Raw genomic sequence first — 41,768 nt, forward strand, 5'->3', positions numbered from 1 at the left:
ATACCAGACCACCTGCTGATTGGGTTATTTTTCTATGTGACGATTTTTCGACAAGAACTTCTCACTGTCCAGAGTTATAGATATGCTGAAGAATTACGTGAACTTCGTTAAACTAGCTGGAGTATCAAGACGAACTTCATTCAACACAGCCGGCTGCACGAAACTGCTAGGCCAACAGAGGTCCAGACATTGCATATAAAAGCTATGCTTCGGACGATGCGCCGAGGCATGGCTTTTTGTGCGCTTGGCGGCGCGAAGAAAAAAAGGACTTTCATTTTTAATTCCGATATGATAACATGGGATTACGAAGCGAGGAAATGAGCAATTACGTTTGATGTAACCTCCTTGTAATCTTACTGAAAATTGTGTCAATATGATTGACATCCATCTCCCTCGCACTTATAGTAAAAATATAGAGCTGAGAAGCTTGGGCCATGAAATGGGCCCCTTTTTTAGCCGCTCTTTAATGGTCTAAGGTTCAGACCTTAATGCAATAAGTTGCCGATGGGAGGCTACATACCGATGAGTGCGCAGGAAGCCATCTCTTTTCAGAAGGTATCGCCGAAGAAAATGAGTGATTTTATTTTGGAGCAATTGGAAGAGGCCATTATCCTGAAGGAGTTTCTGTCCGAGGAGCAGCTGCCGACGGAGCGGGAGCTGGCCTCGATGTTTAACGCCAGCCGACTGGCGGTGCGCGAGGCGCTGTCCCAGCTGGAGCAGGATGGGCTGATCGAGAAAAGGCTGGGCGCGAAGGGAGGGACATTTGTCCTTCCGCTGACGGAAAATTCCCATCGCCGGACGCGCGAGGAAATCCGCGAAGGCTGGGAACAGATGCAGGAAGTGTTCGAGTTCCGTACCTTCATTGAACCGGAGGCGGCTTTCCTCGCCGCGGGGCGGATCGCGCCGGACGAGCTGAGGCTGCTGCGGGAGTATGTAGACAAAAGCGTAGAGGCAGACTGTACAAGGGAAAGCTTTCGCGCGCTGGACGTGAAGTTCCATCTGTCGATCGCCAAGGCGTCGGGCAACAGCTACTTCGAGAAGGCGGTTCGGCAAATTCGTACGAAAATCAATCCGGCGCTGGACTTGATGCCGTACGATGAGCGGGTCATCTCCTCCAGCTACCGGATGCATATGATGCTGATCGACACGCTGGCCGCGAAGGACGGGCGGCAGGCGCGGGAGATGATGCGGGAGCATATCGAGGAAACCGCCAAAGCCATTTATGCGAAGGTCGTGCTGGCGTAGCGGGAACGCCGGGCTGCTCTACATCATTCAACTTTCATAATAGAAGTTCAAAATACAGATTCGAATCAAGGTAGAGGTTCAAATCGAGTGGAGGTCGTGAACATGAAAATCGAGGAATTGCTGGGCTTGGCAGCGCCTTTAAAGGAACAAATGATTCAGTGGCGTCGGGATTTCCACCGGAATCCTGAAATCGGCTATGAAGAGCATCGGACGGCGGCTATTGTGGCGGACCATCTGCGGTCGCTCGGGCTTGAGGTGCAGACGCAGATCGGACGGACGGGCGTCGTCGGATTGCTGAGGGGCGAAGCGCCGGGGCCGACGATCGGGCTGCGGGCCGATATGGACGCGCTGCCGATCCAGGATCAGAAGTCGGTGGATTATTGCTCGACGGTTCCGGGCAAGGGCCATCTGTGCGGGCATGATGCCCACACCAGCATGCTGATGGGAGCGGCGCAGCTGCTGTCGAGTCTCGGACGGCCGAAGGCCGGCAACATCAAGTTTGTGTTCCAGCCTGCGGAGGAGGGACTTGCCGGGGCGAAGGCGATGATGGACGACGGCGTGCTGGACAATCCGAAGGTGGACGCGATGGCCGGGCTGCACGTGTTTCCGGCGCTTGCGACCGGCTCGCTGGCGGTGACGAAGGGCGTGGCGTTCGCTTCAGCGGACAGTATCCGCATCAAGATTATCGGCAAGGGCGGCCATGCGGCGCGCCCGCACGAATGTGTGGATGCGATTACGGTGTCCGCCCAGGTCATTACGGCGCTCCAGCACGTGGCAAGCCGGCTCGTCGATCCGCTCGACCCGGTCGTGGTCACGATCGGCAAAATCGAGGGCGGCTACATGGGGACAGCCATTGCGCCCGAAGTCGAGATGGTGGGCACCGTCCGCACGCTGAATCCGGCGCTTCGCGAGAAGATGCCGGCCTTGCTGGAGCAGGTCATCCGCGGCGTGACCTCCTCGTTCGGAGCCGAGTATGAGCTGAATTACCGGGTCGGCTACCCGATGGTGCACAACGACGAGCGGATGGTCGACTTCCTGACCGGCGTGAGCGAGCAGGTGCTTGGAGGCAAGCAATGGGCGTATGTAAAGCCGTCCACCGGAGGAGAGGATTTCGCGTTTTATTCGGCCAGCGTGCCGAGCGTCTTTTTCCGCCTCGGGGTGAGCAATGAGCAGGAGAGCACCAGCTTCCCGCTGCATCATCCGAAGTTCGATCTCGATGAGGAGGCGCTCCCTTACGGAGCCTCTCTGCTGTCGGCGCTCGCGTTGTCCTACTTAGCGGATTCACCTATTCCATATAAATAAATTCAATTCAGGGAGGTTGTTTGGTTTGAAACGATGGCATGTAAAAGGATTGTCGGCTGTGCTCGCTTCGGTACTGCTGCTGGCAGGCTGCAGCGGAGCCGGGACGCAAGGGGATGTCAAGCCTGCGCCGAATGCGGCAGGAGGAAGCGGCGAGAAGGTGCTGACTATTGCCAATGCGACGGATATCGAAAGCTTCGATTTTCACAACAACAATAACACGCTGAGTGAAGCGGTTATCATCAACATGTACGATTACTTGCTCAAAAACGACGAGAACCAGAAGAAGGTGCCGGCGCTCGCGACCTCCTGGGAAAAAGTTGACGACTTGACCTGGCGCTTCAAGCTCAGAGAAGGCGTGAAGTTCCACAACGGCGATCCGTTTACGGCCGCGGATGTGAAGTTTACGCTGGAGCGGCTCGCCAAGGACAGCAAGCTGAAGCAAAATACGTACTACAAGCATTTCAAAGAAGTGAAGATCATCGACGATTATACGGTCGAGATCGTGACAAGCACGCCGGACCCGCTGATGCTGAACCGTCTGTCCCGGATGGGCGCGGCGATGCTTCCTTCGAAGTACTTCCAGGAGAAGGGCGTGGACGGCTTCCTGAAGGAGCCGATCGGTACCGGTCCGTACAAGTTCAGCAAATGGCTGAAGGATGACCGGATCGAGCTGGTGAAAAACGATGCTTACTTCGGCGGCGCGCCGAAATGGGACAAGGTCGTCTTCCGCTCTATTCCAGAAGCGTCCACCCGCGTATCCGAGCTGCTGACCGGCGGCGTCGATATTGCGGCCAATGTGCCGATGACCGATGCGAAGCGGATCGAGGCGGCCGGCAAGAAGGTTGAGCAGTCGACGATCCAGCGCGTGCTGCACGTCATCATGAGAACGACGCCGGGTTCGATCACGGCCGATCCGAAGGTCAGAGAAGCAATCGACCTGGCGATCAACAACCAGGAGATTATCGACAGCATCGCGGGCGGGGCGGGCATTCCGACGAGAACGTCCGTTACGCCGGGCAACTTTGGCGCAGATCCGAGCTTGTACAACAAGTTCATTCATGACAAGGAGCGGGCGAAAGCGCTGTTGAAGGAAGCCGGTTATGAAAAAGGAGCGAAGGTTACCTTCTCCACTTCGGTTCAGTACAAGGAAGTTGCCGAGGTTGCTGCCGCCATGCTGACAGAGGTCGGGTTCGAGGTGAACCTAGAGGTGCTGGAGGCAAGCAAATTCAGCGAGAAGCTGAACTCCAAAAAATTCAACGAGCTGTTCCTGCTCGGCGTAGGCAACTCGCTGTTTGACGCTTCGAACAACTACAACCGCTTCAAGCTGGCGAATGCCAAGGGCGAGACGGATTACAACAATCCGGAAGTCGAGCAGCTGCTGCAGGACGCGGAGAAAAATATGGACCCGGCATCGCGTGAGAAGCAGTACCAGAAGGTTCAGCAAATTTTCACCGTCGATCGTCCAACGATTTATCTGTACCAAATGAAAGGCGTATACGGCGTCGGCGCAGGCGTCGAGTATACGCCGCGACTCGACGAAATGTTCTTCGCAGAAAACATTACGCCTAAGAAGTAAATGTTGGCTGGCCCGGGAGGAATGCTTCGCTTCCTCCCTTCCTGCATAGCCATAAATCGGGAAGGTGGTAGCGCATTGGGGAAGTATATAGCCAAGTCGCTGTTGCAAATGATACCGGTGCTTTTTCTTATTTCTGTCATCGTATTCGTGCTGGTCCATGTCACCGGGGACCCCGTCGCCTTGATGCTGCCGGAGACGGCAACGGATGAGGATCGGGCCATCTTGTCGAATGCGCTGGGCCTCGACCGTCCGCTGTACGTGCAGTTCGGCGTATTTCTGGTGAATGCGCTGCAGGGTGATTTCGGCACTTCTTTCCATTACGGCCAGTCGGCGCTGCCGCTTGTGCTGGAGCGTCTGCCGGCCAGCTTCCAGCTCGCCGCGGCGGCGATGGTCGTGGCGACCGCGCTGGCTGTACCGCTTGGCATCGTATCGGCGATCAAGCGCAATACGTATCTGGACCTGCTGATCTCCGGCATCTCTGTGCTCGGCAAGGCGATGCCCAACTTCTGGACGGGCATTATGCTGATTCTGCTCTTTTCGGTCATGCTGGGCATTTTCCCCGTATCCGGGATGGGCGGCGTGGAGCATATGGTGCTGCCGGCCGTCACGCTCGGCGCTGGCGTTGCCGCTCAGATGACGCGGCTGATCCGGGCCAGCATGCTTGAGATTTTGAACCAGGAATATATTCGTACGGCCAGAAGCAAAGGGCTGCTGGAGTCGGTCGTCATCTTCAAGCATGCGCTGCGCAACGGTCTGATTCCGGTCGTGACGATTATGAGCCTGCAGTTTACGAGCCTGATCGGCGGGACGCTGGTAACGGAGACGGTGTTTTCCTGGCCGGGGCTGGGGCAGCTGCTGGTGGCTGCCGTCAACACCCACGACATGGCCATCGTGCAGGCCGCTGTTTTCGTCATTGCGATTATTGTGATCGTCGGCAATTTGCTGACGGACGTCGCGTACCGGGTATTGGACCCGCGCATTAAGTTTAGCTAGTGGAAGGGGGGAGCGTCTTGGCAGCATCGGTAGAGACACAAGCAGGCGGCATACCGGCCGGGCAGCAGCAAGACCAGCCGCGGCAGCGGCTGCGCTGGCTGAGGCGGCTGCTGAAGAGCAAAACAGGCACCGTTGGCGCAATCATCGTACTTCTCATCTGTCTGGTAGCCGTATGCGCTCCCTTGCTTGCGACCCATGATCCGGCCAAAATCAGCCCGGGCCAGCGGCTGCTGCCTCCGATGTGGATGGAGCGCGGGGTGAGCGAGCATCTGCTGGGCACCGATAATTTGGGCCGCGATATTTGGAGCCGCATCGTATACGGCTCGCAGGTGTCTCTGATCGTCGGAGTGTGCGCCGTCCTGGTGTCAGGCGCCATTGGCGCCGTGCTCGGCCTGTTGGCGGGCTTCTACGGAAAATGGATCGACACGCTCATCATGCGGGTAGCCGACTCCTTTCTGGCGATCCCGACGATTTTGCTTATGCTGGTCGTGCTGGCCGTGCTTGGCCCGGGGCTTGTGACGCTGATTTTCGTGATCGGCATTACGAACTGGGTTTCGTATGCCAGGGTCGTACGGGGCGAGGTGCTGAGCATCAAGGAGCGGGATTTCGTCAAGGCTGCCCGTGCGGTAGGGGCGAGAAATACCCGGATTTTGTTTTCCCACATTTTGCCCAACGTGTTGTCCTCCTTCATCATTATTTCGACCATGAGCGTGGCGACTACGATCATTCTGGAGGCTTCGCTCAGCTTCCTGGGCCTCGGCATCAAGCCGCCCAACGTATCGTGGGGAGGCATGCTCAGCGACGGGCGGCAATATTTGGCGACAAGCTGGTGGGTGGCAACCTTCCCCGGGATCGCCATCACCATTACGGTGCTGGGCGTCATCTTCCTGGGCGACTGGCTGCGCGACATGCTGGACCCACGGATGAAGGCGAAGGAATAACTACGCGAAGCGGAGGACGATTATGGCAACGAAACTGCTAGAGGTGAGCGGTCTGCAGACCTTCTTCACGACGGAGGAAGGCACGGTGCCTTCGGTCGACGGCGTCAGCTTCTCGGTGGACTCCGGCGAAACCTTGGCGATCGTGGGCGAATCCGGCTGCGGCAAAAGCGTTACCTCGCTGTCGATCATGGGGCTGGTCGCAGCGCCCGGCAAGGTAGTTGGCGGAGAAATACGGCTGGAGGGCCGGGATTTGCTCCGGCTGTCTAAGAAGGAGCTGCGGCTGCTGCGCGGCAACGAAATGTCAATGATTTTCCAGGAGCCGATGACATCGCTGAATCCGGTATTCACCGTAGGCAACCAGATTGCCGAGGTGATCCGGCTGCATCAGGGACTGGACAAGCGGACCGCGAGGCAGCGGAGCGTCGAGATGCTGGAGCGGGTCGGCATCCCGAATGCGGCGAAGGTCGCAAGCAGCTTCCCGCATCAGCTGTCAGGCGGCATGCGGCAGCGGGTGATGATCGCCATCGCGCTGGCCTGTCGGCCGAAGCTGCTGATCGCCGATGAGCCGACGACGGCGCTGGATGTGACGATCCAGGCGCAAATTCTGGAGCTGATCTCCACGCTGTGCCGGGAGGAGCAAACCGGCGTCATCCTGATCACGCACGACCTGGCGGTCGTGGCGGAGATGGCTGACCGGGTTGCGGTCATGTACGCGGGCAAGATTGTGGAGGAGGCGACGGTCTACGAGCTGTTCGCCCGGCCGAAGCATCCGTACACGATTGGCCTGCTCGGCTCGCTGCCGAAGATGAACGAGCAGAAGGAAGAGCTGGACTCCATTCCGGGCGCGGTGCCTAACCCGCTGCGCAAGCCGGGCGGCTGCGCGTTTCATCCTCGCTGCGCCTGGGCCGACGCCCGCTGCGCCGAAGCGGAGCCGGAGCTGGTTCAGGTCGGGGAAGGACACCGGGCGCGGTGCTGGCGGACGGAGGAGGTGGCATTATGAGCGACAGGCATGCGGAGGCTCAGCCTTTGCTGGAAGTGAAGGACATCAGCAAATATTACCCCTTGAAACGGGGATTGTTCTCAAGCCGGACGGAGTATGTCCGGGCGGTCGACGGCATCAGCTTCAAGGTGCGGCAGGGCGAGACGCTTGGGATTGTGGGCGAGTCGGGCTGCGGGAAATCAACGATGGGCCAGATGATCACGCAGCTGCTGGAGCCGACAGGCGGAGAAATCCGGTTCGCCGGCAAGAAGCTGGGCGAGCTGTCCGCCGAGGAAGTGCGGCTTGTGCGCAAGGACCTGCAGATCGTCTTCCAGGACCCGTTTGCTTCCTTGAATCCAAGGATGAAGGTGTTTGACATCGTCGCGGAGCCGCTGCGCGTTCATGGGGCGGTCAAAGGGCGGGAGCTGCGCGCAGCCGTGGCCGAGCTGCTGGAAACCGTGGGGCTCGGCGAGCATCATATGGACCGGTACCCGCATGAGTTTAGCGGCGGGCAGCGGCAGCGGGTCGGTATCGCCCGCGCGCTGGCGCTGAAGCCCAAGCTGATCGTCTGCGACGAGCCGGTGTCGGCGCTGGACGTCTCGATTCAGGCGCAAATTCTCAATTTGTTGAAGCGGCTGCAGAAGCAGTTTCAGCTGACGTATGTGTTTATCGCGCACGGGCTGCCGACGGTCAAGCATATCAGCGACCGGATCGCCGTCATGTATTTGGGGCGCATCGTAGAGCTGGCCGATCGGGACGAGCTGTTTGCCCGGCCCAAGCATCCCTATACGGAAGCGCTGCTCGCCGCCGTGCCGGTGCCTGATCCGACCGTTCGCAAGAAGCGGGTGCTGCTGACCGGCGAGCTGCCGAATCCGGCCCAGCCTCCGACGGGGTGCGCCTTTCATCCCCGCTGTCCGTATGCGCAGCAGCTGTGCCGGGAGCAGCGCCCGGAGCTGCAGGCCGACGGGACGGGCCATGCGGCGGCCTGCCACTTTCCGCTTGCCGGCTTGTAGGCCGAGAAGCTTGTCCGAGAAGCTTGTATGGAACAAAAGCCGGAGAAGCGAAGCGTTCGCCTCCGTTTCCGGCTCTCCCAAAAGTGATGTAAGGAGATGATCGTGTTATGTCTTTTCAACTCGTCATGGCCCAATTGGTCTCGACCGATGATAAGCGCGTCAATTTGCAGAAGGCGGAGAAAGCTGTTGAGGAATCGATTCGCGTCCACGGCGCGCAGCTGATCGTATTCCCGGAGGTGTTCATGAGCCACTTCCCGCTTGGCACGCCAAAGGATGTGTCGCTGAAGGATGCGGAGCCGGTGGACGGCCCCTTCGTCAGCGGAATGCGGGAGCTGGCCAAGCGGTTCGGCGTCTGGCTGATCTTCGGAATGCGCGAGGCGGTGGAGGACCCGGCCCAGGAGCGCGTCTACAATACAACGGTCGTGGTTGACAGTGACGGGGGAGTCGTCAGCGTGTACCGGAAGACGCATCTGTTCGATGCGTTCGGCTACAATGAATCCCGCAATATCAAGCCGGGCAACGAGCTGTTCAAGCCGATCGACACGCCGTTCGGCAAGCTGGGCCTGTTCGTCTGCTACGAGCTGCGGTTCCCGGAAATTGCCCGGTATCAGGCGATGCACGGGGCGGAGATCATCATCATGCCGTCCGGCTGGGTGAGAGGGCCGATGAAGGAGCTGCACTGGAGCAACCTGGTGACGACGCGCGCGATCGAAAACACGGTCTTTATGGTCGCCTGCGACAAGGTCAGCGATAACTTCTACATCGGACAAAGCCTGATCGTCGATCCGATGGGAGTGACGATGGTCGCCGGTCCGGAGACTGAGGCGCTGATCCCGTGCCGCATTGACCTGGAGCGGCTGCATGAGGTTCGCGCCAAGCTGCCGTCTTACGTGCACCGCAGACCGGAGCTGTACGACAAGTAATGCCGGGACGTCCGGCGTATGAGGATGCCGAAAGGGTGGGAATACACATGAGGAACGATTGGAGCTTCGATACCCGCGCCATTCATGCCGCACAGACGCCGGATTATACATCCGGCGCCATCTGCCCGTCTATCGTACCGGCCGTCGCCTACGCGTTCCCGGATGTGGAGACGGCGGCTGCCGTTGTGTCGGGCGAGCTGAAGGGGACGTACTACGGCCGCTACGGCAATCCGACGACTCAGGGGCTGGAGAAGAAGATCGCGGAGCTGGAAGGCGGAGAGGCCAGCATCGGGCTTAGCAGCGGCATGGCGGCCATCTCGGCGGCGCTGCTTGCCGTGCTGCAGCATGGCGATCACGCGGTTGTCACCCGCGACGTCTATGGCGGCACCTACAATTTTGTCACCCAGCTGGCGCCGCGCTTTGGCATTGGCTTTGACTTTGCGGATTGCACGGACGAGGCGGCGGTGCGAAGCGCGATGAAGACGACGACGAAAGCGATTTACGTCGAGACGCCGTCAAACCCGAGGCTGACCGTGCTCGATCTGCGCATGCTTTCGCGGGTCGCTCGCGAATACGGCGTGCCGCTGATCGTGGACAACACGTTTATGACGCCTTACCTGCAGCGGCCCCTTGAGCTTGGAGCCGATCTGGTCGTGCACAGCGCGACCAAATATTTGAACGGTCACGGGGATGTGCTGGCCGGCTTCGTCGTCGGCAAGCAGGAGACCATCGACTTTATTCGCAAGCGGATTGCCGGTGATCTCGGGCAGCAGTTGAGCGCCTGGGATTCATTTCTTATTCTGCGCGGTCTGAAAACGCTGGGGCTTCGAGTGCGCGCCCATTGCGACCATGCGATGAAGGTGGCGTCCTTCTTGCAGAGCCATCCCCAGGTCGCCTGCGTTTACTACCCCGGCTTGCCGGAGCATCCGCAGCATGAGCTGGCCAGGCAGCAGATGAAGGGAATGGGCGGGATCGTCTCCTTTGAGGTGAAGGGCGGCCTGGAGGCGGGCAAGACGTTTATTAACGCGCTGCGGCTAGCGCTCATTTCGTTCAGCCTTGGCGATCCCGAGACGCTGGTACAGCATCCGGCCACGATGACGCATTTCTCGATTCCAGCGGAGGAACGGGAAAAGTTCGGCATTTCCGACGGATTGATCCGTTTGTCGGTCGGGCTGGAGGAGGCGGACGACATCGTGGCGGATCTGGAGCAAGCGCTGCGGCAATGTACGCCTGCGGAAAGCTTCATCCGCGCGGTGCAGACCTAGCGTTAGCGCGCTCGCCGCAGCATACGGGCATAGAGCACCAGGGGATAGGCATCAACGGCAGGCGGACAAGGAGGATGCAGGCGTGGAGGAAAAAGGAATGAAGCGGCCCGTGCGGGCCGACGATCTGTACCGGTACCAATGGGTGAGTGACCCGGCGGTATGTCCGGTTACGGGCGCCGTCGCTTACGTGCTCAAGGGGATTGATGCGGAGCGCGACGACTACCGCACGCACATTCGGCTGATCGAGCTGGACGGGAGCGGCGACCGCCCGTTCACCTGCGGCGACAAGGATGAGGCGCCGGCCTGGTCGCCGGACGGCGCAGCGCTGACGTTTCTGCGGCGCGGCGCGCAGGGCAAGCAGCTGTGGCTGATCGCCTCGCGCGGCGGCGAGGCCCGGCGGCTGACCCGGGAGGAGGACCGCGTCGGCCACTATGTCTGGTCGCCATGCGGCAAATTCATCGCCTTCACGGCGAGAGTGGCCGGCGACGAGCGACAGCATGCGGCGGTCAAGGTGATGGACCGCACGACGCCCAAGTCCGAAGGGCTTGGGCTGTGGGACGGCAAGCGCAGCCAGCTGTTCCTGCTGGAGCCGGGCAGCGGCACGGTGCGGCAGCTGACCTCGGGCGGCTTCGACGCCGGGCAGCCCTGCTGGTCGCCGGATTCCGCCTCGCTGGCGTTTCTCGCCAAGCTGACGGACGACCCTCAGCAGGACCCGGACTTGAGCGACAAGCTGGACATCTGCGAGCTGTCGCTTGCTGACGGGGGGCTGCGGAAGCTGACCGACTCTACGCTCAGCATCAGCCAGGCGCTGTATACGCGGGACGGGGCGGGGCTGCTGCTGATCGGCAACGACCGGAGCTGCGGCAGCGCGACCGCAAACGAGGTGTACCGCGTACCGCGCTCCGGCGGCAAGCCGGCTCGGCTGACGGGCGATTCGAAGGTGCAGCTCGGCAACTTCGCGTTGAGCGATATGAAGGATAGCGGCGGGCCGCCTCCGCTGCTGGAAGGCGGCGAGGAGGAGCTTTACTTGCTCGGCTCCTGCGAGGGCAACGTCCACATGTACCGGCTTACGGCAGCCGGGCAGCTGGAAGCGATCACCGCTGGGGAGCGGGACGTGTACCAGCTGGCGTTGACGTCCGACCGCCGCACGGCCGTGATCGCGTCGACGAGCTCTGCGAATCCCGGCGAACTGTATCGGATCGACCTGACGGACGGCGGAGAGCGGCGGTTGACGGCAGTTAATGAAGAGCTGCTGAGCGGTCTGGATATCGTTCGCCCCGAGCCGCTCTGGACCGAGACAAGCGACGGCTGGGCCGTTCAGGGCTGGCTGATGAAGCCTGCCGGGATGGAGCCCGGCCGCACTTACCCGCTGCTCTTGCAAATTCATGGCGGACCGCATGCGATGTATGCGAACAACTTCAGCCATGAATTCCAGCTGCTGGCTTCTGCGGGGTACGGAATTTTGACTGTCAACCCGCGCGGCAGCTTCGGCTACGGGCAGGCGTTCGCCGACGCGAGCCGCGGCGATGTGGGAGGCCGCGACTATCTGGATTTGATGGAGACGCTTGACGCCGTGCTGGCGGACCACGCGTGGATCGACAGGGATCGGCTCGGCGTCACCGGCGGCAGCTACGGCGGCTTTCTTACGAATTGGACTGTCGGCCAAACCTCCAGGTTCCGGGCAGCCGTCAGCCAGCGCTCCATCTCGAATTGGCTGTCCTTGTACGGCATGAGCGATATCGGCATCGCGTATACGGAAAGTGAAGTCGGAGGCACGCCCTGGGAGGACGCCGAGAAGCTGTGGCAGCGGTCGCCGCTTGCTTATGTCAAGCAGATCGAGACGCCGCTGCTGCTGCTGCACGGCGAGCAGGATATGCGCTGCCCGATTGAGCAGGCCGAGCAGCTGTATGTCGCCCTCAAGCGGCTCGGCAAGACGACGCAGCTTGTCCGGTTCCCGGGAGCGAATCATACGCTGCTCAAAAGCGGGAAGCCGTCGCTGCGGGTAGAGCGGCTGCAGCGCATCAAGGGCTGGTTCGACCTGTATCTGGCGTCTGTTTAACTTGAAGCAGCCCGTCTGCACAACGTTTCGAAACGTTGTGCAGACGGGCTGCTTTATGTGTTCGGGCTCGGGGCTTGCTTGTCGAGCTTAGCGGTCAGCGGCTGCCTGCGCCATCTCGGCGCACATCAGAATAAAGGCGCCTGCGCCGTGCAGGTCATTTTCGCTGGTCGGACGGGCGATATAGTGAGCGTAGTCTCCGATTCCTGTGCCGATGCAGATGTTGCCGATGACGACATGGCCGTTTTCATCGAACGTGAGTGTATCAATCACGCCCTGGTAGCCTTTCCAGGCGTACTTCAAATAGCTGGCGTCCAGATGGCCGAATCGAACCGCCTTGGCGATCGCATGGGCAAACAGGGCGGTGCAGGAGCTTTCCAGCCAATTGTCCGGCTGGTCGACTTTGTCGATGACCTGATACCACAAGCCGGTCGCCTCATCCTGGTATTTTGTCAGCGTGATCAGCAGCTCCTGGATGATACCGACCAGCTCCGCTTTGTCGGCATGATCCTCCGGCAGATGCTCGAACATCTCCAGCAGGGCAACCGGATACCAGCCGATGGCGCGGCCCCAGAACTCCGGCGCCAAGCCTGTAACCGGATCAGACCAAGGCGTAGCTTTCGACTCATCCCAGCCGTGATACAGCAGGCCTGTTACAGGGTCCTTCGTATGCTTCGCCATCAGAAGCGCCTGGTACGTCATCATGTCGAAATAATCGCTTTCGCCAAACGTTTTGCCGAACTGGACGGCAATCGGTCCGGCCATGTACAAGCTGTCGAGCCACATTTGGTTCGGATAGCGGCCTTTATGCCAGAATCCGCCCGACGGATTCGTTCTCCAGGCGCGAAGCAGCGGCACGAGTGTATGCAGCGCTGTCTTGTACCGCTCGTCTCCCGTTTGCTCCAGCAGGTTAAACAGCAGTACGCCAGGCTGGATATCGTCCAGCTCATCGGCATTATATTTCTTGATGCTGCCGTCAGCGAGAATCTGGCTGTCCACCCACCGCTTGATATAGTCATAGTAGACGGAATTGCCGGTCGCACGCCAGCACTTCTCCATGCCGGACAAAAACACGCCCTGATGATAGTGGAACCGGTCTGGCGGAAGCTGCTCCGGCTCGAACTTGAACATAAGCGCCTGGCAGGCTTTTTCCGCCCATTGGATGGGGGTAAGGGATTGCTGGGCCGTTGTGGCGGCGCCGGATTGGGATGTAGACATTGTGGATATTCCTCCTCGTGATTGATATCTGTATCGTAGCACGAAAAAATGTACATATTTTGCGGTAAAACGCAAGTTCCTCTTATATTTTGCGGAATTATAAAGAGAGCGTATAATAGAGATCAAGAAAGAGCACGCACAGAGGGGCGAAGCGGATGGGATATGTACATTATGAGAATGGCCTGGATACCTTTTCGGTTTCCCACCGGGAGGCGCTTAGCCATCATATGCCGGCCAATCATTTTCATAGCACCTATGAAATTTATTACTTGATGTCAGGCAGGCGGACGTTTTTTATTCAGGACCGGACGATTGTCATCGGCGAGGGCGATGTCGTGATGATTTCTCCGAGTATTTTGCATCGGACGACGAATGCCGACCAACCCGAGCATGAACGGTTTATCGTCAATATCCATGAAAGCTACCTGGCTTCGGTAAACGGCTCCTATCGGGAAGCGCTGCAGCCGCTGTTCGAGCAGGACTACCTGGTTGTGCGCTGCGCGCTGCAGGACAGGCTGGCCATCGAGGCGCTGACCCGGACGGCTGTACAGGAGATGCGTGAGCGAAAGTCAGGCTTCGAGATGTACGCGCAAACGCTGGTTTTGCAGCTGCTGATCATCTGCTGCCGACATGTCCGCCAGCACCGGATGGAGCCGCTTGAAGCGCCCGGCCCTATGCATGAGCGGATGTCCGAGATTGTCCGGTACATTAACGTTCACTACATGCAGAGTCTGTCGCTCCCGCTGCTGGCCGAAACGTTTTACGTCAGTCCGTATTATGTCAGCCGTTTTTTCAAGGAGGCGACGGGCTTTACCTTTGTGGAATACGTGAACAGCGTCCGGGTGAAGGAGGCGACCAAGCTGCTGGAGCAATCGTCCTGGCCAGTCAGCCTGATTGCGAAAAAGGTAGGCTTCGGCAGTGTCACGCATTTTGGCCGCGTGTTCAAGTCCGTTACCGGACATGCCCCATTGTACTACCGCAAGGGGAAATAAAATTGTGCTAGCGGGCCTATTTCAATTGGCAATTTTGGTCAAATGCAATTATGATAGAGTGGCAGACAAATGAAGAGAGGGAACTCGATGGAACATATTCACGGCTCCTATGATTGGGAGCTTATTGTATTTTCGTATATCGTTGCGGTGTTAACCTCCTATACGGTGCTTCACCTGGCGGGAAGTCTCAGTCAAGCGCGCTCCCGGACGCGGCATATCTGGATGACGATCGGCGCGGCCGCGATGGGACTGGGAATCTGGTCGATGCATTTTGTCGGCATGCTGGCATTTTCACTGCCGATTCCGGTCGCCTACGATTCGCTGATTGTCTTTATATCGGTCGTCGCGGCCATCGCGGCCTCCTGGGTCGCGTTATATACGGTGGCGACGCCGCAGGTCACCTGGCAGCGCTGGCTGATAGGCGGCCTGCTGATGGCAAGCGGCATTGTCGCGATGCATTATATCGGGATGGCGGCCATGCAGGTTGACATTACCTACCATAGCGGGCTCGTTGCGCTTTCCGTGCTGATCGCGATTTTCGCTTCGCTTGCGGCGCTGGCGCTGTCTTTTTATTTTCGCCGGGAGGACAGGCGCGGGGAAGGCTGGAAGAAGCTTGGCAGCGGTCTTCTGATGGGCGCGGCGATTGCCGGGATGCATTACACGGGCATGGGGGCGGCGGAATTTCATCTGGGCGAGAAGGCGGCCCGCTTCTCTCCGACGCAGCTTGATCCCAAGTCGCTTGCCTATCTGATTGCGTTCGGCACGGTGATTGCGCTCGGACTTTCCCTGCTCGGCTTGTTATTGTCCAGAAGGTTCGAAAAGCAGGAGCTTGTTTTAATTGAAAATCAAAATATGTACAAGTCTTTGCATGACAACAACAAGGACGGCATTATTACGGTTGACCTGGGGCTTCGGATTTTGGCCGTGAATCCGGCGGTTTCCCGCATCGTGGGTGTAGACAGCTCCGTCTTCGTTCACCGCCCGCTGGAGGAATTCGTTCATGCGCTTACCGGGGAATATAAATCGAAGGCGCTTGAGATGCTGGATTCGTCGGCTCGCACCAGCGGGGAAAAGCACAGCTACGAAACCAAGATTCAAACGACATCAGGCGAGCGAGTTGATCTGCATGTGATGAATGTGCCGCTGGAAATCGGAGGCAGTCTGGTCGGGCATTATATTATTATCCGCAACATTTCGGAGGAGAAGCAGGCCAAGGAGCAGATTCATCATCTGGCGTTTCATGACGAGCTGACGGGGCTGCCCAACCGCAGGAAATTCAACCAGGAGCTGGAGCTGGCGCTCGCAGCTGCGCAGGAGAACGGCGTGCGCTTCGCGGTGATGGTCATGGATTTTGACCGTTTCAAAAACATTAACGACTCGCTCGGCCATACGTATGGCGACATGTTCCTGTGCGAAATGAGTCAACGGATCAGCAAAACCGTCGCCGGCCGACATGCGGTGCTGGCCAGGATCGGGGGCGACGAATTTACGCTGCTGATGGAAAATACGAGTGAGGAAGCGGCGGCTGAGCTGGCCGGGCGCATCATTACGGATTTGCAGCTGCCGTACCGGCTGAAGGAAAATGATTTTTATGTAACGGCGAGCATCGGCATTGCCTTGTTTCCGGAGCATGGGCAAACAGCGCTGGAGCTGTTGAAAAATGCAGATACGGCGATGTACGAGGTGAAAAAGAAGGGCAAAAACCGCTACCATTTCTATAACAATGAGCTGTACGCGGAGCTGCAGGAAAAAATCGAGCTGGAGCGCGAGCTGCGCAAGGCGCTCGAGCGCAAGGAGCTGTTTCTTCAGTACCAGCCGCAAATCAGGGCCCAGGACGGGGCCATGATCGGCGTCGAGGCGCTGGTCCGGTGGAAGCATCCGGAGCGGGGCGTCATTTCGCCCGGAACGTTTATTCCGATCGCCGAGGAGACGGGCATGATTAATGAAATCGGCGCCTGGGTGCTGGGCGAGGCTTGCCGGCAGATGCGGCTGTGGCATGATGACGGGGGGCCGCTTATACCGGTGTCGGTCAACCTTTCCTCCCAGCAATTTCACCAAACGAATCTGGTCGGCTATGTCCGGCAAATTTTGCAGGAAACGGGCCTCAGCCCCGAGTTTCTGGAATTGGAAATTACGGAAAGCATGATGATGGACCCTTCGGTGTCCATTCAGATTTTGAATGAGCTGACCAAGCTGGGCGTCCGGATCAGTCTGGACGATTTCGGGACGGGCTACAGCTCGCTCAGCTATCTGAAGCTGTTCCCGATCCATAAGCTGAAAATTGATCGTTCCTTTATTCAGGATATTGCGTCCAATCATAATGACAAAGCGATTGTGGCGACCATTATTGCGATGGCGCAAAATCTGGATATGGAGGTTATCGCGGAAGGCATCGAAACGAAGGAGCAGCTCGATATTTTAATGGTGAACGACTGCAAGGAAATTCAGGGCTATTATTATAGCCGCCCGTTGTCTGCAAACGATGTGGAGCAGGCCTTCTTCATCCCGCAGCGCAGCGCCGGGCTGACCGGCTGACCTGAAGCATAGCGTGGTCGGGTGCCTAAAGCTTGCATTTTGTGTGAGAAGCTACAGTAATCCGGAAAGCTGTATGATAAGATGAGGCAGTAGTCACAGAAGTACGGAATACTGTGGACATCGACAACCAAATCAGCTTTCGGGGGGCTTTCACATGAATAAGAAGACGATTGCAGGTACAATTGGAGCGCTGCTGCTTGGCGTAGCGGCCGGTGCGGGCATCATGCTGAATGATACGGCTTACAGCTCCGTCAAGCAGGCGCTTGGGCAAGGCACGAGCAACGCGGTGGGGGCTGGAGCGGATCTCAAGACGGTGGATCTTGAAACTGCGCTGATGGCGGTGCAGTCGGAGCGGGCCAAATTGATGGAGGATCAGATCAAGACGCAGATGGCTACGATTGAGGCTCGCAATGCGGATATTCAAAAAATGAATACGCTGCTTAATGAGCTGAAAAACTTACGGCCCGATGGTACGGATTCTAAAAAGCCGGTCAATTTGCCCGAGGGCATCAAAAATCAGCTGAGTACGAATGGGCTAAGGGCCGTAGCGACTGCCGGGGATCTGGAGATAGCGATTGAACAGGTTCGCGGCAAGATTGATTCGCTGAACAGCGCGCAGCAGATGGATATGCTTAGGATGCAAAGCTTGGCAAACAAGCGCACCGAATCCTTTGAGATCATCACGAATTCGGCGAAAAAAATACAAGACGCGCGCAGCAGCATTATCGGCAATATGCGATAATACAAGTGCATAGTCAGGAAGGGACGGGAACCTGCCGGAGCGGGTTCCCGTTTGCGTATGGGAACGCTCGGAGAGAGAGGTTGGTTGAGGATGAGTGAGCAAATTGTTGAGCTGCTGCGCGAGCATTCGCTGCTGCAGGGCTTGCCGGAGCAGGAGCTGGCAGCCGCAGCGGCAACGATGAGTCAGGCGAGCTACGAGCCTGGCGAAGTCCTGATCCGGGAAGGGGCAGCCGGTGATCACTGTCTGTTTATCATGTCCGGCGAGGTGCAGGTGACGGCGCGCGGACTGAACGGCTCCAGCGTACTGCTGGCTGTGCTGGGGGCAGGGGCGCTGATCGGTGAAATTGCGCTGCTTTCCAGTGAACGGCGTACAGCGACGGTGACTGCTGCCGGCGAGGTAACCGCGCTGCGGCTCGACCGGACAGCGTTCGCCGCGTTGTCCGCCTCCAGTCCGGCTTTCCATGAGCGTATGACCTTCGGAGCGAGAATCCGCAGCATTCACGGCTCGTTGGGCAAGGCCTCGATCTGGTCCGCGATTCCGGATTCGGAGCTGCGAGGGCTGGCCGAAATTACGACGCTGCGCACGGTTAAACCGGGAGAGGTCATTGTAAGTGAAGGGGAGGAAGGACAGGCGTTTTACACCGTCGGGGCGGGAAGCTTCGAGGTGCGCGCAGGCGGCAAGCGGCTTGCCGTGCTGCGACAAGGCGATTTTTTCGGAGAAATTTCGCTGTTAGCTGATATTCCATGCATCGCAACCATTACTGCGCTGGACGAAGGCCAGCTCCTCGTCATGGGGCGGGAGGAGTTCGGATTTTTGCTGCAGCAGTACGCGCCTATACGGACGCAGTTTCTGGCGGCGCTGCGCATCCGCAGACCGGAGCTGGCGGAGAAGGCGAGCCGACGGTGGGAGGATCCCGCTGAGCCGGGCCGAGCGCAGGCCGCCAGCGGATCGGGTACTGGCGCGTCGCCGGTCGAGCGGCCGCCGCTGCCGCACCAGCAGCGCTGGATTGATGCGCTGCTGGTGATGGGCGGCTTATTTCTGGCGACGACACTGTTGGCGGCGTGGCTGGACGGGGCCGTTTGGGTGTATGCAGTATTGCTGACCGGGGGACTGACCGGTCCGGTTGTTTTTGTCGCCTACGCGCGCGGCTCCCAACTGCTTGGCTACCGGCTGGCCCGTCTCGCTACGGCGTTTGCCGCATCGGCGGCGCTTGCGGTGCCGCTGGCGCTGCTGCTGGAGCAGCGCCTGCTGTTTCCGGCCGTGGAGACGGCTGCGGCTTCGTTGTCCCGGCTCCAGCTGCCGCTGGGGGTCGCGCTTATTGAGGAAGCGTGCAAGCTGCTGGTCGTCTATGTATTTCTGCGGGGGCGGCAGCAGCGGTTTCGCATGGATGGCGTCGTGTTCGGAGCAGCCGTCGGCATGGGGTTTGCGGCGCTGGAAAGCATGATTTACGGCTGGCGGTTTCTAACTGCAAGCTCGACCGGCAGCATGCTGGCCGTGCTGTGGGTTCGCACGCTGCTGTCGCCGTTCGGTCACGGCACGTGGACTGCAATCGCAGCTGTCGGCATTTGGGCCGGTGCAGCCAGGAGCCGGACGGCGGGGCAGCGGGGGCGAGCGGCTGCCTGGATGAAAATGGCCGGGCTGCTGGCTGCCAGCATCGTGCTGCATACACTGTGGGACTACCATCTGGAAAGCGTGCTGCTGCGGATTGCCGTTATGGGCGGCGCAGGCGTACTGGGCGTGCTGCTGCTGCTGTGGCTGATCCGCTCCGGCTCGCGGGAGGAGCTGCGAGCGCTGGCGGAGCTGAATCCGGCGTTCAGCGCGGACCGCACAGTCGGCGGGGAGGCGGAGAAGGTACGCCCGCAGCTGCTGGAATGCGAAGCCTGCGGCACGTTATGCCCGCCGGAAACACGTTATTGTCCGCGCTGCGGACAGGCGCTGCGGGCGACCGGCAGCTCGGCTGGCTGAGGAGACGGGGGACGGAGGGAATGAAAAGGATTGAAACGGACTTGCGGGAACCTGGACGCAGGTCCGCTTTTCGTTAGGTTTGTCATCATTTCGCCATTGACAAGAGCAAGGGGCCATCCTATAATTCATTTGTAATAATGAGAATCATTTTCAATTAAATAGTGAAGGTGATAAGGGGATGAGCCTATGTGGGGCCCAGACTGTCCAGCTCGGCGCTGGCTGCTCTCGGCAATTTGTGCGTGGTTGATGGCATCAGGCCTTTTTTTTATGGCTGATGCCCAATCGCAGGCTGCGTCTGCGGTATCGCCGCCGGTGGATGCAGCCGGAGTCGTGACGCTTGCCGAACAGTTGAAGGGTTCGTTGGAGCGGGGCGAGACGGATCAGGCAGCCCGTACGTTCAGCACCATGAAGCGATGGTGGACGACCCACAAAGCGGCCGTCAAGCAGGCTTCGCTGCCGCTGGCGCTGGAGATTGATACGCAGGTTGCCGGGTTATCCTTGTCGCTGCTCAATCAGGATATCGCTAAAGCGAGGGAGATTACCGATACGCTGTTGTTTTCCTTGGTGAATTACCGCGACGGCGCTTATATCGACAATGACGGAAAGCGGCAGATGACACTGGATGCGTACATGCTCAAGCTCAGGGGTGCGGCGACCCTTATTGAGCGGGAGCAATGGACGGAGGCGCATGCCGAGATCAAGCGGCTGCAGCAGCAATGGCTGTCCGTAGAAGGGGATATCGTCAGCCAGTCGCAAAGCGTGTATAACGCGTCCGAGCGCGATCTGGTGCTGCTGGACGCCTATCTGACAAGTCCAGACAAGCGTTCTCAGGCGAAGGAAGTCGCCGAGCGGATGATCGCCGCGCTTGCTCCGTTGGCCGGAGCGCAATATTCCTGGTGGGATGCTGCGCTGATCCCGATTCGGGAAGGGCTGGAGGCGCTGCTTGTGATCGGCGCGCTGATGCTGTATGCGGGCAAGTCCGGCTCTGCGGCCGGCAGGCGGTGGGTAGCCGGAGGGACGGCGGCAGGGGTACTGATCAGCGTCGGCGTCGGCTTCGGGGTCGTCTTGTTTATGTCATCGGACGCCTTTGGCCGCAACAACTCGCTGATCAACGGCTGGACCGGAGTGCTCGCCAGCGTGCTGCTACTGTACGTCAGCCATTGGCTCCACCGCCATGCCGACGTACAGCGCTGGAACCGGATGCTTGCTTCCCGAAGCGAGCAGGCGTTGTCCGGCGGGAAGCTAACCAGTTTGGCGCTGCTTGCTTTGTTTGCAGTTGTCCGCGAAGGGCTGGAGACCGTCATTTTTCTGGTCGGCATGGCCGGTAAAATGTCCGGAGGCGAGCTGGCGGCCGGAATCGCCGTCGGCTTCGGCACGCTGGCGGTCGGCGCCGTCGTTATGCTTAAAGCGGGCGCACGACTTCCGGTACGTCCGGTGTTTCTGCTGTCAAGCATCATCGTGTTTTATTTATGCTTCAAATTTATGGGGTCCGGTATTCACAGCCTGCAGATGGCCGGTGTGCTGCCGACGACGATGCAGGATTATTTGCCTGAGCTGGTGTCGATCAGCTTGTATCCGTCCTGGTACAGCACTTTGCCGCAGCTGCTCGTTGCTGTTACAGGCCTTACGGTCCTTGCAGCACAGCGGCTTGCCCGCAAACGGAACGGCTTTCCAATAAGTTCATAAGCTACAGGCGGACATCCGCCATTAACGGAGGAATGATGACCATGTTAAAACCATTTGCAACACTTGCATCCGCTTCGCTTGCCGGTCTGCTGCTGCTCAGCGCCTGCACGAACGCACCTGCTGCACCTGCAGCGCCCGCGCAAAAGGAAGGAGCGTCGGCTCCGGCCAAAGCTCCGCAGGAGCAGGCAGCCGCTCCCGCTCCTGCGGCCGACGCCAAAAGCCCGATTCAGCAAGGCACAGCCAAGCTGCAGGCGGAAGCTACCAAGCTGCAAGAGGCTATCAAAAAACAGGATGCGGCTGAAGTCAAACGTCTGGGCAAATCAATCAATGACATCTGGATTTCGTATGAGCACACGGTGCGCCAGACGTTCCCGCTCGAATATACAGAGGTAGAGAAATATGAAATGCCGATTTTCTCCGCATCAGCTTTCGATAAGGTCGATTTCCCCGCCCTAACCGTGACGGCCGAGAAATTTCAGGAGTCGCTGGTCAAGCTGCAAAACGCGAAGGTGACGACAGCGAGCACGTCGGAGCTGCTGAACAAGGCGGTCGCCAATTACAAGGTGTTCGTGGACGATTATGCGGACAAGCTGGCCGCCGGAACAAAAACGTTCGCTGCCGCCGTCAAGGCAGGCAACATCGAGCTGGCCAAGCAGGAATACGTGAAGGCGCGGGTGTACTTCGAAACGATCGAGCCGATTGCCGAAAGCTTCGGCGAACTTGATCCGAAAATCGACGCCCGTCTGGCCGATGTGGACAATGAGGCGGAATGGACCGGCTACCACCGGATTGAACGCGCGCTGTGGGCGGACAAGTCGCTTGCAGGCCAGGAAAAATACGCGGATCAGCTCATTGCCGATACCGAGGAGCTGCAGAAGCAGATCAAGTCGCTCAAGCTGGAGCCGAAGGCGATGGTCGCAGGCGCAATGGAGCTGCTGAACGAAGCGGCTACGTCGAAAATTACCGGTGAAGAGGAGCTGTACTCGCGCACGGACCTAGTGGATCTCGCAGCGAATGTGAACGGCTCGAAAACCGTATATTTGGCGATTATCCCGGCCTTGAACGAGAAAAATCCGGAGCTGGGCAACCGGCTCGACAAGCAGTTTATGGCAATGGAAGCGATGCTGATGAACTACCAGAAGGACGGTCAATATATGACGTATGACAAGCTGACGACGGAGCAAATCCGGCAAATCAGCGACCAGCTCGGACAGCTGTCCACCCTGATGAACCAGTCCGCTACGTTGCTGTAGCAGCCGGAGGAGGCACAGCTAATGGAACCGACATCAAGACAAGCCGGATTATCGCGCCGTGAATTTCTGAAATGGTCCGCTGTCGCCGGATCGGGCCTTGCGCTGGGAGCCGCCGGTGTGGGGGCGATGCTGGGCGGCTTCCGCCAGGAGGCGGAGACGACGCCGAAAGCAGGCGAAGCTGCGCAAATTCCGCTGTATGGCGAGCATCAGGCCGGCATTATTACGCCGCAGCAGACGTATATGTATCTCGCCAGCTTTCGGCTGACAGCCGCTGACCGAGCCGGAATCATCCGGCTGTTCCGCGACTGGACCCGGTTTACCGATCTGACGACCCGCGGGGGAACGATGCAGTCGGGCGACAACAAGCTGCTGCCGCCCAGCGATACGGGGGAGACGGCGGATTTGCCTGCCGCTCGGCTGACGGTGACGTTTGGCTTCGGCCCAACGCTGTTCAGTCTCGACGGGAAGGACCGTTACGGCTTGGCCGCCCAGTCGCCCCGTTATTTGCGGGATATTCCCCGAATGGCGCGGGAAAGCCTGGACTCGTCGCTGTCAGGCGGCGATGTGTGCGTGCAAGTATGCGCCGACGATCAGCAGGTCGCTTTTCACGCTGTGCGTAATCTGATTCGGTTGTCCACCGGCTATGCCTCGCTCAAATGGCTGCAGGAAGGCTTCATCAGCGCCACGGCAGGCAAAACGCCGCGTAATTTATTCGGCTTCAAGGACGGTACGGCCAACGCCTTGCATGATCATGCGGAAGGCTACAAGGACATTGTGTGGGCCGGAGCGGACGAGCCGGGCTGGATGGCGGGCGGCTCGTATATGGCGTACCGAAAAATCCGGATGCTGCTGGAGGTGTGGGACCGGACGCCGCTGTCCGACCAGGAGGATACGTTCGGGCGGTACAAGGACTCGGGCGCGGCCTACGGGAAGCAGCAGGAATTCGACAAGGTGGATGAGGCGCAGCAGCCGGCCAACTCCCATGTGCAGCTCGCGAAGCAATCGCGCCAGCAAATTCATCGCCGCGCCTATTCGTATACGGACGGGATAGACCCCCGCACCGGTCATATGGATGCCGGGCTGCTGTTCCTCAGCTACCAGCGCAATCCGGAGGAGCAGTTCATTCCGATGCTGCGGCTGATGCAAAACCAGGATGCGCTGAACGAATATGTTGCCCCTGTCGCAAGTGCGATGTTTGCTTGCCCTCGCGGGCTGCGCGAGGGTGAATATGTCGGACAGCCGCTGCTGGAAGGCTGACAACCGCTGTTGGAAAGCTGACAACCGCTGTTGGAAAGCTGATCGGGGCTGTTAGGGTAAACCAACAGGGTAAGCTGAGGATCAGGTCGGCCCGTAAATATGGGCGGGCCTCTTTGGGTTGTACATCGGGCTTCTTCGTGGGCGCTTGACTTCATTAGATTCGGATGGCTCAAGCTTCAACAAGCGTATTTTTTGGTGTGCTCGTGTCTTCGCTTAGTGGACACATGTCTTTTAAAGGATGGACATTTTCTCTCCCTTCTCCAGCCGCCCGCCTGTCCAAATCTAGACCATATCTAGCCTCTTGCGAATCTGAAGCGTCAATATCTAGAGTTCAAATGCATCCCTACCCGGTAAAAAAGGAGTTGCCCAATGTCCACTTTACGAAAGACAAATCATTGAAAGAGTCCTCTGTCAGCGGACAATCCTCTCTGAGGGCATTCAGTTGACCTGCCTTACTCATTTGTTGAAGCATTTGTTGATTCAATTGTTGAATTAGTGTTGAATCAAAGTTGAATCGTCTGCTTCCCTATTCCCGCTAGACGCGACCCGCTGGCAAGTTGCCGACCATGCTACGGCAGAGGTACGACAGAGCTATCGCAGAAAACCGCCATGGCTCTCTGCCACATCCATCGGCATGAAAGGGGCTCTTTCAAAGAAAAGGCAGGTGTAGCGGAGAAGCAGACGCGTGTGCAGGGACAAGACCTTTGTCGCCTCCGAACAGTTGCACTCCTTTTTTTGAATCGTATATAGTAGAAGTTGTAAGAGGATTCATACAAGATATGGCAGGGAGGAACGGACGTGAGCCAAGTGAAACTTTCGATCGACTATGATCAGTATGAGGATGGCCAGAAGTTAAGCACGCAGCTGGAGCAACTGGCGGCAGGACCGGATCGCGGGGAGCTGACCAGTCTCATTATCGGGGATTGGGGTGGAGCCTATGAAAATGACTCGTCAGAGACGGTCGAAGCGCTAATCCGCTTGAAGGAACAATTCCCGAAGCTCCGCAAGCTGTTTATCGGTGACATGGGCTTTGAGGAATGTGAGGTTTCCTGGATTATGCAATCGAATCTGGGGTCGCTGCTGACCGCCTTTCCGGAGCTGACCTCCTTGACGATTAAGGGAAGCACGGGTTTGGAGCTTTCGCCCGCAGCGCATGACAAGCTTGAGGAGCTGGTTATTATTTGTGGCGGCTTGAGCCGCGACGTGCTGGCCGCCATCGCGAACGGGCAGTTCCCGGCGCTGACGAAGCTGGAGCTGTATCTCGGCGTGGAGGGTTACGGCTTTAACGGCGGGCTGGACGATGTGCTGCCGCTGATCGAGCCGGGCAAGTTCCCCAAGCTGACGTATCTTGGCTTGAAGGACAGCGAAATTCAAGATGAAATCGCGATCGCACTGGCAACCGCTCCGATTGTGGAGCAGCTTCATACGTTGGACCTGTCAATGGGCACGCTGACGGACAAAGGCGCCGCTGCGCTGCTGGAAAGCGAAGCGGTGCGCAAGCTGCAGCATTTGGATCTGAGCTATCATTATATGACGGATGACATGGTTGCACGCTGGCAGCAGTCAGGACTGTCGGTTGATGTCAGCGACCAGCAGGATGCCGAAGAAGACGATTACCGGTATCCGGCGTTGACAGAATAACGATGCATCAGATGCTGCTGATCGGCAATCCGGACAACCGGCGTACGGCAGGCTTGCAGGAAGCTCGCGCGAAGCTCGGCTTGCCGCCCGCCCGCGTCGTCTCGTACCTGGAGCTGCTGCAGGACAGCGATGCGCTGCCGCGTCTGGCCGATGAGCTGTCGGCGGTTGGCGGATGGGAAGTGGAGAGAGCCGGGCGACTGGCTGAGGGAAGCGAACGGGAAGTGGAGAGAGCCGGGCGGCTGACGGAGGGAAACGGATGGGGTGCGGACGCTTGCTCCGCTCCTGGCCCGGACGGATCGCTGTATATCCGGCTCGATTCGCCTGGCGAGGACTTTGCGGTCGAACGCGAGCTGATCGCGCTTGGCGCGCCTGACAGCCAGCGCGACGAGCAGGATGATCGGCTGCTGCCCTATATAGGCGCAGCCGATCCGCAGCCGCTGTCCGCCCGTTCGGCGCGGGCGCTGATAGAGCAGCGGGGACGGCTCGTGCATCCGTCCCAATGGTTTCGCGGCTACGGGCGGCTGCTCGCCCGGCTGGAGCAGTTGGCTGACCGGCTGCCGTCCGCCCGCTGGCATCACCCGCCTGCCGAGCTGGCGGCGATGTTTGACAAGCGGCATACAAGCCGCGTGTTGACCGAGGCAGGCGTGCCGGTTCCCCGGCCGCTTGCAACGGCGGCAGCGCTGACCGGCTATGCCGCGCTGCAGGAGGCGATGCGGGCGCAGCGGCTGCATCGGGTATTTGTGAAGCTGGCGGCCGGTTCCGGCGCCTGCGGGGTGGTGGCGTACCAGCTGCATCCGGCGACCGGCGCGGAGGTGGCGGTGACGACGCTTGGCGTCGAGCGTCAGGTGACGCGACCGCCGCTGTTTTACAATGCGATCAAGCCGCGCCGTTACACGGACTCCGCGACGATCCGTCTGCTTCTTGACTGGCTGCTGGGTCACGGCGCTCATGTCGAGCAATGGATGGCCAAGGCATCCTATGACGACCGGACCTTTGATATCCGACAGCTGGTCGTAGGCGGAGAGGCATGTCACAGCGTCGCCCGCGTCAGCCGCACGCCGATTACGAATTTGCATCTGCGCAGCGAGCGGATGAGCCTGCACGAGCTGGGCTTGCCCGAAGCGGTGCAAGCCGCGGTCCAGCGCTGTGCGGAGCAGGCGCTGGCCGCATTTCCGCAGTCGCAGTCTGCGGGTGTTGATGTGCTGCTCGGCAGCGGCTCGCATGCGAATCAGCCGTACGTGCTGGACGTCAATCCGTTCGGCGATTTGCTGTACCGGGTGACCTACCACGGATTTGATCCTTACACCTGGCAGCTGCAGCGGCTGGGCGGGAGCAGAGAGGGAGCAGGGCAGTCGCATAACCTATGCGATGGGCCGCTAAACGTCCGGTGAATCTGTGAGAGGCAAAGTCGGCGACGCTCATGAAGCTTGAAGCTGTGAGGCCAAGAAGCTAAGAGGCCAAGAAGTCGAAAGGCCTGGAGGCTAAAGCTAACCTACCGAAAGCTAAGAGGTTATGGAGCTGTGAAGCTGTGAAGCTGTTAAGCTGTTAAGCTGTTAAGCCGTAGGAGCGCTGCTCCCCGCAGCGGCCTTGATTCACCGGATCGCCAAGGAAGGGAGTCGGAAGCTTGACGACTAATATGAACGATATCGTGGGCAGCCACGATCTTTTGATGATCACGCTGGATACGCTGCGCTATGATGCGGCCATGCTGGAAGCCGCTTTTTGTCCGAATCTATGCGGCGACGGCGTGTGGGAGAAACGTCATACGCCGGGCAGCTTCACGTATGCGGCGCACCATGCATTTTTTGGCGGATTTCTGCCGACGCCGGCCAACACGGACAAGCCGTCGCATGTGCGGCTGTTTCATTCGCGAAATACCGGCTTGCCGACGCATCCGCATACATGGCTGTTTGATACGCCGGATCTTGTGTCCGGGCTGCAGGCGGAGGGCTACCGGACGATTTGCATCGGCGGCGTTATTTTTTTCACGAAAAAGGTGCCGCTCGCGCGGGTGCTGCCCGGTTATTTCATGGAAAGCTACTGGCGGATGACCTTCGGCGTGACGAATCCGCGCTCGACGGAGCACCAGGTGAATCATGCGCTCAAGCTGCTGGACCGCGCCGGACCGCAGGAGCGGCTGTTTCTATTTATGAATGTCTCGGCGATTCACGGGCCGAACCATTATTTTGTGCCGGGCGCGAAGCAGGATTCCGTGGACACCCAGCGGGCGGCGCTGCGTTATGCGGACGGGCAGCTGGGGCGGCTATTTACCGCCTTCCGGCAACGCGAGCGTCCGGTATTTTGCATGGTTTTTTCCGATCACGGCACCGCTTACGGCGAGGACGGCTACCATGGCCACCGGCTGGCCCATGAGGTCGTCTGGAATGTTCCGTACCGTGAATTCCGGCTGTAGTGAGCCTGACACTGACAACGAAAAACGAAAGGGCGTGAGCTTCACGCCGGAAAGGATGTGAACGGCCGGATGATGAGCCCGTCCCTGAATGCCAGGCAGGCAGCCTCGATGACCGACGGCCTGTCGATTGAGGAGTGGAAAGAAGGTCTTCGCTCAGAACCGTACCGCTCCTATCTGTATGCGTACCCGCATAAGACAAGCTACCGGGAGTTTGACGCCCCGCTGCCGCTGTCGACTCTGTGGAGCGGAGAGCCGGCGGAAACGTTTTTTCTGTACATGCATATTCCGTTTTGCGGCGCGCGCTGCGGCTTCTGCAACCTGTTTACGCTGCCGGACAAGCGGACAAGCGCCCATGAGCAATATGTCGATGCGCTGGAGCGGCAAGCCCGGCAGTGGGCGCCGCATGTCGCCCATAAGCCGTTTGCGCGGTTTGCGATCGGCGGCGGGACGCCTACGCTGCTTGCGCCTGCGCTGCTGGAGCGGTTGTTTGACGTCGCCGAGGGGGTGATGGGGCTTGACCCGGACCGCGCCTCGATTTCGGTGGAAACGTCGCCGGAGACGGTCACCCGCGAACGGCTGCAGCTGCTCGTCGACCGCCGGGTAGACCGCGTCAGCATGGGCATCCAAAGCTTCGTCGAAAGTGAAGCGGCAGCGATCTATCGTCCCCAGAAGCCTCACGAGGTGGAGCGGGCGCTGGAACTGCTGAAGGCGCAGCGCTTCCCGGTGCTGAATCTGGACCTGATCTATGGTCTGCCGGGTCAATCGGTCGCGTCCTGGATGTATTCGCTGGAGCGGGCGCTGGCCTATGAGCCGGAGGAAATTTTTCTGTACCCGCTTTACACACGGGAGCATACGCTTGTGAAGCCCGGCGATATTCGGCGCAGCGCGGAAACGGATCTGCGGCTCGCCTGTTACAGCGCCGCCCGCGACCGGCTGAAGGCTGCCGGTTACGAGCAGTCGTCGATGCGCCGGTTCGCCAGAGCGGACAGCGGCTCGGGCAAGGCGCTGCTGCCTTACGGCTGCCAGGAGGAAGGCATGGTCGGGCTTGGCTGCGGCGCCCGCTCGTATACGCGCCGCTTCCATTATGCGTCCCGCTACGCGGTCAGCAAGGGAGCTACGGCGAGTATTATCGCCGATTATGTGGCGGCCGAGCGGCATGATGTCGCGGACTACGGTATCGAGCTGAGCGTGGCGGAGCAGCAGCGCCGATTTGTACTGAAGGCCATCTTGCATCGTGAAGGCTTGGAGCTGGCAAGCTACCGGGCGCGCTTCGGCAGCGAAGCGCTGGACGATCAGCCGGAGCTGGACGTGCTGCTGCAGGCCGGGCTGGCCGTCCTGGAGGCAGGCGTACTGGGGCTGACGGATGAAGGACTCGCGTACTCCGATGCGATCGGCGATTGGCTCATTACTCCGGCCATGCGCGAACGGATGGAAGGGTTTGTTTTCGCATGAAGGCGACGATTTATTACCGGGGCAGCCTGTCGTCCTGCAACTACGATTGCCCGTACTGCCCGTTTAGCAAAAATGTGGACACCGCCCAGACGTTGGCCAAGGACCGCGCCCAGCTGCGCGCGTTTGTGGACTGGGTTCGCCTTCAGGAGGCTGAAGGGCATACGTTGTCGCTGTTTTTTAATCCGTACGGCGAAGGACTGACCCATGCGTGGTACCGGGAAGCGCTGGTCGAGCTGTCCTGGCTGGCGCATATCGACAAGGTGGCGATTCAGACGAATTTATCCGCCCGGCTCGACTGGACAGACGGCTTGAATCCGGCAACGGCGGCTTTCTGGGTCACGTATCATCCGGGACAGACGCAGGAGGCGAAATTTCTCGCCCAATGCCAGGAGCTGCATCGCCGCGGCATCGCTTTCAGTGTCGGCTCGGTCGGGGTGCGAAGCGCGTTTGCCGCGCTGCAATCGCTGCGTGCGGCGCTGCCGCCGGACGTGTATATGTGGGTAAACGCCTTTAAGGATAAGCCGGATTATTACACTGCGCCGGAGCTGGAGCTGCTGCGGGGGATTGACCCGTTATTTGATAGGAATGCAGCCGATTATGACAGCCGAGGACATGTATGCCGGACAGGGCAAGATGTATTTTTCGTGCAGGGACCGGGCTTGGTGAAGCGCTGCTACAAGGATCGGACGGTGATCGGGCATTTGTACCGCGACGGGCTGCAAGGCTTGTCGAAGCAGCGGCTGTGCAGGATGGCGTGCTGCGACTGCTACATTGGCTACATTCATATGCCGGAGCTTGCGCTGGAGCAAGTATACGGCAGCCGGCTGCTGGAGCGGGTGGTCCGGTCTGCGGCCCATATTTATAATTGATATGACCCAGCTCTTTCATGATCCGAGCGACCGTGTTTCCGGATAAACGCACGCCCTGCTTATGAAGCTCTTTTGCTACATTGGGAGCTCCATAGCATCGACGGGATTTGAGAAGGATGCGACGAATCCGCCGCTCCGACGTGCGACGTTGCCGTTTACTGGCTTTTCGCTTGGTCATCCTGCTTGTATTCCTGCGCCACCGCGTTTCCTTCTTCCAGTCATCATAAACATCAAGAGGGTGAACACGATAACTAAATGTGTATTCCTATAATCAAAAGAGCCATAAAAGCATACGAGAAGATAGGATTTATACAGGAAGGCATCCAGAGAGAGCTACTTTACTATAACCATGGATACCACGATTCCATAAGAATGAGTATTTTAGAACACGAATTTCGGAACCGGAGTGTCGAATAAAACGTACAACCTCTGAAAACAAAATCAGACAATAACCGAGCCGCAGTGTTCCAGGGCCTCTACATGAAATAATTACACTAGCACTTTTGCGCCTAATAAAACGATAAAAAGATAGTCTAGTGGCTGTCTTTTTATCGCTTTATAGAGAATGGAGTAGTTACTGGTTAAAGGATTGCTTAACGGAACCTTTGCCGTCTTCTACTTCAATATCGGCATATGCCCCGTTTATGAAAGTTATCTGTGGTGGAATATGACCACAATCAATATCGTAGATTATGGGAATTTGCAATTCCTCATAGAGTTCTTTGTAAATATCCTCCGCTGTATAATTATCAATTGGTTGATTTGCAGCGCTTCTTCCAAATAGAAGACCCGTACAATTATCAAACCAACCTGCTAATTTCATTTGAACCAACGACCTGCGTAAATCAGTTGTCGATAGTTCGCAATTTTCTAAATACCATAGAATAGGTTCATTATTTATATGATGTTTTTGAAAATGCTGTACATTACCAAATGGTGTGCCAATTAAATGTCTTATCACATCAATACACCCGCCAAGTAAACGACCCTGCATTTTAACATGATGATTTGAAATAACTTTCCAATAGGTTTGTTCTGTTAAATGAAAGACACATGGCGAAGGATCAGAGTGTTTCCATTCTTTTTGATATTTTTCAGATGAATGCTGGATGACGGATTCGCCAGATTTAGTTGATAAGACAGATTGCCACCTTGCAGTTGTCTTATCTGAGAAATCTCCTCTTAAGTCAATGAGATTTGTACCATGAGCAGTTGCTATGCCTGTTTTTAAGGTTATGGCTAACAATAATACACTTGTATCTGAATAACCTAACATCCACTTAGGCTTAAAATTTTCAAAATCAATGTATTCCAGAATTTCAATTAAAAGTTCGCCGCCCCAAGGTGGGATGATAATACTAATCTGATCATCTCTCATCATTGCATTGAATTCAGTAGCACGTAATTTGGCTGGCGAAGACTTTGCCTTTTCTTGAGTCCAAACCGTTTCTCCACAAGCAACGTTGAATCCCCTCATCTCCATACGGTTGAATGAAAGTCTGAGAATATTGTGTAATTCGACTTTTACTCCTGACGAGGGCGCTGTTACACCAATTGTTGCTCCTTCTTTTAAAGAAGGATATCTGATCATTTAAATCAGCCTCCTTAATTTTTATGTGATGCAATATCTGGCTAACCTGATATTACGAAAGCTCCCCTTGATACACAGGCTTTATTATTTCGCCTGTCTATCTAAAGGGGAGCATATCAAAGTTCGGGTTAACTTATTGCGAAACTGGTTTATGCAAAAAAAGCCGGCGGATAACGCAGCTCGCCTTTGATCTGGGAGCTCTGATCAAGTACATGCACCATAAACACCTCGTCAGGTACCCTAAATTGGGTCAGCTGAAAGCCGAGCGGCCGCGCCGGTTCAAATCCGAACCTGGGATAATACGACGGATGCCCGATCAGAAACACATGCGAGCAGCCGCCTGCCGCCGCCAGACGCAGCCCTTCCTGAATAAGTGCGCCTCCCACGCCTTGCTTCTGGTCAGCCGGGTCAATTACGATCGGCGCCAGCACGATGACCTCATGATGCAGACCGCCTTCATCCACAACCTCCGCTTTACTAAACAACGCATGGCCGATCAGACGGCCTTCCTGGCCGGTAGCGACCAGCGAAAGCTCAGATCTAAATTTTGCCGAGGCGCGGATTCGCTCTACTAGACGCGATTCATCCTCCCGGCCGCCGAATGCTTCGTAATGAAGATGAAACACGCTTTCCGCATCGGTCAGCTGCTCCGCCCGGATATTCACTTGCTTGTCAGGTGAGATCACGATTGAATTCCCCTCCATGTCGATGTGTATGACGGAAACGCTTCAACAGGCGTCAGATACTAAGTGTCCCGTGAATGCGGTGATGATTAAACCAGTGAACATAGTCCTCAAGTTCCAATTTCAAGGAGACTGGCGCTCTGCAGTTCGCAGACGTTTTACAAAAAATGAAAAGACCATTAAGGAGACAGTAACAGAACCGGCGCTAACCATAAACAAGATCTATAGGTCATATAGTGAGAAACCCAGCCCAAGACGATTGCGCCAAGTCCGATGCCAAGGTCCGCTGTGGTCATGAACGAAGCATTTGCGACTCCTTTACGTTCGGGATGGGCAGGACGTAACGTTACAGCTTGAAGGGTTGGCTGGACGGAACCAAATCCAATCCCGTATAAGACAGCTGAAAAGAGCAAGCCAAGCTGCCCGGTAGAAAAGCTGAAAACAACAAGAGCTAAAATCGAGATCATAAGTGACGGGATAATGATAATTGTTTCACCAAGCCGGTCCGAAAGTTTTCCTGAAACCGGTTTGCACCAGCCAAATGCCAATCATGGGCCCGACCGCCATGGCTAGAGTCATAGAGGTGCTAAACCATCCCATGCCTTCCCCGCGACGCGACGCAGGAATCATATCCGTTACTGCAGTTATCATCCCTGTTGTAGAAAATGTCCAACCCAAGCCGTGTAACATTCGGATTCCCAACAGAACGGCTATACCGCCGACCCAGTCATACATATACATGGCGAAAGTAAACAATAGCAGTCTCAAAATGATAAATTGGCGTCTGCCGAACCGATCCAGCAGTCCTCCTACAAATGGGCGAAAAACAACAGCGGACAGCATAAATGCTCCCACAGCCAGACCGATTTGTGACTCGCCGCCGCCTATCTGTTTGATAATCAGCGGTAGTGTAGGAAGCAGAAAATAATAACTTGTAAACAAAAAAAGTGTCCCTACCGTCAAGATTATAAACGGCTTTGTTCATAGACGCTCCAGGGTACGTCCCTCCCGGTATAGCAACGGCAGCCGTGGTTGGCTGTCGTCCCTGCAGTGATTGCAATGTGTTCAAACCAGCTGTCTTTTGTAGCGTCATGCCAGTGTTTGACATCATCATGGGTGACAATAACATCACCGGCCTTTAACAATTGAGCCGATTTTCCTTCCTCTTGGTACCAACCTTCCCCGCTAGTTACTAATAAAAATTGAAAACCATCGCGATGAATATGCCAGTTGTTCCGGCATCCAGGTACAAAGGTCACGTTTCCAACACCGACATTCACTTTAGGGTCGGAAACTAAGGTTTTCAGATAGCTTTGCCCAACAACATATTGGGCGAACGCTTCATGTTTCTCGCCCACCGGAAAAATAACGCCATTTCTTACTTCTTCAATGTTTTTCCATTTTAATTCCTCCTGTAAAAAATATTAAAAAACTTCGCCAAAAATGAACCGACCAAGGATGTCTTGAACATCAGGACAGGGAGGTACATCCGCAACTTCTTCGCCATCAAAAAGGATACTAGAGCAGCATCTTGATGGATCACATTTGTGTATTATTATAAATGTAATTAGGATTTCTTCAATTGCCGAAGCAACACGATTCGTTCATTAATGCACAGACTCTTGGAAACTGACGATTATTTTAAGGCTAGGTAAAAAAAGACGTACTCGATCCTTCCCGGCAGTCGTTATCATGAGACTGCGCAAGCGCTGATTAAATAAACAGCCCAGCGGGTATTCAATGATGTAGCAACCAAGCAGCGGCTGGGCAGCAAGCATCCGGCAGCTCACGAAGGAGGAGAACAGGATGGCATTAGTATGGTCCCTTATTGTAGGTGGCGGAATCGGTTGGCTCGGCGGTGTGCTCGTTGGGCGTGACGTTCCGGGCGGCGTGATCGGCAATATTGTTGCCGGTTTTGTCGGCGCCTGGCTCGGTTCCTGGCTGATGCCGAATTTTGGCCCGGTCATCGGCGGCTTTGTCATTATTCCGGCGCTTGTCGGCGCGGTGATCGTTGTACTCATTCTCAGCGCGGTTTTGCGCTCTGCGAACAGAGCTTAGCGCCCGCCCGGGCAAATGAAAAATAGAAACGTGCTCATCCGCCGCTGGCGTGGGGCACGTTTTTTGCTTCTATGATTTAGATAGAAGTGAGGATTGTCTGCGTCAGGCTGCCTGCTGCGCAAGTACGGCGAACGGCACAGTTACTCGGTAATGTGCTTTAAAAATTTCGCCGGATTTCCTGCGACAATCGTGTTGGCAGGTACATCCTTGGTTACAACAGAGCCAGCGGCCACAATCGAATGATCGCCAATCGTTACGCCAGGCAGGATCACGCTGCTGCCGCCAATCCTATACGTTGTTGCCGATCGTAATCGGGATCGCGTAGCCGCTCTGGATGGAATAAGGCAAGGTATTTGTCTATCCTACCATATCGGCCTGCTGCGCCCAAATTCAATGAAGCGGAGTCCGCATCGGCCAGCTCTGCGGCAAAGAATCGTTCGCCCGCTTGTTCTCAGCATGGTATAATATGTGGAGCACTAAGTTCAGTGAGAGGATTGAAGCTTGGAATGTCGTTATATGCCTGGCTGATTTTTGAGGTTTTGTTTGTGATATGTCTGGTTTTGCATCTCGTCTTGTCAGCGCAGGCGAAGCGGCTCCTGGCGGATGAGCGGGAGCCTGACCGGGCGAAGGCGGCACGAATCCGCACGCGCTCACTTTGGTTTATGGCGGGCTGGATGGCGTCGCTGCTGCTGATGATCGTCAGCATTTTCAAAACGTCCTAAACCTGCAAGCTTGCATCTGTGAAAGGGGAACTGCAACCACATGATTAACGGGCTCGACAAGCTGATTCAAGGACAAGAAAAGCTCCAACCGGACTACCATTCGGATTTAAAAGTCATATTGCTCGGCACCGGCTCACCCCGCGCCGTCTACGGCGTATCCAAGCCCGGTGTCGCGGTGCTGGCCGGTCACAAAGTATTTCTGGTGGACTGCGGAGCAGGCACGGTCAATCAACTGCTGCTTGCGGGCATTATGCCGCAGCGCATCTCGGATGTACTGTTTACCCATCATCATAGCGATCATAATTCCGGGTTTTTCGATGTGTTTATCAGCAGCTGGCGTACGCATGTCGTGCCGGGCGCTGTCTTTAAAAACCGCGAGGTTCCAATGCAGGTGTACGGGCCGGAATCAACCGCTGACATTATCGGTAAAATGGAGGCTTCGTTTGCCTTCGACGTCAACCTGCGAATCAACTACAACAAGTCGGCCTTCGAGGGCTCGAAGCTCGTTGTCCATGAATGCAATGAAGGCATCGTCTACGACCAGGACGGCATCCGAATCACGGCCTTCGAGGTCGATCACCGTCCAGTTGAGCCAGCGATTGCTTATCGGTTTGATTACAACGGTCAGTCGGTTGTCATTTCCGGGGATACGCTGCCGGTGGATAACATGGTCAAGTATGCGCAGGGCGTCGATCTGCTCGTCCATGAAGCATACAACAAAGCTTGGCTTGATGCGCTGATCGCGATGTATCCGGAGGAAGCGGTCGGTCTGAACAATCCGGCCAAATACCATACGACAACACTCGAAGCGGCGGACATCGCGCAGCGCGCCGGGGTGAAGCAATTGCTGCTGACTCACCATATCCCCGCGCCCGCGAAAACGGCGGAAGCGGAGGCGGCTTACACGGCGGGCATGGCGGACATTTACAGCGGGCCGATTACGCTTGGACGGGATTTGACGGAAGTGGATTTGGGGGATTATCGCAAGTAAGGCAATAGGGGAAGCGCGGTAAATAGGGAGCGGGAGCGAAGGGTGGTCGGGCCGTAAGGCGCTCATGCATAGCGGCACAAGTATATCACGCAGCGTACGATCATATATCTGGTTAAGATGGCATGCGATTGCCCCGCATGTACACCGGATGGATGAAAGGAGCTGTTGGCTTGTGAGTAACAACCGCAATCGGCAGCGGGCGAACGAGCCTGTGCAGCCTGTCATCCCCCAGCCGATCAGAGCGGACGGAGCGGGAGCGATGGACAGAGGTCCCCGTGACGTTATGCGAGACATGGAAAACCCGGATATGCTCGTCCCTCCGCCAACGGATCGAGGGTTGATTCCGAACCTGAGATTTTCGTTTTCCGATACGCATATGCAGTTGAATCACGGAGGCTGGTCCAGAGAAATTACGGTCCGCGAGCTGCCCATAGCGACGACGCTGGCGGGTGTCAATATGTGCTTGACGCCGGGCGGCGTGCGCGAGCTGCATTGGCATCAGCAGGCCGAATGGTCCTATATGATATGGGGGCGCGCCCGGATTACTTCAGTCGATCAGGACGGCCGCAATTTCATCGCCGATGTCGGGCCGGGCGATCTCTGGTATTTTCCGCCGGGTCTCCCGCATTCGATCCAGGGGCTGGAGGAGGGCTGTGAGTTTCTGCTTGTGTTTGACGACGGTCATTTTTCCGACTTGAATACGTTGTCGATTTCCGACTGGTTCGCCCACACGCCCAAGGACGTGCTGTCCGCCAACTTCGGCGTTTCCGCCAGCGCCTTCGATTCCATACCGCACGATCAAGTGTACATTTACCAGGATACCGTGCCCGGCTCGCTGGCGAGCCAAAACGTGCCGTCGCCGCAAGGGACGATTCCGCTAAGCTTCAAGCACAGACTGCTGGCGCAGCCTCCGCTCCGCACCTCAGGCGGCACGGTACGGATCGCGGACTCCACGAACTTCCCGATTTCGCAGACGATTGCGGCGGCCTTGGTGGAAATAGAGCCGGGCGGCATGCGCGAGCTGCACTGGCATCCAAATAATGATGAATGGCAATATTACCTTGCAGGCCACGGGCGGATGACGGTTTTCGGCGGAGGCGGGGCGGCCCGGACGTTTAATTTTCGCGCGGGTGATGTCGGCTATGTGCCGTTTGCCTACGGTCACTATGTGCAAAACACAGGCACGCAGTCGCTCTGGTTTCTCGAAATGTTCAAATCGAGCCGCTTCGCCGATGTTTCGTTGAACCAATGGATGGCGCTGACGCCTGCGGAGCTGGTGCAATCCAATCTGTGCGTAGGTCCGGAAGTGACGAATGCGCTTCACAAGATTAAATCTCCCGTTGTGAAAACTCCTCCCTTCACGTATTATCCCAAGTCGTAGCTGCGGTATATGATGAATTTCTGTGAAAGAGCTGCTTTCATGCCGGGAATAGGGCAGAGGGCCATGACGATGTTCTTGAGGTGATGGTCTGTGATACGTATTTTGCTGGAATTATGTCGAGCTTTCATCTTGCTTTCTGCTGGCTTGGCGCTCTTGCTATATGTCGAGGTTTATGCGTATGAGCGGATCGGTGTGGACGTGCAGCGGTTTTACTGGCTGTTGATGCTGGGCAATCTGCCGCTGCTGCTGGTGTTGTACCGCAACTATATCCAGCAGCGCGGCTGGATTACCAATCCACGCCTGCTCAAGAAGCTGCCGTCCAAGGTGACGTGGAGCTTGCTGGCGATCAGCTTCACAGGGATTGTCCTCTTGCCGCTTAGCAGCTTGCTTTTGAAGAAATAGGCTGATCAGGAGAGGCCGATGTTAGGGGCGCGGTTAGCGGATGTTAGCGGGTGTCTTGACAGAGCGCGGGATTTCTTGTAAATTGAACGTTAATCTATTTCATAACAAGTTAAGCTACGACCAAGGAGTAGACGGCTCTATCGCGTCCGAACAGAGAAGAAACCCGCAGGCTGCAAGGTTTCCCGGCGCAAAGCTGTCTTCCCGCCTTGAGAGCTGCAGCGGAGAACCTCAGTATCTGCTGCCGGAGTCGATCCGTTATTCGTACGAGCGCTGTGAGCAGGGGGCATGCTGCTTATAGCTGAAACAGGGTGGTACCACGACACATTCGTCCCTGACGAGTGTGTCTTTTTTGTTTTTGTCGCCGGGTGTGCGGAAGCCAGCGAATTGTTTTAATTTGAGCCGCTGCGAGAACTAATTGAGGAGGATTCTTTCATGCGCCAATCCCTTTTTCTGATTCCAACGCTTCGCGAAACACCGGCCGATGCCGAAGCAGCCAGCCATCAGCTGATGCTCAGGGCCGGATTGATCCGGCAGCTTGCCGCCGGTATTTATACGTATTTGCCGCTCGGTTATCGGGCGCTGCGCAAGGTTGAGTACATTGTCCGCGAGGAAATGGATCGGGCAGGCGGCCAGGAGCTGCTGATGCCGGCGCTGCAGCCGAGCGAGCTGTGGCGGCAATCCGGGCGCTACACCGTGTACGGGCCGGAACTGATTCGTTTGACCGACCGACATGACCGTGAATTTGCGCTTGGGCCGACCCATGAGGAGGTGGTCACCTCGCTGGTGCGCGATGAAATCCATTCGTACCGCAAGCTGCCGGTGATGCTGTACCAGATTCAGACCAAGTTTCGCGATGAGCGCCGACCAAGGTTCGGACTGCTGCGCGGGCGAGAATTTCTAATGAAGGACGCGTATTCGTTTGACGCGGATGGGGAGGGGGCCGAACGTTCCTACCAAGCGATGGCCGAGGCGTATCATCGAATCTTCGAGCGCTGCGGGCTGCAGGTGAAGGCCGTCGCGGCTGACGCGGGGGCGATCGGCGGAGAGGGCGGCTCGCAGGAATTTATGGCGCTGGCCGAGATCGGGGAGGATGTTATTGCCTCCTGCACGCATTGTGCGTATGCGGCAAATCTGGAGCAGGTGGTGTGCGGGGCTGAAGCCGAGGCCAGGGGAGAGATTCCCGGCAGGCAGGCCGCAGCCGCTGAAATCACGGAAGGACGGGCGCTGCTTGCAACGCCCGGCTTGAAAACGATCGAGCAGCTTCACGAGTCGTTGTCGCTTGCGCCGGATCGCTGTATCAAAACACTTATCTATCTAGCGGACGGGCGTGAGGTGGCGGTGCTCGTGCGCGGCGATCATGAGGTGAATGAAACGAAGCTGCGGCATGCGCTGGCGGCCGAAGCGGTGGAATTGGCCGATGCGGACACGGTGGTTCGTGTAACCGGCGCGCCGCTCGGCTTTGCCGGCCCGGTCGGATTGTCGATGCCTGTGCCGGTGCTGGCGGATGCGGCGGTGGCCTCGATGACCTCGGCGGTGTGCGGTGCGAATCAGGCGGATGCCCATTTGACGGGCGTACGTCTCGGCATTGACTTTGTACCGTCCTCGATTGGCGATCTGCGCAATGTGACCGAAGGCGATGCTTGCCCGCAATGCGGAGCAGGCTTGATCCGATTGCAGCGTGGTATTGAGGTCGGCCATGTATTCAAGCTCGGCACCAAATACAGCAAGCAGCTCGGCGCTTCATACCGGGATGCAGGCGGCCAGGAGCAGGCGATGATCATGGGCTGCTACGGCATCGGCGTGTCCCGTGTCCTGTCGGCTATTGTGGAGCAGTGCCACGATCCGCATGGCATTGTGTGGCCAAGGACGATAGCTCCGTTTCTCGTCCATCTCCTGCCGGTATCGGTGAAGGACGCGGAGCAACTGCGTGCGGCGGAAGAATTGTATGCACTGCTGCAGCAGGCGGGCGTGGAGGTATTGCTCGATGACCGGGACGAGCGGCCGGGCAGCAAGTTCAAGGATGCCGATCTGATCGGCAGTCCGTATCGGATCATCGTCGGCAAGCAGACGGGCCAAGGCAAGGTTGAACTGCGCCTGCGCCATGAGGCGGACAGCCGTCTGGTGGACATCTCCGAGGTGCTGCCGCTGCTCCGGGGGCTGGAGGCCGAGGCGGCGCATTTGCCTATATCCAATTTTTCCATATAAATCATGCTCGGCCTATGGCATCATGGTAGAAGAAAGCAGACTACTGATGATGAAATGGAGGTGCTGTTATGGTGCAACTGCGTCCATTGAGCTTGCCGGACGATTACGAAGCGATGGCCCAATTATTAAATCAGGTGTGGGCCGAGCCAACGACAGCCGAACGGCTGCTGGCGGATGATCGCAAGCTGTATGAGCGAGGAAAAACGTGGCTGGACGAAAACGGCCTGCTGGCCGGATATGACCGGGAGCGGTGTCTGGCTGTTACGGACAGCGGGCAGGCGGTCGGTTATGTCTGGTGTTGGCGGGCGCCCTGGACAGAGCCGGGTATGCTTCATACAACGCTGGTCGTAGACCATGCCTGCCGTGGACACGGGATTGGCCAATTGCTGCTGGCGCATGCGGCGGACTGGGCGTCCCGGCTCGGCGGTACGCGGCTGGTAGCGGAGGTGTGGGACGATCATCCGGCGTCGCTTGCTTTTGCCGAACGGAGAGGCTTTACGATTGAGCGGCACGCATTCCAATCTGTGCTGCAGCTGGAGGGAGCCGAGCTACCCGCGGTTGCGCAGCATATGCCCGACTCGCTAGCAAGGGACGGAATCCGTTTCCTGACGCTGGCGGACGAGCTTGACGAAGCGGCCGCCGAAATGAAGCTGTACGAGCTGTATCGCGAGACATTGGTTGATATTCCCGGCTTCATGGGAGAGGTTCCGGTGATCGGGGAGTGGCGCAAATGGTACCTGAAGCCTGACGGCTCCTCACCCGACCAGGTCATCATTGCAGCAGCAGGCGACCGGTATGTGGGCGTGTCCAATCTGCTGTACTTTGCGGATACAAATGGCATGTACCACGAATACACCGCCGTCAGCCGCGACTACCGGGGACGCCAGATCGCGCTTGGCCTGAAAGTCACATCCATCCAGCTGGCTCGCCAGCGTCAGGCGGCATACCTGCGGACGGATAACGATTCGACGAACGCGCCGATGCTGGCGATTAACCGCAAGCTCGGGTATGCGCCGCTGCGTGGCTCCTACCGGCTGCAGGCCGATGTGCAGGAGACGCTGGAGCGGCTTCGCGAACGGGATAGAGCGAGTCAGGCAGGCGATGACCTGCGGGAAGACGCGTGAGCTAGGCAGTCGGCTGATCGCTGTGAAAAGGAGGTGCGAACCCCAAGCTCACATGAAATCCCTGGAGCATTCGCACCTCAGAAATTGTTGTATTTTGTCGAAAATATATAAATTGAAGTGAAGTCAAGTGTTGAGTTATACTTGTTTTGGAAATGATGTTGCTGTAACGACGCGGATTGATGCTGAAAAGGGATTAATGTGCGGTAGTTTTGCTGTCGCACTCGGCGTTTGTCAAGATAGTTGTCGCTAATCTCAAAATGTAGTTGTGCTAGAGTTAGCCTTTTTGCTCAGCTTG

At 57.4% G+C, this 41,768-nt stretch carries 35 protein-coding genes and 3 pseudogenes; 29 read left to right on the forward strand and 9 right to left on the reverse strand.

The window, feature by feature from the left end; all coding sequences use genetic code 11:
- Positions 1–522: 522 nt before the first annotated feature.
- From AC6ROY_RS23390 to AC6ROY_RS23435, 10 genes are all read left to right on the forward strand, one after another.
- A complete protein-coding gene (locus AC6ROY_RS23390; RefSeq protein ID WP_500102985.1) occupies positions 523–1,245 on the forward strand; it encodes a FadR/GntR family transcriptional regulator in 723 nt (240 codons plus the stop codon).
- Between the two features lie 102 nt (positions 1,246–1,347).
- Positions 1,348–2,547, forward strand: a complete 1,200-nt coding sequence (locus AC6ROY_RS23395; protein WP_500102986.1) for a M20 metallopeptidase family protein — start codon at positions 1,348–1,350, stop codon at positions 2,545–2,547.
- A gap of 25 nt (positions 2,548–2,572) precedes the next feature.
- Positions 2,573–4,123 carry an ABC transporter substrate-binding protein gene (locus AC6ROY_RS23400; protein WP_500102987.1) on the forward strand — a complete coding sequence of 517 codons (1,551 nt, stop codon included), beginning with the start codon at positions 2,573–2,575 and terminating at the stop codon, positions 4,121–4,123.
- Positions 4,124–4,198: 75 nt separating this feature from the next.
- Positions 4,199–5,116 (forward strand): ABC transporter permease, encoded by a 918-nt coding sequence (locus AC6ROY_RS23405; RefSeq protein WP_500102988.1) that lies wholly within the window; start codon positions 4,199–4,201, stop codon positions 5,114–5,116.
- 50 nt (positions 5,117–5,166) lie between these two features.
- Positions 5,167–6,057, forward strand: a complete 891-nt coding sequence (locus AC6ROY_RS23410) for an ABC transporter permease (protein ID WP_500103018.1) — start codon at positions 5,167–5,169, stop codon at positions 6,055–6,057.
- Between the two features lie 22 nt (positions 6,058–6,079).
- A complete protein-coding gene (locus tag AC6ROY_RS23415) occupies positions 6,080–7,057 on the forward strand; it encodes an ABC transporter ATP-binding protein (protein WP_500102989.1) in 978 nt (325 codons plus the stop codon).
- Positions 7,054–8,049 carry an ABC transporter ATP-binding protein gene (locus AC6ROY_RS23420; RefSeq protein ID WP_500102990.1) on the forward strand — a complete coding sequence of 332 codons (996 nt, stop codon included), beginning with the start codon at positions 7,054–7,056 and terminating at the stop codon, positions 8,047–8,049. The genes AC6ROY_RS23415 and AC6ROY_RS23420 overlap by 4 nt, the downstream gene beginning before the upstream one ends.
- A gap of 107 nt (positions 8,050–8,156) precedes the next feature.
- Positions 8,157–8,972 carry a carbon-nitrogen hydrolase family protein gene (locus AC6ROY_RS23425; RefSeq protein WP_500102991.1) on the forward strand — a complete coding sequence of 272 codons (816 nt, stop codon included), beginning with the start codon at positions 8,157–8,159 and terminating at the stop codon, positions 8,970–8,972.
- A 47-nt stretch (positions 8,973–9,019) separates the two neighbouring features.
- On the forward strand, positions 9,020–10,237 hold the full coding sequence (locus AC6ROY_RS23430; protein WP_500102992.1) for a trans-sulfuration enzyme family protein: 1,218 nt from the start codon (positions 9,020–9,022) through the stop codon (positions 10,235–10,237).
- An 82-nt stretch (positions 10,238–10,319) separates the two neighbouring features.
- Positions 10,320–12,296, forward strand: a complete 1,977-nt coding sequence (locus AC6ROY_RS23435; protein WP_500102993.1) for a S9 family peptidase — start codon at positions 10,320–10,322, stop codon at positions 12,294–12,296.
- 87 nt (positions 12,297–12,383) lie between these two features.
- Here the strand turns inward: AC6ROY_RS23435 and AC6ROY_RS23440 are convergent, their stop codons facing one another.
- Positions 12,384–13,511 (reverse strand): glycoside hydrolase family 88/105 protein, encoded by a 1,128-nt coding sequence (locus AC6ROY_RS23440; protein ID WP_500102994.1) that lies wholly within the window; start codon positions 13,509–13,511, stop codon positions 12,384–12,386.
- Between the two features lie 155 nt (positions 13,512–13,666).
- On the opposite strand from AC6ROY_RS23440, the gene AC6ROY_RS23445 reads away from it, so the two are divergent.
- The 12 genes from AC6ROY_RS23445 to AC6ROY_RS23500 all read left to right on the forward strand — a co-directional run bounded on the left by AC6ROY_RS23445 (position 13,667) and on the right by AC6ROY_RS23500 (position 30,316).
- Positions 13,667–14,503: an AraC family transcriptional regulator gene (locus AC6ROY_RS23445; RefSeq protein WP_500102995.1), complete on the forward strand. Its 837-nt coding sequence runs from the start codon at positions 13,667–13,669 to the stop codon at positions 14,501–14,503.
- A gap of 87 nt (positions 14,504–14,590) precedes the next feature.
- Positions 14,591–17,038 carry a putative bifunctional diguanylate cyclase/phosphodiesterase gene (locus AC6ROY_RS23450; protein WP_500102996.1) on the forward strand — a complete coding sequence of 816 codons (2,448 nt, stop codon included), beginning with the start codon at positions 14,591–14,593 and terminating at the stop codon, positions 17,036–17,038.
- Between the two features lie 154 nt (positions 17,039–17,192).
- Positions 17,193–17,780 (forward strand): hypothetical protein, encoded by a 588-nt coding sequence (locus AC6ROY_RS23455; protein ID WP_500102997.1) that lies wholly within the window; start codon positions 17,193–17,195, stop codon positions 17,778–17,780.
- A gap of 90 nt (positions 17,781–17,870) precedes the next feature.
- Positions 17,871–19,745 (forward strand): cyclic nucleotide-binding domain-containing protein, encoded by a 1,875-nt coding sequence (locus AC6ROY_RS23460; RefSeq protein WP_500102998.1) that lies wholly within the window; start codon positions 17,871–17,873, stop codon positions 19,743–19,745.
- Positions 19,746–20,012: 267 nt separating this feature from the next.
- Positions 20,013–21,431 (forward strand): FTR1 family iron permease, encoded by a 1,419-nt coding sequence (locus AC6ROY_RS23465; RefSeq protein WP_500102999.1) that lies wholly within the window; start codon positions 20,013–20,015, stop codon positions 21,429–21,431.
- A gap of 41 nt (positions 21,432–21,472) precedes the next feature.
- Positions 21,473–22,684, forward strand: coding sequence for an iron uptake system protein EfeO (gene efeO, locus AC6ROY_RS23470; RefSeq protein ID WP_500103000.1), 1,212 nt, complete (start codon positions 21,473–21,475; stop codon positions 22,682–22,684).
- A gap of 21 nt (positions 22,685–22,705) precedes the next feature.
- Positions 22,706–23,941: an iron uptake transporter deferrochelatase/peroxidase subunit gene (gene efeB / locus AC6ROY_RS23475; protein WP_500103001.1), complete on the forward strand. Its 1,236-nt coding sequence runs from the start codon at positions 22,706–22,708 to the stop codon at positions 23,939–23,941.
- A gap of 798 nt (positions 23,942–24,739) precedes the next feature.
- Complete coding sequence (locus AC6ROY_RS23480; RefSeq protein WP_500103002.1) at positions 24,740–25,582, forward strand: STM4015 family protein; 843 nt, start codon at positions 24,740–24,742, stop codon at positions 25,580–25,582.
- A gap of 2 nt (positions 25,583–25,584) precedes the next feature.
- Positions 25,585–26,973, forward strand: coding sequence for an STM4014 family protein (locus tag AC6ROY_RS23485; protein WP_500103003.1), 1,389 nt, complete (start codon positions 25,585–25,587; stop codon positions 26,971–26,973).
- 245 nt (positions 26,974–27,218) lie between these two features.
- A complete protein-coding gene (locus AC6ROY_RS23490; protein WP_500103019.1) occupies positions 27,219–27,995 on the forward strand; it encodes an STM4013/SEN3800 family hydrolase in 777 nt (258 codons plus the stop codon).
- 72 nt (positions 27,996–28,067) lie between these two features.
- Positions 28,068–29,447, forward strand: coding sequence for an STM4012 family radical SAM protein (locus AC6ROY_RS23495; RefSeq protein ID WP_500103020.1), 1,380 nt, complete (start codon positions 28,068–28,070; stop codon positions 29,445–29,447).
- Complete coding sequence (locus tag AC6ROY_RS23500) at positions 29,444–30,316, forward strand: STM4011 family radical SAM protein (protein WP_500103005.1); 873 nt, start codon at positions 29,444–29,446, stop codon at positions 30,314–30,316. The genes AC6ROY_RS23495 and AC6ROY_RS23500 overlap by 4 nt, the downstream gene beginning before the upstream one ends.
- 16 nt (positions 30,317–30,332) lie before the next feature.
- On the opposite strand, the pseudogene AC6ROY_RS23505 reads toward AC6ROY_RS23500, so the two are convergent.
- The 7 genes and pseudogenes from AC6ROY_RS23505 to AC6ROY_RS23535 form a co-directional block, all read right to left on the reverse strand.
- Positions 30,333–30,494, reverse strand: a pseudogene (locus AC6ROY_RS23505) (IS3 family transposase); the annotation flags it as partial.
- A gap of 396 nt (positions 30,495–30,890) precedes the next feature.
- Positions 30,891–31,907 carry a S66 family peptidase gene (locus AC6ROY_RS23510; protein WP_500103006.1) on the reverse strand — a complete coding sequence of 339 codons (1,017 nt, stop codon included), beginning with the start codon at positions 31,905–31,907 and terminating at the stop codon, positions 30,891–30,893.
- A 149-nt stretch (positions 31,908–32,056) separates the two neighbouring features.
- Positions 32,057–32,593 carry a GNAT family N-acetyltransferase gene (locus AC6ROY_RS23515; protein WP_500103007.1) on the reverse strand — a complete coding sequence of 179 codons (537 nt, stop codon included), beginning with the start codon at positions 32,591–32,593 and terminating at the stop codon, positions 32,057–32,059.
- Positions 32,590–32,717 (reverse strand): annotated as a pseudogene (locus tag AC6ROY_RS23520) (IS3 family transposase); the annotation flags it as partial. The gene AC6ROY_RS23515 and the pseudogene AC6ROY_RS23520, both read right to left, overlap by 4 nt.
- A gap of 52 nt (positions 32,718–32,769) precedes the next feature.
- Positions 32,770–33,138: an MFS transporter gene (locus tag AC6ROY_RS23525; RefSeq protein ID WP_500103008.1), complete on the reverse strand. Its 369-nt coding sequence runs from the start codon at positions 33,136–33,138 to the stop codon at positions 32,770–32,772.
- Complete coding sequence (locus tag AC6ROY_RS23530) at positions 33,083–33,553, reverse strand: MFS transporter (protein WP_500103009.1); 471 nt, start codon at positions 33,551–33,553, stop codon at positions 33,083–33,085. The genes AC6ROY_RS23525 and AC6ROY_RS23530 overlap by 56 nt, the downstream gene beginning before the upstream one ends.
- Positions 33,554–33,555: 2 nt before the next feature.
- Positions 33,556–33,948, reverse strand: coding sequence for a cupin domain-containing protein (locus AC6ROY_RS23535; protein ID WP_500103010.1), 393 nt, complete (start codon positions 33,946–33,948; stop codon positions 33,556–33,558).
- A gap of 448 nt (positions 33,949–34,396) precedes the next feature.
- On the opposite strand from AC6ROY_RS23535, the gene AC6ROY_RS23540 reads away from it, so the two are divergent.
- Positions 34,397–34,648, forward strand: coding sequence for a GlsB/YeaQ/YmgE family stress response membrane protein (locus AC6ROY_RS23540; protein WP_500103011.1), 252 nt, complete (start codon positions 34,397–34,399; stop codon positions 34,646–34,648).
- A 140-nt stretch (positions 34,649–34,788) separates the two neighbouring features.
- Here the strand turns inward: AC6ROY_RS23540 and AC6ROY_RS23545 are convergent.
- Positions 34,789–34,993 (reverse strand): annotated as a pseudogene (locus AC6ROY_RS23545) (DapH/DapD/GlmU-related protein); the annotation flags it as partial.
- A gap of 140 nt (positions 34,994–35,133) precedes the next feature.
- On the opposite strand from AC6ROY_RS23545, the gene AC6ROY_RS23550 reads away from it, so the two are divergent.
- From AC6ROY_RS23550 to AC6ROY_RS23575, 6 genes are all read left to right on the forward strand, one after another.
- Positions 35,134–35,370, forward strand: coding sequence for a hypothetical protein (locus tag AC6ROY_RS23550; protein ID WP_500103012.1), 237 nt, complete (start codon positions 35,134–35,136; stop codon positions 35,368–35,370).
- Between the two features lie 40 nt (positions 35,371–35,410).
- The gene (locus AC6ROY_RS23555; protein WP_500103013.1) at positions 35,411–36,361 is read left to right on the forward strand and encodes an MBL fold metallo-hydrolase; all 951 of its coding nucleotides are present in this window, start codon (positions 35,411–35,413) and stop codon (positions 36,359–36,361) included.
- Positions 36,362–36,533: 172 nt separating this feature from the next.
- Positions 36,534–37,742 (forward strand): oxalate decarboxylase family bicupin, encoded by a 1,209-nt coding sequence (locus tag AC6ROY_RS23560; protein WP_500103014.1) that lies wholly within the window; start codon positions 36,534–36,536, stop codon positions 37,740–37,742.
- Positions 37,743–37,832: 90 nt separating this feature from the next.
- Positions 37,833–38,144 carry a hypothetical protein gene (locus tag AC6ROY_RS23565; protein ID WP_500103015.1) on the forward strand — a complete coding sequence of 104 codons (312 nt, stop codon included), beginning with the start codon at positions 37,833–37,835 and terminating at the stop codon, positions 38,142–38,144.
- A 432-nt stretch (positions 38,145–38,576) separates the two neighbouring features.
- Positions 38,577–40,349, forward strand: a complete 1,773-nt coding sequence (locus AC6ROY_RS23570) for a proline--tRNA ligase (RefSeq protein ID WP_500103016.1) — start codon at positions 38,577–38,579, stop codon at positions 40,347–40,349.
- A gap of 68 nt (positions 40,350–40,417) precedes the next feature.
- Entirely contained in the window at positions 40,418–41,473 is a 1,056-nt protein-coding gene (locus AC6ROY_RS23575) for a GNAT family N-acetyltransferase (protein WP_500103017.1), read from the forward strand.
- Positions 41,474–41,768: the final 295 nt, after the last annotated feature.

It is taken from the genome of Paenibacillus sp. sg306046 (genome assembly GCF_059821225.1).

What these genes read in the sequence shown, in the direction of transcription:
- AC6ROY_RS23420 (WP_500102990.1), top strand. Translation starts at nt 7,054, where the DNA reads ATGAGCGACAGGCATGCGGAGGCTCAGCCTTTGCTGGAAGTGAAGGAC.
- AC6ROY_RS23465 (WP_500102999.1), top strand. Translation starts at nt 20,013, where the DNA reads ATGGCTGATGCCCAATCGCAGGCTGCGTCTGCGGTATCGCCGCCGGTG.
- AC6ROY_RS23500 (WP_500103005.1), top strand. Translation starts at nt 29,444, where the DNA reads ATGAAGGCGACGATTTATTACCGGGGCAGCCTGTCGTCCTGCAACTAC.
- AC6ROY_RS23415 (WP_500102989.1), top strand. Translation starts at nt 6,080, where the DNA reads ATGGCAACGAAACTGCTAGAGGTGAGCGGTCTGCAGACCTTCTTCACG.
- AC6ROY_RS23445 (WP_500102995.1), top strand. Translation starts at nt 13,667, where the DNA reads ATGGGATATGTACATTATGAGAATGGCCTGGATACCTTTTCGGTTTCC.
- AC6ROY_RS23575 (WP_500103017.1), top strand. Translation starts at nt 40,418, where the DNA reads ATGGTGCAACTGCGTCCATTGAGCTTGCCGGACGATTACGAAGCGATG.
- AC6ROY_RS23430 (WP_500102992.1), top strand. Translation starts at nt 9,020, where the DNA reads ATGAGGAACGATTGGAGCTTCGATACCCGCGCCATTCATGCCGCACAG.
- AC6ROY_RS23490 (WP_500103019.1), top strand. Translation starts at nt 27,219, where the DNA reads ATGAACGATATCGTGGGCAGCCACGATCTTTTGATGATCACGCTGGAT.
- AC6ROY_RS23450 (WP_500102996.1), top strand. Translation starts at nt 14,591, where the DNA reads ATGGAACATATTCACGGCTCCTATGATTGGGAGCTTATTGTATTTTCG.
- AC6ROY_RS23570 (WP_500103016.1), top strand. Translation starts at nt 38,577, where the DNA reads ATGCGCCAATCCCTTTTTCTGATTCCAACGCTTCGCGAAACACCGGCC.
- AC6ROY_RS23455 (WP_500102997.1), top strand. Translation starts at nt 17,193, where the DNA reads ATGAATAAGAAGACGATTGCAGGTACAATTGGAGCGCTGCTGCTTGGC.
- AC6ROY_RS23425 (WP_500102991.1), top strand. Translation starts at nt 8,157, where the DNA reads ATGTCTTTTCAACTCGTCATGGCCCAATTGGTCTCGACCGATGATAAG.
- AC6ROY_RS23440 (WP_500102994.1), bottom strand. Translation starts at nt 13,511, where the DNA reads ATGTCTACATCCCAATCCGGCGCCGCCACAACGGCCCAGCAATCCCTT.
- AC6ROY_RS23495 (WP_500103020.1), top strand. Translation starts at nt 28,068, where the DNA reads ATGAGCCCGTCCCTGAATGCCAGGCAGGCAGCCTCGATGACCGACGGC.
- AC6ROY_RS23540 (WP_500103011.1), top strand. Translation starts at nt 34,397, where the DNA reads ATGGCATTAGTATGGTCCCTTATTGTAGGTGGCGGAATCGGTTGGCTC.
- AC6ROY_RS23390 (WP_500102985.1), top strand. Translation starts at nt 523, where the DNA reads ATGAGTGCGCAGGAAGCCATCTCTTTTCAGAAGGTATCGCCGAAGAAA.
- efeB (WP_500103001.1), top strand. Translation starts at nt 22,706, where the DNA reads ATGGAACCGACATCAAGACAAGCCGGATTATCGCGCCGTGAATTTCTG.
- AC6ROY_RS23510 (WP_500103006.1), bottom strand. Translation starts at nt 31,907, where the DNA reads ATGATCAGATATCCTTCTTTAAAAGAAGGAGCAACAATTGGTGTAACA.
- AC6ROY_RS23460 (WP_500102998.1), top strand. Translation starts at nt 17,871, where the DNA reads ATGAGTGAGCAAATTGTTGAGCTGCTGCGCGAGCATTCGCTGCTGCAG.
- efeO (WP_500103000.1), top strand. Translation starts at nt 21,473, where the DNA reads ATGTTAAAACCATTTGCAACACTTGCATCCGCTTCGCTTGCCGGTCTG.
- AC6ROY_RS23395 (WP_500102986.1), top strand. Translation starts at nt 1,348, where the DNA reads ATGAAAATCGAGGAATTGCTGGGCTTGGCAGCGCCTTTAAAGGAACAA.
- AC6ROY_RS23555 (WP_500103013.1), top strand. Translation starts at nt 35,411, where the DNA reads ATGATTAACGGGCTCGACAAGCTGATTCAAGGACAAGAAAAGCTCCAA.
- AC6ROY_RS23485 (WP_500103003.1), top strand. Translation starts at nt 25,585, where the DNA reads ATGCATCAGATGCTGCTGATCGGCAATCCGGACAACCGGCGTACGGCA.